The sequence below is a fragment of the Oleisolibacter albus genome, assembly GCF_003336875.1.
Lineage (GTDB): Bacteria > Pseudomonadota > Alphaproteobacteria > Azospirillales > Azospirillaceae > Niveispirillum > Niveispirillum album.
Genome location: NZ_QGNJ01000017.1, coordinates 1 through 55,372, shown reverse-complemented (window position 1 = coordinate 55,372; position 55,372 = coordinate 1). Strand labels below are relative to the sequence as shown.

Here is a 55,372-nt window from a genome sequence, read left to right as displayed (position 1 = left end):
CCCGTCTGGCCCATGGCGCCGGGCGCAAGGTGTCGCTGTCCCTGTCCGATGCCTTCTGCGTCAACCGCCACCGCGACAGCTTCCTGGATCTGGTGTCCGGCCATGTGGACGTCCTGTTCGCCAATGAGAGCGAGATCACGGCCCTGTACCAGACCGGGTTCGACCAGGCCCTGGCCGCCGTGAAGACCCATTGCGAGGTGGCGGTGCTGACCCGCGGCGAGCATGGGGCCGTGGTGCTGGCCGGTGAGCGCGTGGTCACCATCCCGGCCGAGCCGGTGGCCCAGGTGGTGGATACCACCGGCGCCGGCGACCTGTTCGCCGCCGGCTTCCTGCGTGGCTTCACCAGCGGCCGCGACCTGGCCGACTGCGCCCGCATGGGCGCCATCTGCGCCGGCGAGATCATCGGCCAGTACGGCCCGCGCTCCCAGGTCGATCTGACCGCCCTGGTGGCGGGCAAGATGGGCCGCTGACCGGTACCCCCGTACCGGAGACCTGCCCGCCATCGCCGGAAGAAGACGGCGGGCAGGACCTTCGGACGGCTTCATTTCGCAGATGCACTCGCGTAAACTGCGCCCCGCCGGACGCCGGGACCCGCGTCCCGCCAATTTGGTCCCGCCAATTTGCCAGTGAGAAGGCCGCACCATGGACATCACCAAGATCCCCGTCGGCAAGAATCCGCCGTGGGACATCAACGTCGTCATTGAAATCCCGCAGGGCGGCCAGCCCGTTAAGTACGAACTCGACAAGGAAAGCGGCGCGCTCTACGTGGACCGCTTCCTGCATACGGCGATGTTCTATCCGGCCAACTACGGCTTCATCCCGCACACCCTGGCGCTGGACGGCGACCCCATGGACTGCATGGTGGTGGGAACCACCCCGGTGGTTCCGGGCGTGGTGCTGCGCTCGCGTCCCATCGGCGTGCTGGTCATGGAAGACGATGCCGGCATGGACGAGAAGATCCTGGCCGTGCCGGTGGACAAGCTGCACCCGTTCTACAAGGACGTGACCACCTACAAGCAGCTGCCGCAGATCCTGGTCGAGCAGATCGCCCACTTCTTCGAGCACTACAAGGACCTGGAGCACGGCAAGTGGGTCCGCATCGTCAAGTGGGACGACGCGGATGTGGCGGCCCGTCTGATCCAGGAATCCATGGCCCGCGTCAGCAACCCGCCCACCACCGACTGACGGTCTCCGGACCGGCGGCAGGGCGCGGACGATCCGCGATCCAGATCAACGACGGCCGGAGCGGGGCGACCCCTCCGGCCGTTTGCTTTGCAGCGCACCCGTTGAGCCGACCCGTGCTGGAGGCGTAGCGTGGTGTGGAAATCCGCCGTGGCCCGGGTGTGCCGATGCATCGTCGCCTACCGATCCTGTTCCTGCTGGCCCTGACCGCCTGCGCCGACAATGCCCAGGAGAGCATCTGCCCCGGCCTGGAGCAGTGCCGCTTCGCCGATCCCTGTACCGACACCGGCCAGATCGCGGCACACCAGGGCAGCTTCCGCCGCGCGCCGCTGCTGGGCGCCGCCCTGCTGGAGGCCTGCCGCGGCGACAAGGCCGCCGCCCTGATCCTGGGGGAAAGCCTGGAGCGCGGGGTCGGTCTTCCCGAAGATCCCGGTCTGGCCTCGCGCTGGTACCGGCTGGCCGCCGTGGCCACGCCGGGACAAGGCTCGCCCCGGGGCGAGCTTCCGGCAAAACCGGGTTACCCCGAAGCCGCCTTCCGGCTGGGGGTGATGCATCTGGAAGGGCGGGGCGTCCCCCAGGACTTTGCCGCCGCCCGCTATTGGCTGGGCAAGGCCGCCGCGGAGGGCCACCGGCGGGCGATCCTGGCCCTGGATGCCGTTCCGCGGGGACGCTGACCCATCGCGGCCGGGCCTGACGATCCTGTATCGGATGGAGTGTTTCCCGACGGCCTTGAGTTAGGTCATTGTCGTGCAACGAAACCGGTTTACGGTGGCGGGACCGCACGGTTTTCCGACAATCCGTTTCCTACGCCTTCTCGCCCCTTCGCCCACCCTCGCGCTCATGGACGGGAGACGCACGCGATGACCATCCGCAACCTGGACCGGCTGTTGAAGCCCGCCTCCATCGCGCTGATCGGCGCCAGCCGCCGCGAACGGTCCGTCGGCCAGGTGGTGGCCCGGAACCTGTTCAATGCCGGGTTCGACGGGCCGATCATGCCGGTCAATCCGCGTGAGCGCTCGATCGAGGGCGTGCTGGCCTATCCGTCGGTCGGCGACCTGCCGGTGGTGCCGGATCTGGCCGTCATCGCCACCCCGCCGCAGACCATTCCGGCCCTGATCCAGGAACTGGGCGAGCGTGGCACCAAGGCCGCCGTGGTCATCACCGCCGGCTTCGCCGAAATGGGGGAGGAGGGGCGCAAGCTGCAGCAGGAGCTGCTGGACGCCGCCAAGCCCCACCTGCTGCGCGTCATCGGCCCCAACTGCCTGGGCGTGATGGTGCCGGGCCACGGGCTCAATGCCAGTTTCTGCCATGTGCCGCCCCTGAAGGGTGACATCGCCCTGGTGGCGCAGTCCGGCGCCGTGGTCACCAGCATCGTCGACTGGGCCACGCCGCGGGGCATCGGCTTTTCCCATCTGATCTCGCTGGGGTCCATGGCCGACGTCGATTTCGGCGATCTTCTGGACTATCTGGCCCAGGACAGCGGCGTGCGCGCCATCCTTCTGTATGTCGAGGCCATCACCCAAGCCCGCAAATTCATGTCGGCCGCCCGTGCCGCCGCCCGGTCCAAGCCGGTGGTGGTGATCAAGGCCGGCCGCAGCGAGGAGGCGGCCAAGGCCGCCAGCAGCCATACCGGCGCCCTGGCCGGGACCGACGCCGTCTATGACGCCGCCTTCCGCCGCGCCGGCATGCTGCGCGTGACCGAGCTGGACGAGCTGTTCGACGCGGTGGAGACCCTGGCCACCGGCGTGCAGATCCGCGGCGACCGGCTGGGCATCCTGACCAATGGCGGCGGCATCGGCGTGCTGGCCACCGACGCGCTGATTACCGGCGGCGGCCGGCTGGCCCAGCTGGCGCCGGAAACCATCGCCAAGCTGGACGCGGTGCTGCCGCCGACCTGGAGCAAGGGCAACCCCGTCGACATCATCGGCGACGCACCGGGCAAGCGCTATGCCGACGCGCTGCGGATCATGCTGGAGGACCGCAACCTGGACGCGGTGCTGGTGCTGAACTGCCCGGCCGCCGTGGCCGACAGCCAGGATGCCGCCCAGTCGGTGCTGGCGGAGATCCAGGCCCATCACAGCCAGCCCGGCGGCGGCCGCAAGGTGCCGGTGCTGACCAGCTGGCTGGGGGAGCATCAGGCCGCCGCCTCGCGCCGGCTGTTCGCCCAGCGCCGCATTCCCGACTATCCCACGCCCAACCAGGCCGTGCGCGCCTTCCTGCACCTGGTCCGCTACCGCAAGAACCAGGACATGCTGATGGAGACGCCGGCCAGCGTGCCGGAGCAGTTCGACGTGGACATGGCGGCGGCCCGCGCCCAGGTCGAGGCCGCGCTGGCGGAAGGCCGGCCCTGGCTGACCGAGTTCGAGGCCAAGGAGGTGCTGCGCGCCTATGGCATCCCCTGCGTGCGGACCGTGGTCGCCGCCACACCGGCCGAGGCGGAGCGGGCGGCCAAGCGGCTGGGCGGGCGCATCGCCCTGAAGATCCTGTCCCATGACATCACCCACAAGTCCGACATGGGCGGCGTCGCCCTGAACCTGCTGCCGAACCAGGTGTGGAGCGAGGCCGAGGCCATGCTGGAGCGCATCCGCACCGCCCTGCCGGATGCGCGGATCGAGGGCTTCACCGTGCAGGAGATGGCCCATCGGCCAGGGGCCCAGGAACTGATCGTCGGCATGATCGACGACGTGCTGTTCGGTCCGGTGCTGCTGTTCGGGGAGGGGGGAACCCATGTGGAGGTGGTGGCGGACAAGGCCCTGGCCCTGCCGCCCCTGAACCTCAATCTGGCGCGGGAGACCATGGCCCGCACCCGCATCTACAAGCTGCTGCAGGGCTACCGCAACCAGCCCGCCGCCGATCTGGACGCCATCGCCCTGGCCATGGTCAAGGTCAGCCAGCTGGTGACGGATTTCCCCGAGATCGCCGAACTGGACATCAACCCGCTGTTCGCCGACGAGAACGGCGTTCTGGCCCTGGACGCCCGCATCCGCGTTGTTCCGGCCGACGACCGGGCCCGCTCGCGCCTGGCCATCCGCGCCTATCCCAAGCGTCTGGAACATAAGGCCAGGCTGCGGGACGGCCGCGAGTTCCTGATCCGTCCCATCCGGCCGGAGGACGAGCCGCTGATCCACGACCAGGTGGCCCATACCAGCATCGATGATCTGCGGCTGCGCTTCTTCGCGCCGATGAAGCGCCTGTCGCACCAGATGGCGGCGCGCCTGACCCAGATCGACTATGACCGCGAGATGGCGCTGGTCGCCACCTTCAACGAAGGGCAGGAGGGACCGGACCCCATCTATGGTGTGGTCCGCATCACCGCCGATCCGGACAATGAGCGGGCGGAATATGCCGTGCTGGTGCGCAGTGACATGAAAGGCAAAGGACTTGGCCACATCCTGATGACCGAGATCCTGAAATATGCCCAGAGCCGCAGCATCAAGGAGGTGTTCGGCGAGGTGCTGCGCGAGAATACCGGCATGCTGGCGCTGTGCCGCGAACTGGGCTTCGTCCAGCACGACAATCCCGACGACCACGGCATCGTCGAGGTCTGTTACCGGTTCTGAACCAGACGCACGGGCGCCTCCTCCTGCAGGTCGGCGGCGCGGGCATCGAAGTCCAGGCGGGCCGCCCGGATGGCCGCATGATTGCGATCGGCCCAGCCGATCAGGGTGGACATGGCCTGCAACAGCCCCTGGCCCAGGGGGGTGAGGCTGTATTCCACGGCCGGCGGCACGGTGGGAAACACCTGCCGCTGGATCAACCCGTCCCGCTGCAGATCGCGCAGGGTCTGGGTCAGCATGCGCTGGGAGATATCCGGCAGGGTCCGGCGCAAGGCGCCGAAGCGCAGCGGGCCGCCGCCCAGTTCCGTCAGGATCAGCGTGCTCCATTTCCCGCCGATCTGGTCCAGCACATCGCGCACGGGGCAATCGGTCAGGGCCGGGAACTTGGCCCGCCAGCCGCGCAGGCCGTCATGCAGCGCACGGGCACTGGCCGCCGCATCCGGTCCGTCGGTCAGGGCCGCCGCACAGGCGGGGGCGGTGGTTCCTTGCATGTGCCTATCTCCCAAATAACTGCCGTCTTCCGCATATCCTGAATGTCTCTATCTTAGCCTTACTCTCGAAAAGAGACCATAGGAGGATGCGGCCCCTCGGCCGGCCTCAAACCAGGAGACAGACCATGAGCATCGGCAAGCGGACCCTTCTCGTCACCGGCGCCGCCGGGCATCTGGGCCGCCGGATCGTCGAGCTTCTGCTCGCCCAGCATGGGACTGCCGTGAGCGGAACCCGCGTCATCGCCGGGTCCCGCGACCCGGCCAAGCTGGCTGATCTGGCCGCCAAAGGTGCCGAGACCCGCCGTGTGGATTTCGACGATCCCGATCTGGCCCAGGCCTTTGCCGGGGTCGACCGGCTGCTGATCGTCTCGACCGATGCCCTTGACCGGCCGGGCCGCCGTCTGGCCCAGCACAAGGCCGCCATCGCCGCGGCCGTGAAGGCCGGCGTCCGCCATCTGGTCTACACCTCGATGCCCAATCCGGAACCGGGATCGCCGATCCCGTTCGCACCGGATCACTACGGGACGGAACAGGCCCTGGCGGCCAGCGGCCTGGGCTGGACGGTGCTGCGCAACGCCTGGTACGCCGAAAACCTGCTGGCGTCGCTGCCGCACGCTCTGGCCAGCGGACACTGGTACAGCGCCGCCGGAGACGGGCGCGTCACCCATGTCACGCGGGAGGATTGTGCCCGCGCCGCCGCCGCCGCTCTGGCCAGTCAGGACAGCGGCAACCACCGGTATGACATCACCGGCCCGGAGGCCCTGACCACGGCCGAGATCGCCGCCCTGGCCAGCTCTGTCCTCGGCCGGCCGCTGCAGGTCATCCCGGTCAGCGAGGCGCAGTTGGAGGAGGGGCTGAAGGCGGCCGGGGTGCCGGCCTTCTTCGCACCTGTCCTGGCCTCCTTCGACACCAACACCCGCGCCGGGCGCATCGACATCGTCAGCGACGCCGTGAAGACCCTGACCGGGCAGGCGCCGCAGAGCCTGCGCGATTTCTTCAGCGCCAACCGGGCCTTGTTCCTGCCGGCGTGATCCGGCGCCACCACCGGCGCCATGGGATGGCGCCATGGGGCGGCTCCAGGGCTGTGCCGGATCGGCGCAGCCCATCGCCTTGACATATCCGCCGGGGAGGCGATCTACTGAAGCATGTTGATCCCGCCGACCATGCCGCCGCCGGTCCCTGTGACCGCCCAGGCGCCCCAGCACTCGCCGCAGGCCAATGCGGCGCTGGCCTCGGCCATGGTCGCAGCACAGAAGCTGGCGAAGCCGGTGGCGACGCAGACAACCCGCGCCGCCGCGGCCACCGGCAAGGCCGAAGCCAGTCGGGAAGACCAGTCCTCCACCTTCTCCGGCTATACCGTCGACACTGAGGCGGGGGCTGTCCGGGCCCAGACACCAAGGCGCCGCGGCACCCAATTGAACCTCAACGTCTGAGCCGCGGCGGCCGGCGCGTCAGCGCGCCTCCAGCTTCCGGATCAGTTCCGGCGTGGGATAGCCGTCGGGGATCAGCCCGACCGCCTGCTGGGCCAGCCGCACCGCTTCACGCGTGCCGCGTCCGACCAGACCATCGGGCTCCAGGCTGGCGATGCCCTGGTCATGGATCAGCGTCTGCAACCGGATCACCTGGGTCCGGGTCAAGGGCGCCTCGGCCGGGCGGGGACCGGCGAAGGCGGGGGCTCCCTTCAGGCGGTCGGACAGGTGGCCGACGGCCAGGGCATAGCTGATGGCGGCGTTCCAGCCCGTGGTCGCCTTGAAATTGGCGGCATAGACCAGAAAGGCCGGGCCGGTGTGGCCCTGCGGCACGATGATGGCCGCCGGCGCCTCTCCGACGGGCAGGGGACCGCCGAGGCCCCGCACGCCCATGGCCCGCCAGTCGCGCACCGGCCGCGCATTGGCGAGATCCGTGCGGTGATAGTCGAAGCTGGCCGGCAGCACCACCTGCTGGCCCCAGGGCACGGATTTGTCCCAGCCCAAGGCCTGGAGGAAGCGGGCGGCGGAGGTCAGGGCATCGGCCACGCTGGTGCGCAGGTCGCGGCGGCCGTCGCCGTCGCCGTCGACCGCATATTTCAGATAGACCGAGGGCATGAACTGGGTGTGGCCGACGGCACCGGCCCAACTGCCGACCAGATGGTCGGGCTGCACCCAGCCCAGGTCCACCAGCCGCAGGGCCGCCATCAGTTCACCGGTGAAGAAGGGGCCGCGGCGCCCCTCATAGGCCAGGGTGGCCAGGGCCTGGAAGGTGTTGTTGCCGCCCAGGATGCTGCCGTAATTGGTCTCCATGCCCCAGAACGCCACCAGCACCTCGCGCGGGACGCCATACTGGCGTTCGATCCGGTCCAGCAGCGCGGCATGGGTGCGCAGCATCTCCTGGCCCTTGGCCACCCGGGTCGGGTTGACCGCCCGGTCGAAGTAATCGACGAAGGCCTGCACCGTCTCGGGCTGGCTGCGGTCGCGCCGCACCATGGCGTCATCAAAGCGGATGCCGGTCAGGCTGCGGTCGAGCGTGGCTTTGGAGATGCCGGCGGCCAGGGCGTCCTGCCGGAACCGGTCCAGCCAGGCCGGGAATCCCGACGCGTCGGGCAGGGGCCGCTCACCGGCCGATGGCGATGCCGCTGTCTTCGGGGCGGCGGCCGTCGCGGCCGCGGAGGCCGGGGCGACGGGGGTGACGTCGCTGGCGCACGCTGTCAATGCCAACAGCGACACGCCGGCTGCCAGAACCAAAACCGGACGCATACCAAACCAATCCTGTTGTACCGGGCGAGGTCCAGACTTTAGGGGATCGGACGCCGCCCGTGCAGCGATCTTTACGCGACCGGGAGCCAGGACCCAGGGTCAACCGGCATAGGCCTCTTCGACCGAGCCGGGCTGTTCAACCGTGATTGTGGTCGGCCGGTCAGCGCGCCCGGCCACGGCCCGGTCGACACCGGCGGCCACCTGCTGCCAGCAATGGTCGGCCAGGGCCTTGCGGCTGCTGAACTGCTCCACCGTCACCGGGGCATGGAACTCCACCGTCACCCGCAGCCGCCCGGCCCGGACCATGCGCCAGAGATGGGGCGGAAGCTCCATATCGGCGTACCAGGCATAGAGCGAGCGCCAGATATGGCCCAGCGGCAGCCCGTCCAGATGGGTGGCGGTGACCGATACCGGCTGCACCGTCACCGGCGCGCCGTCGATCCGGGTCGAGGCCACGGCGAACAGGGCGGTCTTGAAGGGCAGGGTGCGGTTGCCGTCGCTGCTGGTGCCCTCGGGAAACAGCACCAGATTGTCCCCGGACTGCAGCCGCCCGGCCATGCTGTCGCGCTGTTCCTGGGCCTTCTGCCGCTGCTCGCGCTGGATGAAGACAGTCTGCTGCAGCTTGGCCAGCAGACCGAACAGCGGCCAGCCCGCCACCTCCGCCTTGGCAACGAAGGACACCGGCAACTGCGATCCCAGCACCGGAATGTCCAGGTAGGAGGAATGGTTGGAGATGAACAGCGTCGGCTGCACCCGCGACGGCGTGCCACGCACCACCACCTCGATCCCCAGCATCCGGCAGCAGACGCCGTGGTAGAAGCGGGGGAACCGATGATCGACCGGTAACCGGCAGGCCAGGATGACCGCCTGCACCGGAATGCAGGCGGCCGTCCAGATCCCATAGATCACCAGACGGACGATGCCGCGCAGGGAGGAGCCGATATCCATTGCGTCCTTCGGCCTCCGCCGTTCCGGTGTCAGAGCAGCGCGGTGCCGCGCCGCTCATAGTGGCGCAGATATTTGTCGGTGATCAGGTCGGTCTTCACGACGATGGACACATCGGTCGTGTTGAACTGGTGGTCGACGACGGCCCCGTCGCCGACGAAACCGCCCAGGCGCAGATAGCCCTTGATCAGCGGCGGCAGCTCGTTGATGCCGCGGCGCGGATCGACCTCATGCTCGTCCAGCATCCGCATGTCGACGAAGCGGTGCGGCAGGGCCACCGGCCGCAGCGCCGGCGGCGCCAGATGATGGTAGTAGAGATAGGACAGCGGCATGGCCAGCTGGGCCGGGTCGATGCCGGGCAGACTGGCGCAGCCGAACATCAGGTGGATGTCGTAGAGCACCGCATAGGCGGCGATGCCGCGCCACAGCAGCTGCATGCTGCCACGGGTGCGGTAGGCCGGGTCGACACAGGAACGACCCAGTTCCAGCACCTCGCCGGGATATTCCTCGATCCGCGAGATGTCGTATTCGTCCGAGGAATAGAAGGTCCCGATCCGTGCGGCAGCGGCCCGGCGGATCAGCCGGTAGGTGCCGACCACGCCGGCCGCGCCTTCGCCCACATTGCGGTCGATGACCAGCAGATGGTCGCAGACGGTGTCGAAATGGTCGAAATCGCGCTTGAGGGCCGCCATGTCCGCCGTGGGGCGGGCCTGCATCTCCTCGTAGAAAACGCGATAGCGCAGCTGCTGCGCGGCCAGAATCTCGGCCGAGGTCTCGGCAAGACGGACTTCCAGGCTACCTGATCTCAGATCGCCGGATGTCAGCGCATCGATGGTGATGTCTGCCATGCTCTCGTTCACGGTCGCTGGCGTGGGCCAGTCCGGTGTGGACTTCCACGTCTCGGCCCATTGGGATACCACAAAGCGCAGGCGCACGGTCAACCGCCTGCATGGGCCTTGCCCCCCGGTTTCACGAAAGTTTCACCGGTCCAGGCTGAACGTGACCCCGGTACCACGAAAAACAAAGGGGTCGGCATGCGCAGCCGACCCCCGATCTTGCATCTTGACGCTCTGGAGCTCAGATGCTGCTGCCGCGACGGGCGCGCGTGCCGAGGCCGATCTGCTTGGCCAGGCTGGAGCGCTGCTTGGCATAATTGGGCGCAACCATCGGGTAATCAGCCGGCAGACCCCAACGATCGCGATATTCCTCGGGGGTCATGTTGTAGGCCGTCTTCAGATGCCGCTTCAGCATCTTCAGCTTTTTACCGTCTTCCAGACAGATGATATATTCCGGCGTGACCGATTTCTTGATGGCGACGGCAGGCTGCAACTTCTCAACCTGGGGCACAGGCTCCTGTCCCACATTGGACAGGCTCTTATACACCTGTTCGATCAGGGAAGGCAGGTCAGAGATGGCCACCGTATTGTTCGAAACGTGTGCGGCCACGATTTCTGTTGTGAGAGACAAAAGCTCGTTCGACGGCGAGGCAGTGGACATCTATCTTTGCTCCAGATGAGGAACTTTCCTGTCATATAAGTCTTTCCGCTGTTTCACGCAATAACGTTTTACTCCCATAGAGTAGGAAAACGCAGGTCAGGATATGGAACCGGATTATTTCCTCGACATCACATCGCTGGTCTGCCCGATGACATTCGTCCGGACCAAATTGGCCGTGGAACGCTTGTCTGCCGGCCAAGTGCTTGAAGTTCGTATGAATTCCGGTGAGCCTCTGGTCAATGTGCCTCGTACCTTGACGGAACACGGTCATGTGGTGCTGTCGCTGTCACCGGAAAATGCGGCGCGACCGGATGGCATACATCGAATGATGGTGAGAAGAAGCTGAGTTCCCGAATCAGGAGAGCGGACGGCGCAGGATCAGCGCATCCACGGCGGCGCCGTCGAGATGGTAATATCCCTTGCGCCGCCCAACGGGACCAAAGCCGCAGACGGCATAGAGCAACCGCGCGGCTGTATTGGTCTCGGCTACTTCCAGGAACAGGACACCGGCCCCGGCGGCGGCGGCATGCCGCGCAGCGGCCTCGACCAGACAGCGGCCGATGCCCAGACGCCGGGCGGCGGGCCGTGTCCCCACGGTCAGAATCTCGGCTTCATCCAGCACGGTGCGCAGCAGCAGCACCCCCTGCGGTTGCCCGTCCGTCGCTGCCACCAGCGCCACAGTTCCCGGCAGGACCAGCAGGTCGGCAAAGGCGGAGGCGCTCCAGGGGGGACCGGTGACACCCGGATCGGCGAAAGCCTCGGCATGCATCGCTGCCAGCAGCGATGCCGCCTCCGGCCCATGCACCAGGATGCTGGTCACGCTCTCTTCCCACCGGGCAGGGTCACGTCGGGTGGTCGCAGATAGAAGGGGTCCGCCGGCCGGGCGGCGATCTCCGCATCGGTCAGGGTCGCAGCCAGCCGTGCCGCAGCCAGCGCCTCGGCGGCACCGGTGGTTGTCACGACCGGGAGATCCACCGGACGGGCATCCAGGGCGGCAGCGGCCCGTTCCGCGGCATCGCCGACCAGAAGCAACGGTCCCTTCGGCAGTTGCCCGGAGACAAAGGCGGGAACATCCGTCGGCAACACATCGGCCGGCCCGGTCAGCGGTTGCAGCTCAGACGAGAAGGCCTGAAGGAACAGGTCATCGCGCCGGCTTTCGATACAGGCCAGCAGCGTTCGCCCGGCCCGCTGCGCCGGCGGCAGCCCGCGCACCGCGGCTTCGAAGCTGGTGACACCGAGCAGCGGTCGTCCGGCGGCCAGGGCCAGACCGCGCGCCGCGGCCAGACCGATGCGCAAGCCCGTGAAGGTGCCGGGTCCGACCGTCACGGCGAAACGGTCGATGGCGGCGAAATCGACGCCGGCATCCGCCAGCGTTTCCATGATCAGGGGGACCAGGCGTTCCGCCTGTCCGCGGCTCATCAGCTCGGTGCGGACGGCCAGCGCCCGCGCCTGCGCCGCGGACCAGACCGCCACGGCACAGGCGCTGGTGGCGGTGTCGATGCCCAGGGTGATCATCGTCGTACTTACGTCCTGCCTGCTGCCGGTCGGCCCCTACCAGACAGGGCCATGCGCTGTCCAAAGCGTGGGACCGCCGACGGGTGCCGTCGGGGCCGGTCGTCCGGCCTCACCAATCCCCTTGGCTATGCCATGGCCGGCAAGCGCACGGGAAGCGTCATCTGGCGGCAGCCGCCCTGCGTCCAGCGCCCACGAGCATGGCGTCGCCATCCCGGGCCAGGATTCTGCCGCGTTCGAGGGCCACCGATACTGTGAACAAAACAAGGTATTCAGTTCACAGAGCCACACACCACCCATGGTGGCGCCGGCGGTCGCCGGCTGTTCTCGACCGAAGGATCGTCAGCGCACAACCAGCGGCAGGACCGCCGCCGTGTCACCGACCGCCTCATCCCCATCCGCCGCAGCCGGCAGTTCGAGATCACGCAGCACCGCCTGATCGAAATCGGCCAGTTTGTTGCTGCGGATCAGGCGTTGCAGGGTGTGGACATAATCCGCACCGCGCTCCGAATAGCGTTCCAGCGTGGACACCAGCTGGACGCCGTCCAGGGGCTTGCCATGGGTGCGCAGCGACGCACGCAGGCGCCGGAACCCTTCATAGGCCCGGTGGGTGTTGAGATTGTGGATATAGGCCTCGACGCTGGCCTTCGGGTCATCGAAGGCGCGGTAGCGGTGGGTCTGGCCGGGCTGGCGGTTGCGCGGAGTCACGCCGGCATCCTCGGCCTTCCAGGTCAGCTGACCGAACAGCACATTGGCCTTCTGCGCGAAGCGAGAGGTTCCCCAGCCGCTCTCCTCGGCGGCCTGGGCCAGGGCCAGGGACGGCGGCACGATATCAACGCGCTTCAGCAGATCCTTGGTATCCACCTCACCTTCGACCTCGACCCCATAGCGCTCGGCCAGATCCGCCAGCCAGAGCCGGTCCTGTGGTGCCAGGGCCTGCCCGCTTTCGCGGATCTGATGCAGTTTCGACAGGCGGTCACGGTCGGCCTCGATCCGTTCATTGGCCAGCAGGATCAGCGGCAGCATGGTCTTCACGAAAACCGCCTTGCGGTCATCGCTGGATTCCAGCCGGTCGATATCGTGGGGAAGATCCGCCAGCACCAGCCGCGGCACGGCGATGCTGCCGCTGCGCACCTGGTCGATGTGGTAGTCGGCGGCGTGGAACAGATCCAGCAGCGACCGCGCGTCCAGACGCGCGGCGATCCGCTTGACCGCCTTGGCGGGCATGGCCAGCGCGACCTCGTCATCCCCGGCCTCAACGGCGGTCGACGCGGCGCGTGCGACCTCTGCCGTTGCGGCCACATCGGCGGCCGGCTCGGCTTTCCCGATGCGCCACAGGCTGCAGGGAAACACCACCGTGACCGCCAACAGGATGGCGCACAAGGTCGGCCATCGGGGGCCGCAATGGCCCTCGGTCTTGTCCGTCGGCATGTACACCTCACTCCCGTACCCGTTTCCAAGCGATACCGATCGCACGGGCGGATCACCCGTCGCGGCTATCGGTGCCGGAACTTCTCCGGTCGACCCTTGGGTCCAGGCCGTGCCGAGTGTGGCCGGTTCCGCGGGTCCATAGAGGCTCCACCGGCGTCAACGGTCCCATTCTTCGGGTTTGACCGTGATGCCGGACCGAGCCGGTCGGGGTATCGCACCCCTGGGAGATCTTTGCTCCCCGGCTCTGCCTCTGCCTGCCATTTAAGACGATTTTTAGGCAGTGAATTTGCACCTTAGCGGATTTGGCGGACTTCGACAACCTCGGGAATGTAGTGCCTCAACATGTTCTCGATACCCGCCTTCAGGGTGGCGGTGGAACTGGGGCACCCCGCACAGGCACCCTTCATCGTCAGATAGACGATGCCCTGGTCGAAACCGTGGAAGGTGATGTCGCCACCATCCTGGGCCACGGCGGGACGCACACGGGTATCCAGCAGTTCCTTGATCTGGGCCACGACCTCGTCGTCATCCTCGGCAATGGCATTGTCGTCGGTATGCTCCTCCAGCAGGACCGGGCGCCCTGCGGTGAAGTGCTCCATGATGACGCCCAGGATGCTGGGCTTCAGCAGGTACCAGTCATGGCCGCCATCCTTGGTGACGGTCACGAAATCGGACCCCAGGAACACCCGGGTCACTCCCTCCACCTCGAACAGACGCTGGGCCAGCGGAGAGCGGGCAGCCATGGCGGCCTCGGGAAAATCGGCCGTGCCACGGCCCAGCACGTCACGGCCGGGCAGGAATTTCAGGGTTGCCGGGTTCGGGGTTTCTTCGGTCTGGATGAACATGATCGGGCACCTTGGAACTGCTGCCGCCGGACGGTTGCCGTGACCGGAAACCGGTCCGCGGGCCGCCCATGCGGCCCCTACGGCTGGCGGGACAGGGCGAAAGTGGGCAGTATGCGCCGGGAGATCAAGACGTTCATCGACAAGGCGGCCCCGCGCGGGACCGCGCGTGGAACCGCATCGGCGGAGTGATGATGGGGGAAGGACGGCCGGCAGAGGCAGCTGACGGGGATTTCAGCGTTCCCGATCCCGCGGCCATGCGCGTCGTAACCTGGCTGCTGACAGTGGGTGTGCGCCACGGCGACATCCCGGCCCTGATCGAGGCCTATGCCCATCATCTGCGTGAGGCCGGCTGCCCCATCGAGCGCATGACGCTGCATGTCCGTCTGCTGCATCCGCAGATCAGAGCCGTTACCTACATCTGGCGAGTCGATCGCGACGGGATCGAGCAGATCAACCGGGAACACGGGATCGAACTGACTCCGGATTACCGGCAAAGCCCCATCTCCGCCATCATCGATGGCGGGGTCGAGGGCATCCATGTGCCGCTGGAGCGCACGGCCCCGCCTTATCCCTACCCCGTGCTGCATGATCTCTGGGACCAGGGCTTCCGCGACTACACAGCCATGGCACTGGTCGGCGCCAATGGCCGCCGCAACGCCGTGACTTTCGCCACACGCCATCCCGGCGGCTTTTCCGCCGCCGATCTCGGCATGCTCTACGGCGCCCTGCCGGCGCTGAGTGTGCTGCTGGAGGCGCGGGCGCTGCGCCTGCTGGCCACCACCCTGCTGAACACCTATGTCGGGCCGGCGGCCGGCCAGCGCATCCTGGACGGCGATATCCGCCGTGGCAGCGGCATGACCCTCTCGGCCGTGCTCTGGTACTGCGATCTGCGCGGCTTCACGCCCCTGGCCGACCGGCTGGAGATCGGGGCGCTGATCGCCCTGCTGAACGGCTATTTCGAGATCATGGGCGGCGCCGTGCAGCGCCGCGGCGGCGAAGTGCTGAAATTCGTCGGCGACGCCCTGCTGGCGATCTTCCCCATCGGCGCCGGCAACGGACCGGACGAACTGGCGCGCCAATGCGCCGAGGCGCTGGCCGCGGCGGACGAGGCCATGGCCGGCATGACCAGCCTTAATGCCCAGCGCGCGGCCTGGGGCCAGCCGCTGTTGGGTGCCGGCATCGCCCTGCATGTGGGTGACGTGCTCTACGGCAATATCGGTGCCCCCGACCGTCTCGACTTCACGGTCATCGGCCCGGCGGTCAATCTGGTGACCCGTCTGGAAGGGCTGACCCGCGCCCTGGACCGGCCGCTGCTGACATCCGCCGCCTTCGCCGCGGCCTGCCCGGAGGGCGGGCTGCGCAGCCTGGGCCTGCATGCCGTCAAAGGGCTGCAGGACCCGGTGGAGGTCTTCGGGCGGGACTGACGCCTTTGGTGGTGGCCTATCCCGCCGCCCGCAGGCCGCCCGCCGCATGCGGGCAGCCGCTGAAGCTGCTGGGGCACTGGCGGGTACCGAAGGCGTTGCAGACACTGCCGCCGCCGGCCCGCACCTGCCGCACCAGATTGGCCAGGCCCTGGATGAAGGCCGGATGGGTCATCACCGTCGGCACGGCCACGAAGTGCGGCACGCCCAGTTCCCCGGCCAGATGGCGGTATTCGTCACCGATCTCCACCAGCGTTTCCGAATGTTCGGACACGAAGGCGATGGGCACCACGACCAGCGGCACCCGGTCCTTGCCGGCGCGGTGGACCTCCTCCTCGGTGGAGGGGCCGATCCACGTCATCGGACCGACGCGGCTCTGATAGCAGCTGACCCAGTCCAGACCCGGAATGCCCAGTTCCTTGACCACCGCCTCGGCCGTGCGCTCGCACTGCCACTGATAGGGGTCGCCGTCCTTGACCACCTTTTCCGGCAGCCCATGGGCGGAGAACAGCACACGCGGTTTGCCATGGGGAGCGGCCTCCGCCAAGCCCGTGCGGATCAGGTCGGCATTGGCACGGATGAAGCCCGGCTCCGTCGGGTAGCAGCAGACCAGCCGCGTCGGCTTGTCCAGGCCGGCCTGGGCGGCCGCTTGGTTCCAGACCCGCAGGCTGGATGCCGTCGTCGTGGTGGAGAACTGGGGGTAGAGCGGCAGCAGCAGGATCTCGTCAGGGTTCCAGTCCCGCACCGCCAGCGCCACCTCCTCCGACATGGGATGCCAATAGCGCATGCAGGTGAAGCAGCGCACCTCCCCCTCATCCCACAGGGCCGTTTCCAGGGCGCGGGCCTGGGCCTCGGTGTTGGGCAGCAGCGGCGAGCCGCCGCCCATCTTGGCATAGATCTCGACCGCCACCTTGGCCCGGCGGCCGGAGATCAGCTTGGCCAGCAGGAAGCGGACCGGGTTCGGCACCCGGATGATGGCGGGGTCGTTGAACAGGTTGAACAGGAAAGGCCGCACCGCCTCCGGCCGGTCCGGCCCGCCCAGATTGAACAGGACGATGGCGATCTTGCGCCGGCCGCCGGTGGCGGGACGGGCGACGGAAACGGAATCGGTCACAATGTGTCTCACGCGGTTCGGAAAGAAACCTATCCCCTACGTAGAGCGGGCCAGGTCCGGATCAAGTCTGCCAGCTGCGCCACATGCTCAGGGGGGGTTTCCTTGATGATGCCGTGGCCCAGATTGAAAACAAAGGGCCGATCACCCAGCGTGTCCAGAACGGCGCGGGCTGCCTGCTCCAGGCTGCTGCCGCCGGTGACCAGATGCACCGGGTCCAGATTGCCCTGCACGGCCACTTTGCTCTGCAGTGTCCGGGCCGCCCACAGCAGCGGCACGCCGGGGTCCAGAGACACGGCATCGACGCCGGCCTCGTCCACATAGGTCAGCAGGTTCAGCCCGGCCTGCCGCGGAAAGCCGATGATCGGCACACCGGGGTGCCGCTGCTTCAGGGCGGCGGTGATGCGGCGCGTCGGTTGCACCACCCAGCGGCCGAACTCCGCCGACGGCAGGGCCCCGGCCCAGCTGTCGAACAGCTGCAGCACCTCGGCCCCTGCCTCGACCTGGGCCGACAGGTAATCGACGGTGCTGTCGGCCACCAGATCGATCAGCTGCTGGAAGCCGGCCGGATCGCCGAAGGCCCAGCGTTTGACATGCAGATACTCCTTCGACCCGGCCCCTTCGACCATGTAGCAGGCCACGGTCCAGGGCGAGCCGGCGAAACCGATCAGCGCCGTCTGCGGGAAATCCCTGTCCAGGGCGGCGCGGATGCGCCGCACCGCCTCATAGACCGGAGCGGCGCGCTCATGCAGGCGCCCGCGGTCCAGCTGCGCCAGCGTCTTCAGATCGCGGATGGGGGTCAGCCGTGGCCCCTCGCCTTCCGCGAAGCCGACAGTCTGCCCCAGGGCGTGCGGCAGGGTCAGGATGTCGGAAAACAGGATGGCGGCATCCATGCCGTACCGCCGCAGTGGCTGCAGTGTCACCTCACAGGCCAGCTCCGGGTTCAGGCAGAGATCGAGGAAGCCGCCGGCCTGGGACCGCACGGCCCGGTATTCCGGCAGATAGCGGCCCGCCTGCCGCATCAGCCAGAAGGGCGGGCGCGGCTGCACCTCCCCCGCCAGGGCGCGCAGCATCGGTTTGGCGGCGGGTGCCGCGGTCTTCTCGCTCATGGCTTCCGATCACGTTCGGGCGGTACCCGCCCAGTTATCCCAGGCCCCCCTTTTACCTTGACTGACTCTTTGAAAGGAATGGGGTGATGGTGGGTTGTGTGGATAACGTGAATTCTATTCTGTCCGCATTTTTGTCCACAGGACCAGAGTCATAGGGGGGCCGTTGCGCCGGGCTGTGGACAAGTCTTGGGGAGATTTTTCCCGAATCGGCGGAAACACTGGGGTTCCCACCTGTGGGGAGTCGGGGAAAAAACCTGTCCACAGGTGATTCGTCCCGGACTCTCCCGTAAGGCTGCTGCGATTTCGCACGGGTGGGATTCCACAGGGACCGATGCACCCTGTTTCCGGGATGGATGTTTCCGGTGTATGGACTCCCATCGCTTTTCCCTGGGGTGCCCCCAAGATGTCCACATCCCCGCCCGAGATGCCGAAAACCTTCCATCTCCACCTGGTGTCGGACGCCACCGGCGAGACCATCAACTCCGTGGCCCGCGCCTGCGTCAGCCAGTTCGACCGCGTGCAGCCGATCGAGCATTTCTGGAATCTTGTCCGGACCGAACGGCAGCTGGACATGGTGGTCGACGGCATCCGCGATAATCCCGGCCTGGTGATGTTCACCCTGGTCAATGACCGGCTGCGCGCCAAGCTGCAGGACAGCTGCCGTGACATGGCGGTGCCCTGCATCCCCGTGCTGGATCCGCTGATCAATGCCATGGCGGCCTATCTGGACCTGGAAAGCCAGAGCCAGCCCGGCCGGCAGCACACGCTGGACGCCGAATATTTCAGCCGCATCGACGCCATGGACTTCGCCCTCAACCATGATGACGGGCAGAGCGGCTGGAACCTGCACGATGCCGATGTGCTTCTGGTCGGCGTCAGCCGCACCTCCAAGACGCCGACCTGCATCTATCTGGCCAACCGTGGCATCAAGGCCGCCAACATCCCGTTCGTGCCCGGCGTGCCGCTGCCGGATGAGCTGTACACCCTGACCAAGCCGTTGATCGTCGGTCTGACCAAGGACCCGGAGCGGCTGGTGCAGATCCGCCGCAACCGCCTGCGCCTGCTGAACCAGGGCGAGGAGACCAGCTACACCGATCCCGAACATGTGCGGGCCGAACTGCTGGAGGCGCGGCGCCTGTTCACCCGCAATGGCTGGCCGGTGATCGACGTCACCCGCCGTTCGATCGAGGAGACGGCGGCGGAAATCATGATGATCCTGGCGCGGCGGCGGCCCAATGCGGCCTTTTCCAGCGATCTCAGCCTGCCGCTCGGCAAACCCGGCCCGTTCCGCTCCGGTGGCGGCCCGGCATGAGCATGGTCCTGTCCAGCCAGCCCGTGATCCTGGCCTCCGGCAGCGTGACCCGCCGGCATATGCTGGAGGCGGCGGGTCTTGCCGTCCGGGTCGAGACCGCCGCCGTGGACGAGGACGAGGTCAAGCATTCCTGCCGTGCCGGCGGCATGCCGCCGGAGGCGGTGGCCGAGGCCCTGGCCGAGCTGAAGGCCGCCAAGGTCGCCCGCCGGCATCCCGACGCCTATGTCATCGGCGCCGATCAGATGCTGGAGTGCGAGGGCGACTGGTTCGACAAGCCTGGTGACCGGGCGGGTGCCGCCGCGCAGTTGCGTCGGCTGTCCGGCCGCCGTCACCGGCTGATCTCGGCCGCCGTCGTCTTCCACGGGGGCGAGCGGGTCTGGCACACGGTCGATCAGGCCATCCTGACCATGCGGCCATTGAGCGACGCCTTCCTCGACCGCTATCTCGACGCGGCCGGTGACGCTGTCTGCGGCTCCGTCGGTGCCTATCATCTGGAAGGGCTGGGCGCCCAGCTGTTCAGCCAGGTGCGCGGCGACCATTTCACCATCCTGGGCCTGCCGCTGCTGCCGTTGCTTGGCTTCCTGCGCGCCCGCGGTGTGCTGCCGGACTGACCCTTGCCCCCCTGCTCCGCCGGCGCTACTGATGCGGGTGACTAGGCCGGTCGGGCCCCGGCACGGGGACCAGACAGGGGCCAGACAGGGGGAAGCACCATGATCCTCAGCGGCAAGGCCGGGGTGGCCGGGGTGATGGGCTGGCCGGTGGGCCATTCCCGCAGTCCGCGGCTGCATGGCTATTGGCTGCGGCAGTACGGCATTGACGGGGCCTATATCCCCCTGCCCGTCGCGCCCGACCGTATCGAACAGGCCATCCGCGCCCTGCCCGCCCTGGGCTTTCGCGGCTGCAACGTCACCGTTCCGCACAAGGAGGCGGCGTTCCGCTGCGTCGACAGGCTGGACGAGGCCGCCCGGCGCATGAAGGCGGTCAACACCATCATCGTGCAGCCCGACGGCACGCTGGAGGGCCGCAACACCGACGGCTTCGGCTTCATGGCGAACCTTTCGGACGGCGCACCGTCCTGGCGGGCCGATGCCGGCCCGGCGGTGGTGCTGGGGGCCGGCGGTGCCGCCCGCGCCGTGGTCCTGGGCCTGCTGGATGCCGGTGTGTCCACGGTGCGCCTCATCAACCGCACCGCGGCCAAGGCGGAGGATCTGGCCGCCGATCTGGCCACTGGTCCGGCCACTGGTCCGGGCGGTGCCATCGACGTCATTCCCTGGGACCAGCGCGGTCCGGCCCTGGCCGATGCCGCCCTGCTGGTCAATACCACCACCCTGGGCATGCAGGGCCAGCCGGCGCTGGACCTGGATCTGACCCGCCTGCCGCCACGGTCCGTGGTCACCGACATCGTCTATACCCCGCTGCTGACCCCGCTTTTGCTGGCGGCGCAGGCGCGCGGCAATCCTGTGGTCGACGGGCTGGGCATGCTGCTGCACCAGGCCCGGCCGGGCTTCGCCGCCTGGTTCGGGCAGATGCCGGCGGTGACGCCGGATCTGCGCCGTTTCGTGCTGGAGGGGCTTTGATCGTCCTCGGCCTGACCGGCTCCATCGGCATGGGCAAAAGCACGGCGGCGTCCATGCTGCGGCGCCTGGGCTGCCCGGTGCATGATGCCGATGCCGCGGTCCACCGCCTCTACGCCCGCGGCGGTGCCGCCGTTCCCCGCATCGCCGCCCTGTTCCCCGAGGCCATCCGCGACGGCGCCGTGGACCGGGCCCGTCTGTCGGCCCTGATCCTGGGCGATCCGGCGGCGCTGAAACGGCTGGAGGCGGTGGTGCATCCGCTGGTGCGCAAGGCGGCCGACGATTTCCTGCGCCGCTCCGCCCGCCGGGGCGTGGCCGTGGCCGTGCTGGACATCCCGCTGCTGTTCGAGACCGGCGGACAGGACCGGGTGGACCGGGTGGTGGTGGTCAGCGCCCCCGCCTTCGTCCAGCGCCGGCGGGTGCTGGCCCGTCCCGGTATGACGGCGGACAAGCTGGCCCTGATCCTGGCCCGGCAGATGCCCGACCGGGAAAAACGGCGCCGGGCCGATTTCGTGGTCCCCACCGGCCTTGGCCGGCGCTACAGCTTGCAGTGCCTGGCCGCCATCGTCAGACTGTTGCGGTCACAGCGTGGCCGGGTCTGGCCCCCGGTTGCCGCCCGGCCCCGGACAGCCCGCTTCCCCGCCCCCCGCCGCACGAGTTCTTCCCATGCGTGAGATCGTCCTCGACACCGAAACCACCGGCATCGACGCGCTGAACGGCGACCGTATCGTCGAAATCGGCTGTGTGGAGATGATCAATCACGTCTCCACCAGCAGCACCTTCCACGTCTACATCAACCCCGAACGCGACATGCCGCAGGAGGCCTTCGCCGTCCACGGCCTGTCGGCGGAGTTCCTGTCGGACAAGCCGGTGTTCGCCTCCGTTGTTTCGGACTTCCTGGAATTCATCGCCGACAGCCAGCTGGTCATCCACAACGCCCAGTTCGACATCGGCTTCCTCAATACCGAGCTGGCCCGTCTGGGCATGAAGCCGCTGCGCAACCCGGTGGTCGACACGGTGATGGTGGCGCGCAAGCGCTTCCCCGGCGCGGCCGCCAGCCTCGATGCCCTCTGCCGGCGCTTCGAGATCGACAATTCCAACCGCACCCTGCACGGCGCCCTGCTCGATGCCCAGCTGCTGGCCGAGGTCTATCTGGAGCTGCTGGGCGGGCGTCAGCCCGATCTGGTGCTGGGCGGGTCACAGTCCGGTGGCCCGGCCCAGGCGGTGAAGCGCGACCGGCCCTTCCGCGCGGCCCGGCCCCATGCGCCGCCGCCGGACGAGCTGGCGGCGCACGAGGCCTTCCTCAAGGGCTTCAAGAAGACGCCGCTCTGGTTCGCCGACAAGGTGGAATGACGGCGCGGAATGACGGCGCGGGAGCGGCCGCTTGCGTGAAGGTCGGTGTCGGGAGGCGCTGGCGCCCGCACCGACACCGGGACCCCTGTTCCACGTGAAACGCGGCTCAGGGCAGCAGGATGGTGGAGCCGGTGGTCCGCCGGCTTTCCAGCGCGCGGTGGGCTTCGGCCGCATCCTTCAGGGCGAAGCTCTGGTGGACATTGATCTTCACCCGGCCGTCCCGGACCACGCCGAACAGGTCGGTTGCGGTTTCCAGCAGCTCGTCGCGGCTGGCCACATAATGACCCAGCGACGGACGGGTCAGGAACAAGCCGCCCTTCTGGCCGAGCAGGGCCGGCGGCATTGGCGGCACTGGGCCGCTGGCATTGCCGAAGGTCACCATCATGCCGCGGCTGCGCAGGCAGTCCAGGCTGCCCATGAAGGTGTCCTTGCCGACACCGTCATAGACCACCTCCACCCCGCGCCCGCCGGTCAGCTCCCGTGTGCGGGCGACGAAATCCTCCTGGGTGTAGAGAATGGGGTGGTGGCAGCCATGGGCTTTGGCCAGCTCTGCCTTCTCCGGCGTGCTGACGGTGCCGATGACAGTGGCGCCCAGGGCGTTGGCCCATTGGCAGGCGATCAGCCCCACCCCGCCGGCGGCGGCATGGATCAGCACGGTGTCGCCGGCCCGCACCGGATAGGTCTTGCGCAGCAGATAGCGCGCCGTCATGCCCTGCAGCAGCATGGCGGCCGCCATGCGCTCGTCCAGCCAGTCCGGCAGCTTCACCAGCCGGTCGGCCGGGTACAGGCGCTCCTCGGCATAGGCGCCCACCGGGCCGGAGCAATAGCCGACGCGGTCGCCGGGCTTCAGTTCGGTCACGCCCTCGCCCACTGCCTCGACCACGCCGGCCGCTTCCGATCCGGGGATCATGGGCAGCGGCAGCGGGTACAGGCCCGAGCGGTGATAGGTGTCGATGAAGTTCAGGCCGATGGCGGTATGGCGCAGGCGGACCTGACCGGGGCCGGGGGCGCCGACCTCGATGCTGTCCCAGCGCAGGACTTCGGGGCCGCCCACCTGGTGGACGCGGATGGCATGGGTCATGGCAAATCGACTTTCCGTTTCCGGGCGATCGGCGCCGGCCACCGGCATGGGCTGTCCCCGGGGGGACCTCCATCCATGAGATGACGCCGGCGCCCGCCGGGTGGTTACTTCAGATGCTTGGCAAAGAAGGCATCGCTGCGGTCATTGGCCAGCTTGGCCGCCGCCGGGTCCCAATGGATGCCGTCGGTGCGGGCGAAGGCATGATCCTGCTCCGCATAGACATGGATATCCACCAGCGTGTTGCCGCCCAGCGCGGCAAGGATCTTTTCGCGCGCCTCGGGCGGCACGAACTTGTCCTTGCCGGCGATATGCATCAGCAGCGGCTGGGTGATGGCTCCCGCCTCGCCCAGGGCGCCGTCGATGCCGACGCCGTAATAGCTGACGGTGCAGTCGGCATCGGAGCGGGTGGCCATCAGGAAGGCCAACTTGCCGCCCAGGCAATAGCCGATGCTGCCGACCTTGGGGCCGACGCCGGGGACCGTGCGCAGATAGGCCAGTGTCGCCAGCAGATCCTCCACGCCCTTGGTCTCGTTGAAGCCCTGATAAAGCTGGAAGGCCTTCTGCCACTCGGCATCGGTCTTGTCGCTGATCTGCACCCCCGGCTCCTGCCGCCAGAACAGATCCGGGCACAGCGCCACATAGCCCTGGGCGGCCAGACGGTCGCACAGGCCGCGCATGACATCGTTGACCCCGAAGATTTCCTGGATCACCACGATGCCGGGTCCGCTGCCGGAGGCCGGCTTGGCCAGATAGCCGGTGAAACTGCCGCCATCGGCGGCCGTGATCGTCACGTCGGTCATGCTCTGCCCTTTGGTCTTGCTCGGTTTCTTGGGATAGGCGCCGCCGGTGGACATTGCACGCGGGCGGACGGTTTTCGCCGGAACGATAGCAAGGTGCTTGCCGGCTTGTCACCGCTCCCTGGCGGCACCCCGTCCGGCAGAAACCGTGATTCTTTCCTTACAATCTCCGGCCAATCTCCGGCCAATCCCCGGCCAGTTGCCCCGGCGATCCCTCCCTGGCGCCCCGGCCGGCTCATCCCCCCAGGAGGTGCCGCAGGGCCGCCGGCTCGGTGACCGGAAGCGAACAGCTCTGGTTCCGGCAGACATAGGCGGCGGCCCTGCCCGCGACCGGTCCCTTGCCGGCGGCGGGATGACCTGCCGGCAGGTCGCTTCCCGGCGCCAGCCGGGTCAGCACCAGATTGGGCAGCGACAGGCTCTGCACCGCCGACAGCAGCGCCGCCGTGTCCGCCGCCCCCGGCTCCCCGGCGATGACCACCTGCACCGCCGACAGCAGCAGGTCCGCCCCGTTGAGATAGCCGGCCAGAGGGAAGAAGTTGCGGCTCAACTCGCCGCTGAAGGCCGTGACCAGGGCCTCCGCCCGCTGCCGGTATGCGTCCTCCCCGGTCTGCAGCCACAGGCGGGCCAGCACCCCGACCAGGGTCCCGTTCCCCGCCGGTACGGCATTGTCATGGGCGTGCCGGGGCCGCACCATCAGATCGCCGGCATCATCGGCGGTGATGAAATAGCCGCCCTCGACCGGGTCCAGGAAATGCCGGTCGCAGACATCGACCCAGGCCCGGGCCTGCGCCAGATAGGCTGGTTGCCCCGTGGCCTCGTACAGGGCCAGGGCGGCCCGGGCCATGTTGGCATGGTCCTCCAGCGTGCCGGCGTGCTTCAGCCGGCCCTGGCGCCAGGCATGGCGCAGCCGCCCGTCCGGCTGCATGGTGGTGCGGATGAAGGCGAAGGCCCGCTCGGCCGCCGCCAGCCAGCCCGGTTCGGCGAAGGCCATGGCCGCTCGGGCCAGGGCGGCGATCATCAGCCCGTTCCAGTCGGCCAGAACCTTGTCATCCCAGCCGGGCCGCACGCGGCCGGCGCGCACCGCCAGCAGCCGTTCCCGGCCTGCAGCCAGCGTGGCTTCCGTCTGCTCATCCAGCAGCTCGGGATGGTCCAGGCGATTCAGGATGTTGGTGCCTTCCCAATTGCCCGCGGCGCTGACGCCATAGACGGCGCAGAAGCGCTCGGCCTCGGCGCCCAGCACCTGCTCCACCTCGGCCCGCGACCAGACATAGAAGCGGCCCTCATGTCCCTCGCTGTCGGCATCCAGGGTGGCGGCGAAGGCACCGCCCTCGGCCAGCATCTCGCGCAGCAGCCAGCCCACCGTCTCCCGCGCCCGCGCCGCGAACAGCGGGTCACGCGTCTCCTGCCAGACCTGGGTCAGCAGGTCCAGCAGCTGGGCATTGTCGTACAGCATCTTCTCGAAATGCGGCACCAGCCAGCGCGCATCGACGGAATAGCGGGCGAAGCCGCCGCCCAGATGGTCGTAGAGGCCGCCCTGCCCCATGCGGACCAGGCTGTGGATGACGGCGGTGGCGAAGGCCGGCCGGCCCGTGCGCTTGAAGGCCCGCCACAACAGCTCCAGGATGCCGGGCTGGGGGAATTTCGGGGCGTCGCCGATGCCGCCATTGACCGGGTCCACCTCCCGCAGCAGCCGCTCGGCCACCTGGTCGATGACCTCCAGCCCGATGGCGTCGCCGGGGCGGTTGCGGGCCAGCTGGGTCAGCGCCTCCTTCAGCGCCCCCACATTGCGCCCCACCTTGTCCGGTTCCTCGGCATAGGTCCGGGCCACGCCGCGCAGCACCTCGGCAAAACCGGGACGGCCCCAACGGCCCTCCGGCGGGAAATAGGTGCCGCCCCAGAACGGCTCGCCCTCCGGGGTCAGGAACATGGTCAGCGGCCAGCCGCCCTGCTGCCCCAGCAGCCCCAGCGCCTGCTGATAGACCTGATCGAGATCCGGCCGCTCCTCGCGGTCGACCTTGATGTTGACGAACAGGCTGTTCATCAGGGAGGCGATGTCCGGGTTCTCGAAGGATTCATGGGCCATGACATGGCACCAGTGGCAGGCGGCATAGCCGACCGACAGCAGCACCGGCCTGTTCTCGGCCCGGGCACGGGCGAAGGCCTCCGGCCCCCAGGGCAGCCAATGCACCGGGTTGTCCTTGTGTTGCAGCAGGTAGGGGCTCGTCTCCTGCCCCAGCAGGTTGGCGGCCATCGGCATGCTTCCTTCCCTCGGACGGGTTTTCTTCACTGTCTCGACCGACAACATATGGGGGCGGGAAATGCACCCGATCCCGTTCCTGTCCGGCGTCGTTCCGTCTCAGCTTAACCTTGTGTAGACTGGGACGCGCCGGAAAAATGGCCTTGATCTTATTGTGGTTTTTAACCGCTCCCCTGGGGCAGCCGCGAAAGGAGTCCCTCCGATGAAGGTCAGCATCGACATTGACTGCACCCCGGACGAGGCGCGGACCTTCCTCGGCCTTCCCGATGTCAAGCCCATGCAGGATGCGCTGATGCTGCAACTGCAGAAGCGGCTGGAGGCCAATATCCAGGCCATGGACCCCGAAACCATGCTGAAGACCTGGCTGCCGGCCAGCATCCAGGGCTTCGAGCAGTTCCAGAAGCTGATCTGGAGCCAGATGACGACCGCCATGGGCGGCAACAAGGACCCGAAGAAGTGAGCGAACCCGTCTCCCCCGATCCCCGGCCCTATTTCCGGGCCCATGTCTTCTGCTGCACCAACGAACGTCCCGACGGCCATCCCCGCGGCTGCTGCAAGGCCAGGGGAGCGGAAGCCCTGCGCGACCAGATGAAGAAGCGGGCCACGGCCCTGGGCCTGGGCAAGGCCGTGCGCATCAACACCGCCGGCTGCCTGGACCGCTGCGAGCTGGGGCCGGTCATGGTCATCTATCCCGAGGGCGTCTGGTACAGCTACCAGACGGCCGAGGATGTGGAGGAGATCCTGCAGACCCATCTGGTGGAGGGCAAGCGGGTGCAGCGCTTGCTGCTGCAGCCGGAGGACAGGCTGCCCGCCGACCGGCTGGCCCGGCTGGCGCTCCAGGACTGAGCCGCCCCTGTTCCACGTGAAACACGCGTCATGACCCCCGATACCATTTTCGCCCTGGCCTCGGCCGCCGGCCGCGCCGGCGTGCAGGTGCTGCGCCTGTCGGGTCCGTCCGCCGGCCCCGCACTGTGCCGGCTGACCCGCCGTCCCCTGCCGCCGCCGCGTCAGGCGGTGTTGGCCGCCCTGTACGCTCCCGGCCCGGATACGGGTCCGGATGCGGGCGAGCTGATCGACAAGGGCCTGTTGCTCTGGTTCCCGGCTCCGGCCAGCTTCACCGGCGAGGATGTGGCGGAACTGCATCTGCATGGCGGGCGGGCGGTGTTGCAGGCGGCGACCCGCGCCCTGGTGGCCCTGGGGCTGCGCGTGGCCGAGCCGGGCGAGTTCAGCCGCCGCGCCTTCGAGAACGGCAAGCTCGACCTGACGGAGGCGGAAGCCATCGCCGATCTGGTGGACGCGGAAACGGCGGCGCAGCGGCGCCAGGCCCTGCGCCAGATGGAGGGCGCGCTGGGCCGCCTCTATGAGGGCTGGCGCCAGCGCCTGACCCGCGCCCTGGCGCATCTGGAGGCCGAGATCGACTTCCCCGAGGAGGATCTGCCCGGCGGTCTGACCGACGCCGTGCGGCCGGTGGTGGAGACACTGGCGGCGGAGATCGCGGCACATCTGGCCGACAACAGCCGCGGCGAGCGGCTGCGGGACGGCATCGCCATCGCCATCCTCGGCGCCCCCAATGCCGGAAAATCCTCGCTGCTCAACGCCATTGCCCGGCGCGATGTCGCCATCGTCTCGGCCCAGGCCGGCACCACGCGCGACGTCATCGAGGTGCAGCTGGACCTTGGCGGCTATCCCGTCCAGCTGGCCGACACAGCCGGGTTGCGCGAGGCGGCCGAGGCCATCGAGGCCGAAGGCATCCGCCGCGCCCTGGACCGGGCCGGCCGTGCCGACCTGAAGCTGCTGGTGTTCGATGCCACCCAGCCGCCCGATGCCGCCACCCTGGCCCTGGCCGACGGCAATGCCCTGCTGGTGCTGAACAAGGCCGACCGGCCCGGTGCCGCCACCGCCCTGCCCGGCCATGGCGCGCTGACCGTTTCCGCCGCCACCGGGGCCGGTCTGGCCGGGCTGCTGGCGGCACTGGAACAGGCGGTGGCCGCCCGCTTCAATCCGGCCGGCGCGCCGGCGCTGACCCGGGCCCGGCATCGGGCGGCGCTGGAGGCGTGCCGCGACAGCCTGCTGCGCGCCCTCGGCGCCCCCTTGCCGGAACTGGCGGCGGAGGATGTGCGCCTAGCCAGCCGCGCCCTGGGCCGCATCACCGGCCGGGTCGATGTGGAGGATCTGCTGGACGTGATCTTCCGCGATTTCTGTATCGGCAAATAAGGTCCCGCATGGCCGGTGTTCCACGTGGAACACTGGACTTGCCTCCGGCTCGCCCCTACATTCCGGCCCATGCGCAGCTTTGACGTGATTGTGGTGGGCGGCGGCCATGCGGGATGCGAGGCGGCTGCCGCGGCGGCGCGTGCGGGAGCCCGCACGGCGCTGGTGACCCACAGGCTGGACACCATCGGCGAAATGTCCTGCAACCCGGCCATCGGCGGTCTGGGCAAGGGCCATCTCGTGCGCGAGATCGACGCGCTGGACGGCGTCATGGGCCGGGTCACCGACCAGGGCGGCATCCAGTTCCGCATCCTCAACCGCTCCAAGGGGCCGGCCGTGCGCGGTCCGCGCGCCCAGGCCGACCGCAAGCTCTACCGCCAGGCCATGCAGCGCGCCCTGGCGGAGCAGCCGAACCTCACCCTCGTCGCCGCGGCGGTGGAGGATCTGCTGGTGGATGCCGGCGGCCATTGCGCCGGCGTCGTCACCGCCACGGGGGAACAGATCGGCGCCGGGGCCGTGGTGCTGACCACCGGCACCTTCCTGCGCGGCCTGATCCATATCGGCGAGGAGAAGATCCCCGCCGGCCGCGTGGGCGAGGCGCCGGCCCTGGGCCTGTCCGCCACCCTGGCCCGCCATGGTTTTCCGCTGGGCCGGCTGAAGACCGGCACACCGCCGCGCCTGGACGGCAAGACCATCGACTGGGCCGGGCTGGAGGCGCAGCCCGGCGACCTGCCGCCGCCCCCCTTCTCCACCCTGACCGACCGCATCACCACCCCGCAGGTGGCGTGCGCCATCACCTACACCACGCCGGCGGTGCATGCCGTCATCCGGGCCAATCTGCACCGGGCGCCCCTGTATTCCGGCCAGATCGAAGGCACCGGACCGCGCTATTGCCCCAGCGTGGAGGACAAGATCGTCCGCTTCGCCGAGAAGGAGCGGCATCAGATCTTCCTGGAGCCGGAGGGGCTGGACGACGACACCGTCTATCCCAACGGCATCTCCACCAGCCTGCCGCGCGATGTGCAGGCGGAGATCCTGCGCCACATTCCGGGGCTGGAGCGCTGCACCATGCTGCGCCCCGGCTATGCCATCGAATATGATTATGTGGATCCGCGCGAGCTGACCAACACGCTGGAGACGCGGCGGCTGCCGCGCCTGTTCCTGGCCGGCCAGATCAACGGCACCACCGGCTATGAGGAGGCGGCGGCCCAGGGGCTGATGGCCGGCATCAATGCCGCCCTGGCCGTGTCCGGCACGGCGCCCTTCGTTCTCGACCGGGCCGACGCCTATATCGGCGTGCTGATCGACGACCTCATCACCCGCGGCACCACCGAACCCTACCGCATGTTCACCAGCCGGGCCGAGTACCGGCTGCTGCTGCGGGCCGACAATGCCGACCAGCGCCTGACCGACCGCGGGCTGGCGGTCGGGGCCGTCGGCCCCGTCCGGGCCGCCCATTGGGCGGAGAAGAAGGCGGCTTTGGAGGCTGCCCGCGAACTGGTCACCCGGCTGGCGGCTACACCGAACGAGCTGGAAAAGCACGGGCTGCAGGTAAACAAGGACGGCGTGCGCAGGACCGCGCTGGACCTGCTGCGCTATCCCGATATCGATTTCGCCCGCCTGTGCCGGGTCTGGCCGGAGCTGGCCCGCCTGTCTCCGGCCATTGCCGAGCAGGTGGAGATCGACGGTAAATATGCGGGCTATCTCGACCGGCAGGAGGCCGACATCCGCGCCTTCCGCAAGGACGAATCCCTGGCCCTGCCCGCGGATCTCGACCCGGACAGCATCGCCTCGCTGTCGGCCGAGATCCGGCAGAAGCTGCGTGCTGTGCGTCCGGCCACCCTGGGGGCCGCCGCCCGCATCCCCGGCATGACCCCGGCCGCGCTGACGGCGTTGCTGCGCCATGTCAAGCGCCGGCCCGCCGCCTGATCCCTTGCGCCCTTCCTGACCCGGAACGGAGGACGACCATGGCCTGGATTCTGCTGACCATTGCCGGACTGCTGGAGGTGGTCTGGGCCATCGGGCTGAAATACACCGAAGGCTTCACCCGGCTCTGGCCCAGCCTCATCACCGGCGGGGCCATGTTCGCCTCGGTCTGGCTGCTGGGCTTGGCGTTGAAGACCATTCCCGTGGGCACCGGCTATGCCGTCTGGGTCGGGATCGGGGCCGTGGGCACCGCCACCCTGGGCATGGTGCTGCTGGGCGAGCCGGTCAATCTGGCCCGCATCCTCTGTATCCTGCTGATCGTGGCCGGCATCGTCGGGCTGAAGCTCTTCACCCCGGCCTGAGCCCTTTTCGATGAAAAGCCCCTCCCCAGCCGGCCGCGGACGGGCTACAACGACGCCATGACCCCGACCGACTTCCAGTCCCTGTTCCGTGTTTCACGTGAAACACTGGACCGACTCGCCGCTTACGAGGCTCTGCTGCGGAAGTGGAATCCGGCCATCAATCTGGTGGCCAAATCCACGCTGGCCGACGCCTGGGAGCGGCATCTGGCCGATTCCGCCCAGCTTTTCGCCCTGCTGCCGCCGGATGTGCAGGTGCTGACCGATATCGGGTCCGGTGCCGGCTTCCCCGGCCTGGTCCTGGCCATCCTCGGCGTGCCCCAGGTGCATCTGGTCGAGTCGGACCAGCGCAAGGCCGCATTCCTGCGGGAAGTGGCGCGGGTGACCGGCGCGCCGGCCACAATCCATGCCGTTCGCATCGAGGAGGTGGCCCTGCCCCCCGCCGATGTGGTCAGTGCCCGCGCCCTGGCCGACCTGTCGCTGCTGCTGCCGATGGCCGCACGGCTGCTGAAGCCCGGCGGGGTCTGCCTCTTCCCGAAGGGCAGGTCGGCCCAGGATGAATTGACCGGGGTCCGGGATTCCTGGAATATGCGCGTCGAGGCCTTTCCCAGCCGGACGGACCCGGCCGGCAGCATTCTCCGCCTCTCCGACATCTCCGCGAGATAACCGCGCGCGAAAGGTCAGAACATCGTGCCGAGCGCTCCTCTGCCCATTCCCGCCGCCCGGGCGCGCATCATCGCGCTGGCCAATCAGAAGGGCGGCGTCGGCAAGACCACGACCACCATCAATCTCGGCACCGCGCTGGCCGCCGTCGGCAAGCGCGTGCTGATCATCGACAATGACCCCCAGGGCAACGCCTCCACCGGTCTCGGCATCGCCCAGACCGAGCGCGAGGTCGGCATCTACGACCTGCTGTTCGCCGATCTGTCGGTGGAAGAGGTGTCCACCCGTACCTCCATTCCCAACCTGGATGTGGTCACCGCCAATGTCGACCTGTCCGGCGCCGAGGTGGAGCTGGTCAATATCGACCGCCGCGAATTCCGCCTGAAGGATGCGCTGGCCCGCTCCCATGGCGGCTACGATTACATCCTCATCGACTGTCCGCCGGCCCTGGGCCTGCTGACGCTGAACGCCCTGGCCGCCGCCGATGCCGTCATGGTGCCGTTGCAGTGCGAGTTCTACGCGCTGGAGGGCCTGTCGCATCTGGTCCGCACCATCGAACGGGTGAAGCGCGCCTTCAACCCGTCGCTGGAGATCGGCGGCGTCATCCTCACCATGTTCGACCGTCGCAACAACCTGTCCGACATGGTCGCCGCCGATGTGCGCGGCTTCTTCGGCGACAAGGTGTTCGAGACGGTGATCCCCCGCAATGTGCGGGTGTCCGAGGCGCCCAGCCACGGCAAGCCGGTGCTGCTCTACGACGTGAAGTCGGCGGGCGCCCAGGCCTATATCCATCTGGCGGGCGAGGTGTTGAAGCGTGAGCGGAAGCGGCAGATTGCCTATGGATGAGACGAAGAAGCAGCCGCGGACCGGCCTTGGACGCGGCCTGTCCGCCCTGTTCGGCGAAGCCGCCGGCAGCGAGGAGGAGCAACAGGTCGACCGGGTGCGCCTGACCCGCCTGTTGCCCATCGACCAGGTCCGCCCCGGCAAGTACCAGCCCCGCCGCCACTTCAACGAAGAGGAACTGCGGGCGCTGGTGGAAAGCGTGCGCGAACGCGGGGTGCTGCAGCCGCTGCTGGTGCGCAAGGACCCGGCGGCCCAGCCGGGCCATACCCAGTACGAGATCATCGCCGGTGAACGCCGCTGGCGGGCCGCCCAGCTGGCCGGCCTGCACGAGGTGCCGGTGCTGGTCCGCACCCTGTCGGACCGGGAAGCGCTGGAAATCGCGCTGATCGAGAACATCCAGCGCCAGGACCTGACCCCGCTGGAGGAGGCCGAGGGCTTCCGCCGGCTGATGGACGAGTTCGAGCATACGCAGGAGGATCTGGCCCGCGCCGTCGGCAAGAGCCGCAGCCATGTGGCCAACATGCTGCGGCTGCTGTCCCTGCCCGATGCGGTGAAGCAGATGGTGCAGGACGGGCTGTTGAGCATGGGCCATGCCCGTGCCCTGCTGACGGCGGCCGATCCAGTGGCCCTGGCCAGGCTGGTGGTGGAAAAGGGTCTCAATGTCCGCCAGACCGAACAGCTGGTGAAGCAGGTGGCGGCCGGGGCCGAGCCGGCGGCCAAGACGCCGAAGGTCAAGGCGCCCGACACCGTGGCGCTGGAAAAGGAAGTCTCGCACGTGCTGGGGCTGAAGGTCACCGTCAGCACCAACGGACCCAAGGGCGTGCTGCAGATCCATTACAAGACGCTGGACCAGCTGGACGGGGTGCTGAACCGTATCCTGCGCCGCTGACGGCGGACGGGTTTGCAGAGGGGCGAGGAGGTCGGGAATGCCGCACTACAGCCTGACCCTGCTGCCGGACCGGCTGGCGGTCTGCCGCCTGCCGCCGAACAGTCTGGCGCCGGACAGTCTGGCGCCGGGCGGCGCGCTACCGGCCTGGATCGCCGGGGCGATGCGGGCGCCCGGCTTTCTCTCCCTCACCCGCACGGCTGATGAACTGTCTCTGATCTGTGCGGCCGAGCATGTGCCGGGGGGCGGGGCGGTCGATTTCAGGGTTGTCGCTGGCTGGCGCATCCTGCGGGTGGATGGTCCCTTTGATTTCGGCGTCACCGGCGTCATGGCCGCGCTCTCCGGCGCCTTGTCGGCCGCCGGCATCAGCCTCCTGCCCCTTGCCACCTTCGATACGGATTACCTGCTGTTACGGGAGACTGATCTCGACCGGGCCGTGACGGCACTGGTCCATGCCGGCCATGCCGTGCAGGGGCAAACCGGCCTGGCCTGACTCGTCTTGGCCGGCCGGCCCCTCTCTTCCGCATAGGCTTGCGCCGACTTTCCCTCTGACCGATAGTGGTGGGGAACGGAGGATCGGATGGCCGACGTCATATCCATTGCCATGTCGGGGGCGCAGGCCCAGGCCCGACGCCTGCTGGGGTCCGCGTCCAATGTCGCCAATGTGCGCACCACCGGCCCGCTGCCCGGCAGCGCCGGCGCCGCGGCGGCAGCCGATGCCGGCCGTCCCTACCAGCCGGTGGAAACGGTCCAGAGTGCTGTCGCCGGACCGGAGGGCCAGGGCATGGGCACGCGGGCCGTGTTCAAGCCCACGGCGCCGGGCTTCATCGCTGAATACCAGCCGGACTCGGCCGATGCCGATGCGGACGGCATGGTGGCCGCTCCGGCTGTGGATCTTGCCGGCGAGCGGGTGCAGCAGACGGTGGCCCAGCGCGCCTATGAAGCCAATCTGCTGGTGCTGAAGGCCCAGGACCGCATGCAGCGCGAGGTCGTCAACACGCTGGCCTGATCCGCCGCCGGGACTCTCCTGGACGGAACGATGAAGGACGGCGCGGGGCGGCGCCGTTTCCATGGGGACCGTTCCGGCCCGGCTGGACCGGTCAGGCCACCATTGTGCTGGCCCTTGTCCTTGGCGGCGAAGGTGCCGACAGCCGTGCCATCGACCGTGGCGTCGTTGCCGGCAACACCGGTGCGCATGATTCCCTTCAAGGGAGGCCGGTTGGCTGCACCGGAGAGCCAAGGTGTCTGCAGCAGAAAATAACGTATGAATTCAATATGTTGCCGTTACACTGATCCCGATATGCAACGGCCGGCGACGGGATGCCCACCCCTTCCAGGCTTGCACGCGGGCGGATTCGCGAATATCTATCATTTCACATTGCGTGTTCGTTCTTTATCGGGATCCGCACGGTGGCAGAGTATGAAAGTCTGCGGGGCAAACATGTCCTGCTGATCGTCTCGGGCGGGATCGCCGCTTACAAGACACCGGAGCTGGTGCGCCGCCTGCGCGAGCGGGGGGCGTCCGTGCGCTGCGTGCTGACCCGCGGCGGGTCCCAGTTCGTCACGCCCCTGGCCCTGCAGGCGGTCAGCGAGGACAAGGTCTATACCGACCTCTGGTCCCTGACCGACGAGTCCGAGATGGGCCATATCCAGCTGTCGCGGCAGGCCGATGTCCTGCTGGTGGCGCCGGCCACGGCCAACATCCTGGCCCGCATGGCCCAGGGGCTGGCGGAGGATCTGGCCAGCACGGTGCTGCTGGCCACCGACAAGCCGGTGCTGGTGGCGCCGGCCATGAATGTGCGCATGTACCAGCATCCCGCCACCCAGGCCAATCTGGCGGTCCTGCGCCAGCGCGGCGTGACCCTGGTCGGCCCCAACGAGGGGCCGATGGCCTGTGGCGAGTATGGCCCCGGCCGCATGAGCGAGCCGATGGAGCTGGTGGCGGCGCTGGCGGCCCATTTCGACGGACAGACCGCTCCGCCCCTGCCCGTGTCCGCGGCGCGTCCCCTGGCCGGCCGGCACGCGCTGGTGACCAGCGGCCCGACCCATGAACCCATCGACCCCGTGCGCTACATCGCCAACCGCTCCAGCGGCAAGCAGGGCCATGCGGTGGCGGCGGCACTGGCGGCGCTGGGCGCCCGCGTCACCCTGGTCAGCGGCCCGGTGGCCCTGCCCGACCCCGCCGGCTGCCGCGTGCTGCGGGTGGAGACGGCGCGGGAGATGCTGGCGGCCTGTACGTCCGCCCTGCCCGCCGACATCCTTGTGGCCGCCGCCGCCGTGGCCGACTGGCGCGTGGCGGTGGAAGCCGGGCACAAGCTGAAGAAGGACGGGGACCGGCCCCCGGCCCTGGCCCTGACCGAGAATCCCGACATCCTGGCCACCCTGTCCCGCCCCGGTCCGGCCCGGCCGGCGCTGGTGGTGGGGTTCGCCGCCGAAACCCGGGATGTGGTGGCCTATGCCACGGCCAAGCGCGCCCGCAAGGGCTGCGACTGGATCATCGCCAACGATGTGGCGCCGGGCAGCGGCACCTTCGGTGGCGACCACAACCATGTCCATCTCATCCGCGCCGACCGCGAGCCCGAGACCTGGCCGCGCCTGCCCAAGGCCGAGGTGGCGCAGCGTCTGGCCGCCGCCATCGCCCAGCATTTCGCAGCCCGAGAGAGCGACCGCCCATGAGCACGACCACCATCGCCGTCCGCCGCCTGCCCCATGGCGCGGACCTGCCCCTGCCCGCCTATGCCACTGCCCATTCCGCCGGCATGGACCTGCTGGCCGCCGTGGCGGAGCCGGTGACGCTGCAGCCGGGGGAGCGCCGGCTTGTTCCCACGGGTCTTGCCATCGCCCTGCCCGAGGGGTTCGAGGCCCAGGTGCGGCCCCGCTCCGGTCTGGCGCTGAAGCATGGCGTCACCCTGATGAACAGCCCCGGCACCATCGATGCCGACTATCGCGGCGAGGTCGGGGTCATCCTGGTCAATCTGGGGGCGGAGCCCTTCACGGTCGAACGCGGCATGCGCATCGCCCAGATGGTCATCGCCCGCTATGCCCGCGCCGACTGGTCGGTGGTGGACAATCTGCCGGACACCGATCGCGGCACCGGCGGCTTCGGCTCGACCGGGACCAGGGCATGAGCGGCAGGCGAGGGCGTCCGCTATGATCCGTATTTCCAAGAAGCTGATGTTCGCCATCGAGACGGTGCTGGACATCGCCTACAACGCCGGCTCGGCCCCGGTTCAGTCGGCGGAGATCACGGCGCGCCAGGGCATTCCCAAGCGCTATCTGGAACAGGTGCTGCAGGCGCTGGTGCGGGCCGGGGTGCTGTCCGGCGTGCGCGGCCCCAAGGGCGGCTACCGGCTGGCCAAGGAACGCCGCCGCATCACCGTGGGCGAGATCGTGCGTGTGGTGCGCAGCCTGGAACAGGCCACCGACCCGATCGAGGAGGAGGTCGGGGCCGATCTGGGCCGCCGGGTGGTGCGCCCGCTCTGGGCCGAACTGCAGGAGGATGTCATGGCGCGGCTGGACCGCACCAGCATCGAGGATCTGTGCGTCCGCGCCCACCAGGCCGGCATCCCCTCGGAAGCGGCCAGCAAGCTCGATTTCAGCATCTGATCGCCAAGCGGCGGAGGGAGGCCGTGCGGGCCCGGTTCGCGTGTCCGGCCGTCCGCGCGGCGTCAGCCTTCCAGCATCCGCCGCAGCAGTTCCACATCCTCGGCGAAGGCCGGGTCGCTGCCGCACAGCTCCTCCACCTTGCGCACGGCGTGCATCACGGTGGTGTGGTCGCGGTCGCCGAACTTGCGGCCGATTTCCGGCAGGGAGCGCTGGGTCAGCTGCTTGGCCAGATACATGGCCACCTGACGCGGGCGGGCGACGGCGCGGGCGCGCCGGGCGCTGCTCATGTCGGCCAGGCGGATGTTGAAATGCTCCGCCACCTTCTTCTGGATCTCTTCGATGGTGACGCGGCGGTTGCTGGCGCGCAGCAGGTCGTGCAGCACGTCCTGGGCGCTTTCCAGGGTGATGGCGCGGCCGACCAGCTCGGCATGGGCGACGATGCGGTTCAGCGCCCCTTCCAGCTCACGCACATTGCTGGTGATCTTGTGGGCCAGGAATTCCAGCACCTTGGGCGGGATCTTGGCGCCGATGCGGTCAGCCTTCTGCTGCAGGATGCCCAGGCGCAGCTCATAGGTGGTGGGGTGGATGTCGGCCACCAGACCCCAGCCCAGGCGCGACCGCAGGCGCTCCTCCATGCCCTCCAGGTCCGACGGGCTCTTGTCGGCGCTGATGATGACCTGGCGGTTCTGGTCCACCAGGGCATTGAAGGTGTGGAAGAACTCCTCCTGGGTGCTGTCCTTGCCGCTGATGAACTGCACATCGTCGATCATCAGCACGTCCACGGAGCGGAACTGCTCCTTGAACGCCATGGTGTCCTTGAAGCGCAGGGCGCGGATGAACTGGTACATGAACTTCTCGGCCGAGAGATAGATCACCCGGCGCGGCGGGTCCTTCTTGCGGATGTGCCAGGCGATGGCATGCATCAGATGGGTCTTGCCCAGGCCGACGCCGCCATAGAGGAACAGCGGGTTGAAGGTCACGGACGAGGCGTCGGCCACGCGGCGCGCGGCGGCGAAGGCCAGCTCGTTCGGCTTGCCGACGACGAAATTCTCGAAGGTGAAGCGCGGGTCAAGCGGCGCCGTCAGCTCGTCGGCCCGGTCTTCGCTGCCGCCATGGTGGGACACCGGGAGCGGCTCCGGCTCCGGCTCATGACGGGGCGGCGGGCTGTCGTTGGCGACGATGGCCGGCGCCCCCACCGGTTCGGCCACCCGGCTGGGGGCGGCCACCACGATCTCGACCGATTGGACACCGGGATTCTCGCCCGACCACAGGGCCTTGATGCGGTCGGCATAATGGGTGCGGATCCAGTCGCGCATGAAGCGCGTCGGCACGACGATACGGACCTGACCGCCCTCGAAATCGGCCACGGTCAGGGGCTTCAGCCAGCTGCGGTACGCCGTCTCGCCGACCTCGTCCTTGAGGCGGCCGCGGACACGCGCCCATTGTTGATCCAGCGAACCCTGCACCGACATCCTACCCTCTTGTTCTCTGATCATGGCCCTGGCCACGGGGCATGATCCTCAAACCAACGATCCCCTCGGACCAGGATCGCCGACCTGGTCCCGCGACACCCTCTACCGGCACACTCCTTCTGGTCGTGCAGCGGTCCGGCGCCAGGATCAGACGCGGTCCGCTCAACCATCCTCTGTGTCGCGGCGTCCTGTCTCCGGACGCTCTGTCCTTGAGGCAATTTGCCCTGGGGCATTTCACCCCTGTCCACCCGGGTTCGCATCAGCCCCCGGGGGGCATCGCGGTTCGCGGCCTTGCCCTGGGGTCTGCACAAATCCATACAAGCATAACCAGACGCTTCAAGACGCCCCGCGCGGAGCGCCCCACAGAAACCCGCCCATCAATGTTGGGAAAAACGAGCTATCCCGGAAGTATAGGTACCGGTTCGATTTGCCCCCGACATCGACACGCCGCCTTCCGGACACGGACGCCACGTCCACCGGGCACATTCGGTGGTCGACTCCGCTTTCGACTTGTAAGGTTCATCTGCGCCCAAGCGCGGACCACGATGCTAGACGGGGGCGCCGGGACTCGCAACGGGACCGAATAGGGAACGCACCAAAAAGCAAAATTCGTGCGCGTTCATCCAGACGAAAGCGGCACTACAAACGCAAATCGCTCCACGACCAGAGATCGGGAGTAAACAAAAAGCCGCGCAGGCAGAGCCTACGCGGCATTCCGTACAGGTGAAGACCTTAGGCCAGCGCCTTGATGCGGCTGGACAGGCGCGACAGCTTGCGGGAGACGGTGTTCTTGTGCAGAACGCCCTTGCCCGCGCCGCGCATCAGCTCCGGCTGGGCCTCACGGAAGGCGGTGGTGGCGGCCGTCTTGTCGCCGGAGGCGATGGCGGTCTCGACCTTCTTCAGGAAGGTGCGGATACGGCTGACGCGCGCACGATTGATCTCGGTGCGACGCTCGGTCTGACGAATGCGCTTTTCAGCGGACTTATGATTGGCCATAGGAAACCCTTACGCGGACCCAGGTGGTACCGTTGAAGCGGCGCTTATAATCCGGGCTGCCACAGCCGTCAAGGCCGCTTTGTCGGTGTCCGCATGTGCTGCGGGTGAGTCACCGTTGCATTGAAAAGCGGCTTCGATTTCGAACGGCGGAGTCTTCGCCGATTTGACGCTGAGATCGCCGAGATAATGCGCAGATCGCCATAGATATGGTGGCTGATTTATAAGAACTACGCTTGATCTGGTCTGCTGTCCGGGACAGGGGACGGGCATGCCCCGCCCCCGTCCGCAACGGATCAGCGGCCCTTGAACGAGGGCTGGCGCTTTTCGATGAAGGCGGACATGCCCTCCTTCTGGTCTTCCAGGCCGAACGCGCTGTGGAACACGCGGCGCTCGAACAGCAGACCCTCGGTCAGGCTGACCTCGAACGAACGGTTGACGCTCTCCTTGACCATCATGGTCGCCGGCAGCGACATGCTGGCGATGCGCTCGGCCAGCTTGATGGCCTCGTCCATCAGTTCGGCGGCGGGCACGACGCGGGCGACCAGGCCCGAGCGCTCGGCCTCGGCCGCGTCCATCATGCGTCCGGTCAGGCACATCTCCATGGCCTTGGCCTTGCCGATGGCGCGGGTCAGGCGCTGGGTGCCGCCGGCGCCGGGCAGGGTGCCGATGGTGATCTCGGGCTGGCCGAACTTGGCCGTATCGGCGGCGATGATGATGTCGGCCATCATGGCCAGCTCGCAGCCGCCGCCCAGGGCATAGCCGCTGACCGCGGCGATGGTCGGCTTGCGGCAGGTGGCCAGACGGCCCCACTTCTTGGTGATGAAGTCGCGGAGATAGGCGTCCATATGGCTGAAGCCGGCCATCTCCTTGATGTCGGCGCCGGCGGCGAAGGCCTTCTCCGAGCCGGTGACGATGATGACGCGGATGCTGCCGTCATCCTCAAAGACATTCAGGGCCTTCTCCATGTCCGTGACCAGACCGTCCGACAGGGCATTCAACGCCTTGGGCCGGTTCAGGCGGATGATGCCCACCGGACCGCGGGTTTCCACCAGGATGTTCTCGTAGGACATGGTTACTTTCCTCTTCGGTTCGGGGCGGCTGTCACGCGATCAGCCGCGTCGCTGCCGGTTTCGGTTCAGGGGGCAGGCTCGGGGCGGGCCAGGTTCAAGGTCCGGCCGTGCCCGGGGGTCAGGATTGCGGTGTCAGGCTGAAGCGCACCTGGATGCGCTTTCCCTGCCGTTCGATGCTGATGTCAAGCCGTTCGCTTTCCCGTGTCCACAGGCTCGGCCCGGCATTGGTCCAGCCCAGCTGCGGCAGGGTTTCGGCGTAGAAGCGCTGGATACCGGCGGCATCCACGCTGCCGCTGGCGGTGGCCTGCACGATGCGCCCCGACGGCTGGTCGAACACCACGGCCTGTTCCCCGTCGGCCGTCAGGCCGGGGGCCAGCGGCACATCCTCCGTTCCCGGAACGAAGGTGGCCGGTGCCGCTGCCGGAGAGGCGGCCCAGGCTGCGCCGCAAAATCCGGTTCCAGCCAGGCCGATCTGACCGGCCAGCGCCAGGGCGCGGACGGTGCGGCGGATGACTGACATGGTGTTGCCTCCTCTCCTACCGTTGCCGCCGGGGGCAATAGAATGTGGAACGGCCGGACTGGACAATCCGGGCGATCCCGCCGGTCTTTTCCATATCGCAGGTACAGCCGGGACAGGGTTGCCCCTCCCGCCCGTACACGGTGAAGCTGTGCTGGAAATAGCCCAGCTCGCCGTCGGACTGTACGAAATCCCGCAGCGTACTGCCACCCGCCGCGATGGCCTCGGTCAGCACCTGACGGATGACCGGCACCAGCCGTTCGGCATCGGCCCCGGCCACCGTCTGCGCCGGCCGGGTGGGGTCGATGCCGGCCCGGAACAGGGATTCGCAGACATAGATGTTGCCCAGGCCGGCCACCACGGTCTGGTCCAGCAGCGCCGCCTTGATCGGTGTGACCTTGCCGGCCAGCCTGTCCGACAGCTGCGTGGCGTTGAAGCCGTTGCCCAGCGGTTCCGGCCCCAGGGACGCCAGCAGGGGGTGGCTGTCCAGCCTGTCCTCATCGATCAGATCCATGAAGCCGAAACGGCGGACATCGTTATAGGTCACGACCCAGCCGTCATCGGTCTCGAACACCAGATGGTCGTGGGGGGCGGGAGTTCCAGCGGGTCCCGGCTTCACCACCATGCTGCCGGACATGCCGAGATGGGTCATCCACACCATGCCGTCATCCAGCCGGGCCAGGATGTACTTGGCCCGCCGATCCAGGGACAGCACGCGCCGGCCGGTCATGCGGGTGGCGAAATCGGCGGGCAGGGGGAAGCGCAGGTCCGGCCGGTATTGCCGCACCCGCTTCAGGACCCTGCCTTCCAGCTTCATGGCCAGACCACGGCGGACGGTTTCGACTTCGGGCAGTTCAGGCATGGAATCCGGTCGGGGGGTGTCACCGACCCCTAGACATACCTCCTTTCCCTCCGTCCGCCCATCCCCCCAGGCCGTGGGCGGGCGCTTTGACACGGGAACGGACCGTCTCCCCCGTCAGACGAACAGCATCTGGTGCCCCGGCGGAACGGCGCCGAACAGGGTGACGACGCCGGCGGTCTCCACCGTCAGGCCGGGGCGGATGCGGGGATCGTGGATGCCCAGAGCCCGCCAGCCCATCTCGCAGGCCATCAGGCGCACGCCCAGTTCGGGCAGCGCCTCCAGCAACTCCTCCATGGTGGCGACTCCGCGCCGGGCCAGGATGGCGTCGCGGGCTTCGGGGCTGGTGCCGTCGTCGGAGAAATCCAGCCGCAGCCAGCCCTGCCCGTCCAGCAGCACGGGCAGCGCCCGCCCGGTGACGAACAGGATCACCGGCCGGCCGGTGGCGGCGGCGCCACTGGCCAGGACAAGGGCGTAATGGACGCGGTCATAGCCGCCGGACTGGACGATGATGGCCAGACCCTGGGTGCCGTCGGGCATGGTTCCCTCACGGATGCGCGGACAGATCGCGGATGGTCGGATGGGCGCCGCAGAGCGGGCAATCCGGGTCGCGCCGCACCTTGATGCTGCGGAAGCTGGTCTCCAGCGCCGAATAGAGCAGCAGCCGGCCGGACAGGCTCTCGCCGATGCCCAGCAGCTCCTTCAGCACCTCCACGCTCTGCAGCGATCCCATGGCGCCGGCCAGGGCACCCAGGACCCCACCCTCGGAACAGCTCGGCACCGTGCCGGGCGGGGGCGGCTCGCGGAACAGGCAGCGATAGCAGGGGTGCGGCTCGCCCAGATGCGCCTTGAAGGTGGAGAGCTGCCCGTCGAAGCGCAGCATGGCGGCGCTGACCAGCGGCTTGCCGGCGAAATAACAGGCGTCGTTCAGCAGATAGCGGGTGGCGAAATTGTCGGTGCCGTCGGCCACCACGTCATAGCGGGCCAGAAGGTCCAGGGCGTTGGCCCGGGTCAGGCGCGCGGCATGGGGCTCCACCACCACATCGGGGTTGATGGCGCGGATGCGGGCGGCGGCGCTGTCCACCTTGGGCAGGCCGATGCCGGCCGTGTCGTGGATCACCTGGCGCTGCAGGTTCGACAGGTCGACATGGTCGTGATCGACGATGCCGATGCGGCCGACGCCGGCGGCGGCCAGATACAGCAGCAGCGGCGCCCCCAGCCCGCCGGCCCCCACCACCAGCACCGACCCCGACAGCAGCCGGGCCTGCCCGCTGCCGCCCACCTGCGGCAGCATGATGTGCCGGGCATAGCGTTCGATCTGGGAGTCGGTCAGGTCGATCATCACGCGGTCCTTGGCAGGGATTGGGAAACGGGCCGGGCGCTCATCCCGCGGAAAACAGCCCGCGCACCAGCGCATAGATGGGGTGGTCGGGGTTGGAGACCAGCCGCACCGTCATGCCCAGGCAGACCAGCACCAGCAGCGGGCGCACCAGCCGGGCGCCGAAGCGCAGGGCGGCGTGGCTGCCCAGATAGCCGCCGGTGACCTGACCCACGGCCATGGCCAGCCCCACGCTCCACAGCATCTCCCCGCCCAGGGCGAAGACGGCCAGACTGACGGCATTGCTGGTGAAATTCAGCAGCTTGGTGGTGGCGGTGGCCTTGCGCAGGGTCATGCCCAGCAGGGCGACGCAGCCCAGGGCGAAGAAGCTGCCGGTCCCCGGCCCGAAGAAGCCGTCATAGAAGCCGATGCCGATGCCCACGCTCAGGCCGAAGGCCCGCAGCGAGATGCGCTGCTGCGCCTCCATGTCGCCGACCCGCGGGCTCAACAGGAAATAGGTGGCGATGGCCACCAGCAGCACCGGGATCACCGCCGACAGCAGGCCCGAGCCGACGATCTGCACGGCGATGGTTCCCGCCGCCGCGCCCACCAGCACACAGGCCACCGGGAACAGCATGGACCGGATGTCGATCTGCCCGGCCCGCCAGAAGGTCAGCGTCGCCATCATGGTGCCGAAGGCGCCCTGCAGCTTGTTGGTGGCCAGGGCCTGCGACGGGGCGATGCCCGTGGACAGCAGGGCCGGAATGGTGATCAGCCCGCCCCCGCCGGCGATGGCGTCGATGAAGCCGGCGACAAAGGCCGTGGGGACGAGGAAGAGCAGCTGCGACGGATCCATGGGGCGACCATAGGGGGAAAGCCGCGTCTCCTCCCAATGCCGCCAACGGAAGGGTGGGTTGCGCCGACGCCGGACGCTGCGGTCTCTGCCGGGCTGTCTCCGCCGGGCTGTCTCTGCCGGGCTGTCTCCGCCGGTTCCCCGTCGTCGCGGCGCCGGAACCGCGATGTTCCCGCACCGGCCAGCGGCATCATGCCGGCGCAGGCGGGCAGCCGGGGGACAGGCGCCACGCCCATCATGCCCTGGACAAAAATCCTATATCATGCTCCCCTGATCGCGGCCCCCCCATCCGGGACGCCGGGATCTTGAACATGTGAAACCAGGCTTGACGCAACCAAGCTTAACGCAACAGGGCTGACAAAGGCGACCAGGGTCGAAAACCCGTCACCTTTGTCACCTTAAGGAAAATATTCCTTTAGCATCAACGCCATACCAGGCGACATCGTTTGCGGCCACTGTCACCTTAGTCGCCTTGCCGTCAGCTTAAGGTCGCCTTGGCGTCACCTTAAGCCAACGGAGGGCAACCGGAAGGGGGGACCGGTCTCAGTCCAGCCCGTCGAACAGGGCGGTGGACAGGTAGCGTTCGGCGAAGCTGGGCAGGATGACGACGATCAGCTTGCCCTTCATCTCCGGGCGGCTGCCCAGTTCGAAGGCGGCGGCCAGGGCCGCGCCGGAGCTGATGCCCACGGCCAGCCCCTCGACACGGGCGGCCTCGCGGGCCAGTTCGAAGGCGCGGACGTTGGAGATGCGCAGCACCTCGTCGATCTGGTCCTTGGCCAGGATGTCGGGCACGAAGCCGGCACCGATGCCCTGGATCTTGTGCGGGCCGGGCAGGCCGCCGGACAGGACGGGGCTGTCCTCCGGCTCCACCGCCACCACCTTGAAGTCGGGCTTGCGGGCCTTGATGACCTCGGCGATGCCGGTCAGCGTGCCGCCGGTGCCGACGCCGGACACCAGCGCATCCACCTTGCCGGCGGTGTCGCGCCAGATCTCCTCGGCCGTGGTGGCGCGGTGGATGGCGGGATTGGCCGGGTTCTTGAACTGTTGCAGCATGTAGGAGCCGGGGGTGGAGGCCACCAGCTCCTCGGCCCGGGCGATGGCACCCTTCATGCCCTGGGCCGCCGGGGTCAGCACCAGCTCGGCCCCCAGCAGCTTCAGCATCTTGCGCCGTTCCACCGACATGCTCTCCGGCATGGTCAGGATCAGCTTGTAGCCCTTGGCGGCGGCGACGAAGGCCAGGGCGATGCCGGTGTTGCCCGAGGTCGGCTCGATCAGGGTGGTGCGGTCCGGCGCGATCTTGCCCTCGGCCTCGGCGGCTTCGATCATGGCCTTGCCGATGCGGTCCTTGACGCTGGACAGCGGATTGAAGAACTCGCACTTGGCGACCACGTCGGCCACCACCCCGTGCCGGGCCGACAGGCGCGGCAGCCGCACCAGCGGCGTGGCCCCGATGGTGTCCAGGATGCTGTCATAGATGCGGCCACGGAACTCGGTCGCGGCGGCTTGGCTCTCGGATGCGGCCATAACACGTCTCCGAAGTGTGAATTGCGGTTAAATCCGTTCCTGCGCTGTATATAAGCCCCTTTGTGCCGCCGCACAAAGGGGAAGCAGAGAAAGTTCGCCGATGGGCCTATGCCCTGGACCCCTGCCCGCCCCTGCCGCTACGCTGGCGGCATGAGCGCCGTCGATCTCTTCCCCCCTGGTCCCGCCGAACCGGCCGATGCCGACCGGATCGATCCCAATGTGCTGCAACGGCGGGCGGCGGACCCCACCGCCTCGGTCTGGGTGGGGGCCTCGGCCGGGACCGGCAAGACCAAGGTGCTGACCGACCGGGTGCTGCGGCTGATGCTGGCCGGCACGGCGCCGGCCCGCATCCTCTGCCTGACCTTCACCAAGGCGGCGGCGGCGGAGATGGCGAACCGCATCGCCGCCCGCCTGTCCGGCTGGGCCGTGGCCGACGAGGCGGCACTGGAACGCCAGCTGCGCGACCTGACCGGCAGCGCCCCCACGGTGGACGAGGTCACCGCGGCCCGCCGCCTGTTCGCCCGGGTGCTGGAGGCGCCGGGCGGGATGAAGATCCAGACCATCCACGCCTTCTGCCAGTCGCTGCTGCGCCGCTTCCCGCTGGAAGCCGGCCTCGCCCCCAATTTCGAGGTCATGGACGACCGCACCGCGGCCGAGCTGCTGGCCGAGGCGGAGCAGGAGGTGCTGACGGCGGCCCGACTCGATCCGGACGGGGCGCTGGGACAGGCGGTGGCCGTGCTGGCCGCCGCGGTGTCGGAGGACGAATTCGGCCGGCTGCTGCAGGACATCACCATGGAGCGCGGCCGCATCCGCCGCATCCTGGACCGTCATGGCGGTCTGTCCGGCGCCATCGCCGCCATCGGCCGCACCCTCGATGTGCCGCCCGGCACCACCGAAGCCGACGTGGTGCGGGAAGCCTGCCGCGACGGGGCGTTCGACGACGCCGGCCTGCGCGCCGCCTGCCGGGCCCTGGCGGACAGCGGCAAGACCGACGGCGAGCGCGGCATCGGCATCCAGGCCTGGCTGGACCGGGCGGACGGCCGCATCCATGGGTTCCAGGAGTACGGGCTGCTGTTCCTGACCCGCGACGGGGACATGCGGAAAGCCCTGCTGGGCAAGAAGGCGGCGGAGAAGGATCCGGCGGCGCTGGCGGCCCTGCAGGCCGAGGCCGGGCGGCTGATGGCCGTGATGGAGCGGCTGCGCTGCGTCAGCGTGGCCCGCAGCACGGCGGCGCTGCTGACCCTGTCGGAAGCCATCCTGGCGACCTACCGCCGGCTGAAGGACGGGCGGGCGCTGCTGGATTTCGACGATCTGATCCTGACGGCCAGCCAGCTTCTGGGCGGACAGCGCGATGCCTGCGCCTGGGTGCTGTTCAAGCTCGATGGCGGCCTGGACCACATCCTGGTCGACGAGGCGCAGGACACCAACCCGGAGCAATGGGCGGTGGTCAAGGTCATCGCCGAGGAGTTCTTCGCCGGGGACGGGGCCGAGTCGCCCGCGCGAGCATCCGGCAGCCGCACCCTGTTCGTGGTGGGCGACGACAAACAGTCCATCTTCAGCTTCCAGCGCGCCGACCCGGCCGAGTTCGCGCGCATGCGCCGGCATTTCCAGACGCGCATCACCGCGGCGTCGGGCCGCTGGAGCGGCATCGACCTGCAGATCTCCTTCCGTTCGGTCCGGGCCGTTCTGGCGGCGGTGGACGCCGTGTTCCTGCGCGAAGCGGCGCGCGACGGCGTCATCGCCCCCGGCCAGGAGATCCGGCACGTCCCCTTCCGCCGCGGCATGGCCGGGACCGTGGAGGTCTGGCCCCTGGTCAGCCCGGCCGAGACGGCGGAGGCGGAACCCTGGGCCCTGCCGCTGACGCCGGAACAGGCGGCCCGGCCCATGGCGCGGCTGGCCACGCTGGTGGCCGACCAGATCCGCCATTGGCTCGACAGCGGCGAGATGCTGCCGGCCCGCGGCCGGCCGCTGCGGCCGGGCGACATCATGGTGCTGGTGCGCCGCCGCAACCAGTTCGTGCAGCAGCTGGTGCGCGACCTCAAGGATCGGGGCGTGCCGGTGGCCGGTGTCGACCGCATGGTGCTGACCGAACAGCTGGCGGTCATGGACCTGATGGCCCTGGGCCGTTTCCTGCTGCTGCCGGACGATGACCTGACCCTGGCCACGGTGCTGAAATCACCGCTGATCGGGTTCGGTGAGGAGCAGCTGTTCGCCATCGCCCATGACCGCAGCGGCCGGCTGTGGCCGGCCCTGGCCCGCAAGGCCGAGGAGGACGCCGCCTTCCGGCCGGCCCATGACTGGCTGCACGGCCTGCTGGCGGAAACCGATTTCCACGCGCCGTTCGAGCTGTTTGCCGGTCTGCTTTCCCGCCCCTGCCCGGCCGATCCCCGGCTGGAGGTGGGCGGGTCGGGCCGCCGGGCCATCCTGGCCCGGCTGGGGTCGGAGGCGGTGGACCCGCTGGACGAGTTCCTGACCGCCTGCCTGGCCTATGAGCGCGAGCATGTGCCGTCGCTGCAGGGGTTCCTGCACTGGCTGGAGGCCAGCCAGGCCGAGATCAAGCGTGAGCTGGATGCCGGCGGCGGGCCGGGCGGCGGCCGCGTCCGCATCATGACGGTGCATGGCTCCAAGGGGTTGCAGGCCCCCCTCGTCATCCTGCCCGACACCATGGGCGTGCCCGACCAGTCGCCCCGCATCCTCTGGCCCGATGGCACGGACGGGCGCGAGGTGCCCCTGTTCGCTCCCCGCCGCGCCCTGGAGGACACGGCCTGCCGCACGGCGCGGGCCGCGGCCGACCGCCGCCGCGACCAGGAATACCGGCGGCTGCTCTATGTGGCGCTGACGCGGGCCGAGGACAGGCTGGTGGTCTGCGGCTATGAGGGCAGCCGCAAGGCCCCGGACGGCGCCTGGTACGCGCTGGTGCAGGAGGCTCTGGCCGACATGGCCCAGGAGCGGGACTACGACTTCTCCCAGGTCAGCCCCGCCGGCTGGCAGGGCAAGGGCCTGCATCTGTACGACACCCAGATCGACCCGCCGCGGAGCGACGACAAGGACCGGGCCGAACCGGAGGCCAGCGTCCGGCTGCCGGACTGGGCAAGGACCCCGGCGCCGGAGGAACCGACGCCGGCCCGGCCGCTGACGCCCTCGCGCCCCGAAGGGGTGGAACCGCCGGTGCGCTCGCCGCTGGGGGCCGATGACGGCCACCGCTTCCGCCGCGGCACGCTGATCCACAAGCTGCTGCAGGTGCTGCCCGAGATCGAGCCGCACCGCCGGGACGGGGCGGCCCGCGCCTGGCTGGCCCGGCCGGCCCATGGGCTTGACCCCGCCCAACAGGCCGAGATCGCGGGCGAGGCCCTGCGTGTGCTGGAGGACCCCCGCTTCGCGCCGCTGTTCGGTCCCGGCAGCCGGGCCGAGGTGCCGATTGTCGGCGTGGTCGGGGGGCGGGTGCTGTCGGGCCAGATCGACCGGCTGTGCCTGACCGACGAGGCTGTCTGGATCGTGGATTACAAGACCAACCGTCCCCCGCCCACGCGCGAGGAGGATGTGGCCCCGCTGTATTTGGCCCAGATGGCGGCCTATCGGGCGGCGCTGCGCCGCGTCTATCCCGGCCGGACCATCCGCTGCGTGCTGCTGTGGACCGACGGTCCCTATACCATGGAGATCAGTCCCGACCGGCTGGCCCCCTATGACCCGGCCTGATGCGCCCCTCGCCGTTTCGGCCCGCCTCTGCTAGCCTCCGGCGGCGCGGGCCGGCTGCGCGGGGGAGATATGATCCAGATCCATGCCACCTGTGTCAGCCTGTCGGGGGCCGGGGTGCTGCTGCGGGGGCGCTCGGGGGCCGGCAAGTCCGACCTGGCGCTGCGCCTGATCGAGGGCGGTGCCCGGCTGGTGGCCGACGACCGGGTCGATCTGGCGCGGCAGGGCGACCGGCTGCTGGCCGCCTGTCCCGCGCCCTTGGCCGGACTGCTGGAGGTGCGGGGCCTGGGCATCCTGCCGGTTCCGGCCGATGGTCCGACGCCGGTGCTGCTGCTGGTCGATCTGGTGCCGCCCGCGGATGTGCCGCGCCTTCCGGAACCACAGGACGAGGAAATCTGCGGCGTCACCCTGCCGCGGCTGTCACTGGCCCCTTTCGAGGCCTCCGCCGCGGCGAAGCTACGGCTTGCAGCGGCGACGGCCATGGCCCAGATTTCCACTGAACCGGGGACACCGTCCCCGGCAGGATGGGCGCACGGGCGATGCAATCACAGGTGATGCCATGACGACCCTTGATCCCTCGGCCGGCCCGGCCCGGCTGCCCCTGGTGGTGGTGACCGGCCTGTCCGGCGCCGGCCTGTCGACGGCCCTGAAGTCGCTGGAGGATCTGGGCTACGAGGCGGTCGACAATCTGCGGCTGTCGCTGCTGCACGCCCTGGTCTCGCAGTTCCACGACCGGCCGCTGGTGGTCGGGATCGACAGCCGCACCCGCGATTTCGATGCCGAGGGGCTGCTGGAGGAACTGCGCCTGTTGCGGCTGCGGGACGACATGGCGGTCAAGCTGCTGTTCCTCGACGCTTCCGACGAGGTGCTGCAGCGCCGCTACACCGAAACACGGCGGCCGCATCCGCTGGCCGCCGACCGGCCGGTGCTGGACGGCATCGCCCGCGAACGCCAGCTGCTGCAGCCGCTGAAGGATACGGCCGACGAGGTGCTGGACACCTCGCAGCTATCCATCCACGACGCGCGCCGCCACCTGGGGCAGGTGTTCCGGCTGGATGCCGAGCCGCGGCTCCACATCTTCGTCACCAGCTTCTCCTACCGGCAGGGGGTCCCGCGGGAGGCCGACATCGTCTTCGACGTGCGCTTCCTCGACAATCCCCATTGGGAACCGGCCCTGCGCCCGCTCAGCGGGCTGGATGCGCCCGTCGCCGCCTATGTGGAGCGCGACCCGGACTATGCCGGCTTCTTCGCGAACCTGACCCGGCTGATCGGGCCGCTGCTGCCGCGCTATGTGCGCGAGGGCAAGCACTATCTGACCATTGCCATCGGCTGCACCGGCGGCCGCCATCGCTCTGTCCACATCACGCACAGGCTTGCCATGTGGCTGCGCGACCATGGATATAAGGTGGTGGAGGGGCACCGCGACCTCGACCGCAAGGAACCGGGGGGGCCGGTTGAGCCGCTGGACGACCGTTCGCGGCCCGGGCGGGCGGCATCGGGCGGCCGGTAACGCGGGCAGGGAGACTCAGGGAATCCAATGATCGGCTTGGTCCTTGTCACGCACGGCCGTTTGGCCGAGGAATTCATCGCCGCCCTCCAGCATGTGGTGGGGCCCACCCCGCAGGTCGGCGCCGTCTGCATCGGTCCCGACGACGACATGGAGCGCCGGCGGGAGGACATCCTGGCCCGTGTCGCCGAATGCGACAGCGGCAGCGGCGTCGTGGTCCTGACCGACATGTTCGGCGGCACCCCGTCCAATCTGGCCATCTCCATCATGGACCGGGCCAAGGTGGAGGTGATCGCCGGCGTCAACCTGCCGATGCTGATCAAGCTGGCCAGCGTCCGCAAGACCGAGGGTCTGAAGGCGTCGGTGCAGGCGGCCCAGGAGGCCGGACGCAAATACATCAATGTCGCCTCGTCGCTGCTGGCGGATGGGTGAGCCATGACGGTCCAGGACCAGGCCGAGGCCGGCGATGCCCGCACGGCCGTCGTCACCATCCGCAACCGCCGCGGGCTGCATGCCCGCGCCGCCGCCAAGTTCGTGCGACTGGTCGCCGACTATGAGGCGGAGGTCGAGGTGTTGCGCGGCGATACCTCCGTCTGCGGCGAGAGCATCATGGGACTGATGATGCTGGCCGCCGGGCCGGGGACGTCGATCACCCTGACCGCTTCCGGGCCCCAGGCGGACGATGTCCTGCGCGCCCTGACGGATCTGGTCGACCGCAAGTTCGACGAAGACTGATCCCGGAAGACCCAACCCGAAAAAGGGGGGCTCGCAGTCCCTTGTCGCCATTCCGTTCCGACCGCAACCGCGGCGATCCGTCCAGCCATGGAACCGCACAGGAACCTGCCCACGGGCAGGAGCGCATCCTGCGTGGACTCGGCGTTTCGCCCGGCATCGCCATTGGTCCCGCCCATGTGGTGGAGGCCGGCGCCGTGCAGGTGCCGGAATATGTGCTGATGCCCGATGCGGTCGAGGCGGAGGTGGAACGGTTCTCCGCCGCCACCGAGAAGGCGCGTCGCCAGTTGCGCAAGCTCCAGGGCAAGGCCTCGCTGTTGCCGGGGGCGGCGGCCGAGGATGTGGCCATCCTGCTGGAGGCGCATCTGGCCATGCTGTCCGGCTCCCGCCTGATCCGCGGTGTGGAGCGGCGCATCCGCGCCGAACGCCAGAATGCCGAAGCGGCGGTGCAGGCGGAGATCAACGCCATCGCCCAGAGCTTCGCCGGCATGGACGACGCCTATCTGTCGGCCCGCATCGCCGATGTGCGGGAGGTGGGGCGCCGGCTGGTGCGCAACCTGATGGAGTCGCCGTTCCAGGCCTTTTCCATGGTGCCGGCCGGCTCGGTGATCCTGGCGGAGGAACTGACGCCGGCCGATACGGCGCTGATGGACCCGCGGCGGATCGCCGGTTTCGCCACCCTGCTGGGCGGAGCCGAGGGACATACGGCCATCATGGCCCGCTCGCTGGGCCTGCCGGCGGTGCTGGGCGCCCCCGGTCTGCTCCAGGGCATCCAGAATGGCGACATGGTGGTGGTGGACGGCCTGTCCGGCCGGGTGCATCTCAATCCCCAGACATCGGTCCTGGACGAGTACCGCCGCCGCAGCGCCTCCTGGCGGGCCGAGCGCGAACAGCTGAAGACCCTCAGCCGGCTGCCGGCCATCACCCGTGACGGCACCGAGGTGACCCTGCACGCCAATCTGGAACTGCCGCGGGAACTGGACACCGCGCTGGAGCTGGGCGCAGCCGGGATCGGCCTGCTGCGGACCGAGTTCCAGTTCATGAACCGGGATGATTTGCCGGACGAGGACGAGCAGTACGAGACGCTGCGCGGCATCGTCGAGCGCATGGATGGCCGGCCGGTTACCGCCCGCACCCTGGATGTCGGCGGGGAGAAGCTGGCCACCGCCCTGCGCCAGCATTTTGGCGATCCGGCCAACCCGGCCCTGGGGCTGCGCGCCATCCGCCTGGGGCTGAAGGAGCCGCGCCTGCTGGAAACGCAGCTGGCCGCCATGCTGCGCGCCGCGGCCCATGGTCCCTTGCGCATCCTGGTGCCCATGGTCGTGACCATGGCCGAGATGCGGGCCGTGCGCACCATGCTGCACGCCGTGGCCCGCCGCCTGCACCGGCGCGGCGTCAAGCTGCCGCCGGTGCTGCCGCGCCTGGGCGCCATGATTGAAATCCCCGGCGCCGCCCTGTCCGCCGACAGCCTGTCGACGGTCAGCGACTTCTTCGCCATCGGCACCAACGACCTGATCCAGTACACCCTGGCCATCGACCGTGGTGACGAGCAGGTGGCCCATATGTACGACCCGCTGCACCCCGCGGTGCTGCGGCTGGTGCAGTTCACGGTGGAGGCGGCCCTGCGCAGCCGTATTCCCGTGTCCGTGTGCGGCGAGATGGCGGGCGACCCGCGCTATACGCCGCTGCTGCTGGGGCTGGGTGTGCGGGAACTGTCGATGGCACCGGCCAATCTGCCGCTGGTGAAGCGCCGGACCCGCTGCCTGGACCTGATCGAGGCCACGCGCCGCGCCGACAGCATCATGATCCAAAGCGACAGTGGCCGCATCGCCACGCTGCTGGATGATTTCAACGATGCGGCCGGCTGACCCCGGCCGTCAGCGCACCAGCACCTGTGCGGCCTCACGCGTCTTGCCCACGGCGCCGGCGACCTGACCGACGGCAGCGGAAATGCTGCCCACATTGGCGGACACCGTACTGACGGCCTGGGAGGCGTTCTGCACATTGCCCAGCATGCCGCGGGTCACGGCGCTCTGCTCCTCGACCGCGGAGGCGGTGGTGGTCACCAGTTCCTGGACCGAGGTGATGGCGGCACGGATATCGTCCAGCGCCCCGGCCACATCGGTCGAGGTGGACTGGATGCTGTCGATCTCGCCGGAGATCTGCTCCGTGGCCCGGGCGGCCTGATTGGCCAGGTTCTTCACCTCCGACGCCACGACGGCAAAGCCCTTGCCCGCGTCGCCGGCCCGCGCCGCCTCGATCGTGGCGTTCAGCGCCAGCAGGTTGATCTGTCCGGCGATGTCCTGGATCAGCGCGATGATCCCGTTCATGGCCTGCGCCGCATTGGTCAGCCGGCTGGTGCTCTGCTCCGCCACCGCCGCCCGCTGGGCCGCCGCCTCGGTCGCCGTGCGCGACTTCGTCATGCTGCGGGAAATCTCGTCGATGGACGCGGCCATTTCATCCACGCCCGCCACCACGGCCTGCACATTGCTGGCGGCCTCTCCCGCTGCCAGTGCCGCGGACCCGGCTTCGGCACTGGAGCGGTCGATGTCGCTGGAGATCTCCCCGAAGTTGCGGTCGATCAGGGATTTGAGATTGGCCAGCAACTCCACCTGGGCAGTGATGTCGGTGGCGACCTTGACCACCTTCACCACGCGGCCGGCATCGTCCAGGATCGGATTGTACGAAGCTTCGATCCAGACGACCTTGCCGTTCCTGCCGATGCGCTTGAACTGGGCGGCCTGATACTCGCCGGCGCGCAGCCGGTCCCAGAAGGCGGTGTAGTCGGGACTGGCGGCATATGCCGCCTCCACGAACATGCGGTGCTGCTTTCCCTGGATCTCGGGCATCGTGTACCCAAGGGTTTTCAGGAAATTCTCGTTGGCAGCGACGATGGTGCCGTCCGGCGTGAACTCGATCACGGCCTGGGAACGATTGATGGCATCGATCTGGGCGCTGAAATCGCGGTTCTGCAACCGGTGCCGGGCATCGGTCCATTCCACGGTGAAGCCCACGCGCTTGCCGCCCTGAATGACGGGCGAGATCCCGATATCGAAGATCCGGCGCCCGATGGTGATGGTGGCGTTGTGCGGCTTGGACAGGGCCACCAGAATATGGCGCTGCCGGTCCGGGGTCTTGTGGAAAACGTCGATCTTGCTGCCGATCAGCGTATCGACGCGGAACTGAGGCAGTTCCTTGCGCAGATCCGCTTCCGCCTCGCGCATCAAGTCCAAGGCTGCCGGGTTCATATAGACGATGGTCAGATCGGCATCGGCAACCATCACCTTGGTGCTGAGCTGATCCAGCATCCCGGTCTGGGCGAGCAGGCGGTCATTCCGGCGGAAACGGCTCAACATGACGCTTATCCATGGCAGGGCGAACGGCTCATCCAAACTGACATCCGTTCGCCCGCTCGCGTGCGCGAATTTGGATAGCCTATCCGATGGGCTATCTGGACGAAGGCCGCGGCGGTCGAAGGCGTGGCAGGGGACGGCCCCTTTCCGTCGCCGGCCAGGGCCACCACCTCAGAAGCCCTTCCGGCTTTGCCGTATTCCCAGGACCGATGTCATGCCGCCACCGCCCGACTTCTTCCGGCGTTTCCCTATGCGCCCCGTCTTCAGCGCCGACCTCGACGCGGTTCTGGCCGAACCAGAGGCGGAGGCGCTCGATATCCTGTTCCTGTGGGGCCGTGACTGCCCGAACTGCGATCTGGCCAAGCATGCCCTGCTGGCCGATCCCGCCCGCTTCTCCTGGCCGGGCGTCCGCTGGCTGCATGACAATGTCTATGATGATTTCGAGATGGCCACCCGCTTCGGCCTGCACGGGATTCCGGCCTTCTTCGTCTTCCACCGCGGCAGGCTGCGTGGCCGCATCACCAGCTGGCCCGGGGCCGAGGCCTTCTGTGCCGCCATCCAGCGTCAGCTGGCCACCTGATTTCCCGGGCCGGACCGCGCCGCCCTGACGGTGCGTTGATGAAACGATGGCACAAAGCAAGGGGAGACACTGGACTGCACCCCATCATTGAGACATGTCGCAAAAGCTACAGCATGGTTTCCGCCACCAGTGCCGCCCGGCCGGGCGGCACTGGTGGTTCGTCCTGTGCCTCGAACTCCACCGGGCTCAGGTAGTCG

Annotated in this window: 57 protein-coding genes (1 of these 57 cut by a window edge); 33 read left to right on the top strand and 24 right to left on the bottom strand. The window is 68.7% G+C overall.

The window, feature by feature from the left end; genetic code table 11:
• The 4 genes from DK368_RS18650 to DK368_RS18635 form a co-directional block, all read left to right on the top strand.
• Positions 1-470: the end of an adenosine kinase gene (locus tag DK368_RS18650; protein ID WP_420818911.1), read on the top strand. 520 nt of this gene lie to the left of the window's left edge; only the last 470 of its 990 coding nucleotides appear in the window; the start codon falls outside the window, past its left edge; its stop codon occupies positions 468-470.
• 172 nt (positions 471-642) lie between these two features.
• Positions 643-1,185, top strand: coding sequence for an inorganic diphosphatase (gene ppa, locus DK368_RS18645; protein ID WP_114395490.1), 543 nt, complete (start codon positions 643-645; stop codon positions 1,183-1,185).
• A gap of 164 nt (positions 1,186-1,349) precedes the next feature.
• Complete coding sequence (locus DK368_RS18640; protein ID WP_114395489.1) at positions 1,350-1,856, top strand: tetratricopeptide repeat protein; 507 nt, start codon at positions 1,350-1,352, stop codon at positions 1,854-1,856.
• Between the two features lie 186 nt (positions 1,857-2,042).
• Positions 2,043-4,742 carry a bifunctional acetate--CoA ligase family protein/GNAT family N-acetyltransferase gene (locus DK368_RS18635; protein ID WP_114395488.1) on the top strand — a complete coding sequence of 900 codons (2,700 nt, stop codon included), beginning with the start codon at positions 2,043-2,045 and terminating at the stop codon, positions 4,740-4,742.
• Here the strand turns inward: DK368_RS18635 and DK368_RS18630 are convergent.
• Positions 4,730-5,230, bottom strand: coding sequence for a winged helix-turn-helix transcriptional regulator (locus DK368_RS18630; RefSeq protein ID WP_114395487.1), 501 nt, complete (start codon positions 5,228-5,230; stop codon positions 4,730-4,732). The two genes, DK368_RS18635 and DK368_RS18630, sit on opposite strands and share 13 nt — an antisense overlap.
• Before the next feature lie 125 nt (positions 5,231-5,355).
• Here DK368_RS18630 and DK368_RS18625 point away from each other — a divergent pair, with 125 nt between their 5' ends.
• Positions 5,356-6,261, top strand: a complete 906-nt coding sequence (locus tag DK368_RS18625) for an SDR family oxidoreductase (protein WP_114395486.1) — start codon at positions 5,356-5,358, stop codon at positions 6,259-6,261.
• A gap of 114 nt (positions 6,262-6,375) precedes the next feature.
• Entirely contained in the window at positions 6,376-6,663 is a 288-nt protein-coding gene (locus DK368_RS18620; RefSeq protein ID WP_155524634.1) for a hypothetical protein, read from the top strand.
• A gap of 18 nt (positions 6,664-6,681) precedes the next feature.
• Here the strand turns inward: DK368_RS18620 and DK368_RS18615 are convergent, their stop codons facing one another.
• The 4 genes from DK368_RS18615 to DK368_RS18600 all read right to left on the bottom strand — a co-directional run bounded on the left by DK368_RS18615 (position 6,682) and on the right by DK368_RS18600 (position 10,404).
• Entirely contained in the window at positions 6,682-7,962 is a 1,281-nt protein-coding gene (locus DK368_RS18615; RefSeq protein ID WP_114395484.1) for a lytic murein transglycosylase, read from the bottom strand.
• Between the two features lie 99 nt (positions 7,963-8,061).
• Entirely contained in the window at positions 8,062-8,910 is an 849-nt protein-coding gene (locus DK368_RS18610; RefSeq protein WP_114395483.1) for a lysophospholipid acyltransferase family protein, read from the bottom strand.
• Positions 8,911-8,939: 29 nt separating this feature from the next.
• Positions 8,940-9,755, bottom strand: coding sequence for a GNAT family N-acetyltransferase (locus tag DK368_RS18605; RefSeq protein WP_114395482.1), 816 nt, complete (start codon positions 9,753-9,755; stop codon positions 8,940-8,942).
• 229 nt (positions 9,756-9,984) lie between these two features.
• Positions 9,985-10,404 carry a Ros/MucR family transcriptional regulator gene (locus tag DK368_RS18600; RefSeq protein WP_114395481.1) on the bottom strand — a complete coding sequence of 140 codons (420 nt, stop codon included), beginning with the start codon at positions 10,402-10,404 and terminating at the stop codon, positions 9,985-9,987.
• A 103-nt stretch (positions 10,405-10,507) separates the two neighbouring features.
• Between DK368_RS18600 and DK368_RS18595 the strand changes: the two genes are divergently transcribed.
• Positions 10,508-10,750 carry a sulfurtransferase TusA family protein gene (locus DK368_RS18595; RefSeq protein ID WP_114395480.1) on the top strand — a complete coding sequence of 81 codons (243 nt, stop codon included), beginning with the start codon at positions 10,508-10,510 and terminating at the stop codon, positions 10,748-10,750.
• Positions 10,751-10,759: 9 nt separating this feature from the next.
• Here DK368_RS18595 and DK368_RS18590 read toward each other — a convergent pair whose 3' ends face one another.
• From DK368_RS18590 to DK368_RS18575, 4 genes are all read right to left on the bottom strand, one after another.
• Complete coding sequence (locus tag DK368_RS18590; protein WP_240002570.1) at positions 10,760-11,224, bottom strand: GNAT family N-acetyltransferase; 465 nt, start codon at positions 11,222-11,224, stop codon at positions 10,760-10,762.
• Complete coding sequence (tsaB, locus tag DK368_RS18585) at positions 11,221-11,919, bottom strand: tRNA (adenosine(37)-N6)-threonylcarbamoyltransferase complex dimerization subunit type 1 TsaB (RefSeq protein WP_114395479.1); 699 nt, start codon at positions 11,917-11,919, stop codon at positions 11,221-11,223. The genes DK368_RS18590 and tsaB overlap by 4 nt, the downstream gene beginning before the upstream one ends.
• A 339-nt stretch (positions 11,920-12,258) precedes the next feature.
• Complete coding sequence (locus tag DK368_RS18580) at positions 12,259-13,347, bottom strand: glucosaminidase domain-containing protein (protein WP_114395478.1); 1,089 nt, start codon at positions 13,345-13,347, stop codon at positions 12,259-12,261.
• Positions 13,348-13,640: 293 nt separating this feature from the next.
• Complete coding sequence (locus DK368_RS18575) at positions 13,641-14,192, bottom strand: NifU family protein (protein ID WP_114395477.1); 552 nt, start codon at positions 14,190-14,192, stop codon at positions 13,641-13,643.
• A gap of 254 nt (positions 14,193-14,446) precedes the next feature.
• Between DK368_RS18575 and DK368_RS18570 the strand changes: the two genes are divergently transcribed.
• The gene (locus DK368_RS18570) at positions 14,447-15,616 is read left to right on the top strand and encodes an adenylate/guanylate cyclase domain-containing protein (RefSeq protein ID WP_240002569.1); all 1,170 of its coding nucleotides are present in this window, start codon (positions 14,447-14,449) and stop codon (positions 15,614-15,616) included.
• A 16-nt stretch (positions 15,617-15,632) separates the two neighbouring features.
• Here DK368_RS18570 and hemH read toward each other — a convergent pair whose 3' ends face one another.
• The gene (gene hemH, locus DK368_RS18565; protein WP_114395475.1) at positions 15,633-16,727 is read right to left on the bottom strand and encodes a ferrochelatase; all 1,095 of its coding nucleotides are present in this window, start codon (positions 16,725-16,727) and stop codon (positions 15,633-15,635) included.
• Between the two features lie 29 nt (positions 16,728-16,756).
• On the bottom strand, positions 16,757-17,833 hold the full coding sequence (gene hemE / locus DK368_RS18560; protein WP_205028289.1) for a uroporphyrinogen decarboxylase: 1,077 nt from the start codon (positions 17,831-17,833) through the stop codon (positions 16,757-16,759).
• Between the two features lie 403 nt (positions 17,834-18,236).
• On the opposite strand from hemE, the gene DK368_RS18555 reads away from it, so the two are divergent.
• The 5 genes from DK368_RS18555 (at position 18,237) to dnaQ (ending at position 22,072) form a co-directional block, all read left to right on the top strand.
• The gene (locus tag DK368_RS18555) at positions 18,237-19,145 is read left to right on the top strand and encodes a pyruvate, water dikinase regulatory protein (protein ID WP_240002568.1); all 909 of its coding nucleotides are present in this window, start codon (positions 18,237-18,239) and stop codon (positions 19,143-19,145) included.
• A complete protein-coding gene (locus tag DK368_RS18550; RefSeq protein WP_114395473.1) occupies positions 19,142-19,756 on the top strand; it encodes a Maf family protein in 615 nt (204 codons plus the stop codon). The genes DK368_RS18555 and DK368_RS18550 overlap by 4 nt, the downstream gene beginning before the upstream one ends.
• A 99-nt stretch (positions 19,757-19,855) precedes the next feature.
• On the top strand, positions 19,856-20,722 hold the full coding sequence (locus tag DK368_RS18545; RefSeq protein WP_114395472.1) for a shikimate dehydrogenase: 867 nt from the start codon (positions 19,856-19,858) through the stop codon (positions 20,720-20,722).
• Positions 20,719-21,393: a dephospho-CoA kinase gene (coaE, locus tag DK368_RS18540; protein WP_114395471.1), complete on the top strand. Its 675-nt coding sequence runs from the start codon at positions 20,719-20,721 to the stop codon at positions 21,391-21,393. Before DK368_RS18545 ends, coaE begins: the two co-directional genes overlap by 4 nt.
• Complete coding sequence (dnaQ, locus tag DK368_RS18535) at positions 21,386-22,072, top strand: DNA polymerase III subunit epsilon (protein WP_114395470.1); 687 nt, start codon at positions 21,386-21,388, stop codon at positions 22,070-22,072. Before coaE ends, dnaQ begins: the two co-directional genes overlap by 8 nt.
• A 106-nt stretch (positions 22,073-22,178) precedes the next feature.
• Here the strand turns inward: dnaQ and DK368_RS18530 are convergent, their stop codons facing one another.
• The 3 genes from DK368_RS18530 to DK368_RS18520 all read right to left on the bottom strand — a co-directional run bounded on the left by DK368_RS18530 (position 22,179) and on the right by DK368_RS18520 (position 26,201).
• Positions 22,179-23,153: a quinone oxidoreductase family protein gene (locus DK368_RS18530; protein ID WP_114395512.1), complete on the bottom strand. Its 975-nt coding sequence runs from the start codon at positions 23,151-23,153 to the stop codon at positions 22,179-22,181.
• A gap of 104 nt (positions 23,154-23,257) precedes the next feature.
• Positions 23,258-23,953 carry a dienelactone hydrolase family protein gene (locus DK368_RS18525; RefSeq protein WP_114395511.1) on the bottom strand — a complete coding sequence of 232 codons (696 nt, stop codon included), beginning with the start codon at positions 23,951-23,953 and terminating at the stop codon, positions 23,258-23,260.
• Between the two features lie 232 nt (positions 23,954-24,185).
• The gene (locus tag DK368_RS18520) at positions 24,186-26,201 is read right to left on the bottom strand and encodes a thioredoxin domain-containing protein (protein WP_114395469.1); all 2,016 of its coding nucleotides are present in this window, start codon (positions 26,199-26,201) and stop codon (positions 24,186-24,188) included.
• 208 nt (positions 26,202-26,409) lie between these two features.
• On the opposite strand from DK368_RS18520, the gene DK368_RS18515 reads away from it, so the two are divergent.
• The 13 genes from DK368_RS18515 (at position 26,410) to DK368_RS18455 (ending at position 36,701) form a co-directional block, all read left to right on the top strand.
• Positions 26,410-26,667 carry a DUF6489 family protein gene (locus DK368_RS18515; protein WP_114395468.1) on the top strand — a complete coding sequence of 86 codons (258 nt, stop codon included), beginning with the start codon at positions 26,410-26,412 and terminating at the stop codon, positions 26,665-26,667.
• Positions 26,664-27,053 (top strand): (2Fe-2S) ferredoxin domain-containing protein, encoded by a 390-nt coding sequence (locus DK368_RS18510; RefSeq protein WP_114395467.1) that lies wholly within the window; start codon positions 26,664-26,666, stop codon positions 27,051-27,053. Before DK368_RS18515 ends, DK368_RS18510 begins: the two co-directional genes overlap by 4 nt.
• Before the next feature lie 30 nt (positions 27,054-27,083).
• Entirely contained in the window at positions 27,084-28,421 is a 1,338-nt protein-coding gene (mnmE, locus tag DK368_RS18505; protein ID WP_114395466.1) for a tRNA uridine-5-carboxymethylaminomethyl(34) synthesis GTPase MnmE, read from the top strand.
• Between the two features lie 69 nt (positions 28,422-28,490).
• The gene (gene mnmG / locus DK368_RS18500; protein WP_114395465.1) at positions 28,491-30,347 is read left to right on the top strand and encodes a tRNA uridine-5-carboxymethylaminomethyl(34) synthesis enzyme MnmG; all 1,857 of its coding nucleotides are present in this window, start codon (positions 28,491-28,493) and stop codon (positions 30,345-30,347) included.
• 38 nt (positions 30,348-30,385) lie between these two features.
• On the top strand, positions 30,386-30,706 hold the full coding sequence (gene sugE / locus DK368_RS18495) for a quaternary ammonium compound efflux SMR transporter SugE (RefSeq protein WP_114395464.1): 321 nt from the start codon (positions 30,386-30,388) through the stop codon (positions 30,704-30,706).
• A 57-nt stretch (positions 30,707-30,763) separates the two neighbouring features.
• Positions 30,764-31,369 carry a 16S rRNA (guanine(527)-N(7))-methyltransferase RsmG gene (rsmG, locus tag DK368_RS18490; RefSeq protein ID WP_114395463.1) on the top strand — a complete coding sequence of 202 codons (606 nt, stop codon included), beginning with the start codon at positions 30,764-30,766 and terminating at the stop codon, positions 31,367-31,369.
• Positions 31,370-31,393: 24 nt separating this feature from the next.
• Positions 31,394-32,212, top strand: coding sequence for a ParA family protein (locus tag DK368_RS18485; protein WP_275668535.1), 819 nt, complete (start codon positions 31,394-31,396; stop codon positions 32,210-32,212).
• The gene (locus tag DK368_RS18480) at positions 32,205-33,098 is read left to right on the top strand and encodes a ParB/RepB/Spo0J family partition protein (protein ID WP_114395462.1); all 894 of its coding nucleotides are present in this window, start codon (positions 32,205-32,207) and stop codon (positions 33,096-33,098) included. Before DK368_RS18485 ends, DK368_RS18480 begins: the two co-directional genes overlap by 8 nt.
• 37 nt (positions 33,099-33,135) lie before the next feature.
• The gene (locus DK368_RS18475; protein WP_114395461.1) at positions 33,136-33,588 is read left to right on the top strand and encodes an ACT domain-containing protein; all 453 of its coding nucleotides are present in this window, start codon (positions 33,136-33,138) and stop codon (positions 33,586-33,588) included.
• A gap of 87 nt (positions 33,589-33,675) precedes the next feature.
• On the top strand, positions 33,676-34,104 hold the full coding sequence (locus DK368_RS18470) for a flagellar basal body rod protein FlgC (protein WP_114395460.1): 429 nt from the start codon (positions 33,676-33,678) through the stop codon (positions 34,102-34,104).
• Between the two features lie 401 nt (positions 34,105-34,505).
• Positions 34,506-35,771, top strand: a complete 1,266-nt coding sequence (coaBC, locus tag DK368_RS18465; RefSeq protein WP_114395459.1) for a bifunctional phosphopantothenoylcysteine decarboxylase/phosphopantothenate--cysteine ligase CoaBC — start codon at positions 34,506-34,508, stop codon at positions 35,769-35,771.
• On the top strand, positions 35,768-36,223 hold the full coding sequence (gene dut, locus DK368_RS18460) for a dUTP diphosphatase (protein WP_114395458.1): 456 nt from the start codon (positions 35,768-35,770) through the stop codon (positions 36,221-36,223). Before coaBC ends, dut begins: the two co-directional genes overlap by 4 nt.
• Positions 36,224-36,245: 22 nt before the next feature.
• Entirely contained in the window at positions 36,246-36,701 is a 456-nt protein-coding gene (locus tag DK368_RS18455; protein WP_114395457.1) for an RrF2 family transcriptional regulator, read from the top strand.
• Positions 36,702-36,763: 62 nt separating this feature from the next.
• On the opposite strand, the gene dnaA is transcribed toward DK368_RS18455, so the two are convergent.
• From dnaA to cysK, 9 genes are all read right to left on the bottom strand, one after another.
• Positions 36,764-38,173: a chromosomal replication initiator protein DnaA gene (gene dnaA, locus DK368_RS18450; protein WP_114395456.1), complete on the bottom strand. Its 1,410-nt coding sequence runs from the start codon at positions 38,171-38,173 to the stop codon at positions 36,764-36,766.
• Between the two features lie 732 nt (positions 38,174-38,905).
• Positions 38,906-39,169 (bottom strand): 30S ribosomal protein S20, encoded by a 264-nt coding sequence (rpsT, locus tag DK368_RS18445; protein WP_114395455.1) that lies wholly within the window; start codon positions 39,167-39,169, stop codon positions 38,906-38,908.
• A 293-nt stretch (positions 39,170-39,462) separates the two neighbouring features.
• Positions 39,463-40,239: an enoyl-CoA hydratase gene (locus DK368_RS18440; protein ID WP_114395454.1), complete on the bottom strand. Its 777-nt coding sequence runs from the start codon at positions 40,237-40,239 to the stop codon at positions 39,463-39,465.
• A 118-nt stretch (positions 40,240-40,357) separates the two neighbouring features.
• The gene (locus DK368_RS18435) at positions 40,358-40,759 is read right to left on the bottom strand and encodes a hypothetical protein (protein WP_114395453.1); all 402 of its coding nucleotides are present in this window, start codon (positions 40,757-40,759) and stop codon (positions 40,358-40,360) included.
• Positions 40,760-40,775: 16 nt separating this feature from the next.
• Entirely contained in the window at positions 40,776-41,618 is an 843-nt protein-coding gene (gene mutM, locus DK368_RS18430) for a bifunctional DNA-formamidopyrimidine glycosylase/DNA-(apurinic or apyrimidinic site) lyase (RefSeq protein ID WP_114395452.1), read from the bottom strand.
• Positions 41,619-41,732: 114 nt separating this feature from the next.
• A complete protein-coding gene (locus DK368_RS18425; RefSeq protein WP_114395451.1) occupies positions 41,733-42,155 on the bottom strand; it encodes a DsrE family protein in 423 nt (140 codons plus the stop codon).
• A 7-nt stretch (positions 42,156-42,162) separates the two neighbouring features.
• Positions 42,163-42,954: a HesA/MoeB/ThiF family protein gene (locus DK368_RS18420; RefSeq protein WP_162306099.1), complete on the bottom strand. Its 792-nt coding sequence runs from the start codon at positions 42,952-42,954 to the stop codon at positions 42,163-42,165.
• A 43-nt stretch (positions 42,955-42,997) separates the two neighbouring features.
• Positions 42,998-43,789 carry a TSUP family transporter gene (locus tag DK368_RS18415; RefSeq protein ID WP_114395449.1) on the bottom strand — a complete coding sequence of 264 codons (792 nt, stop codon included), beginning with the start codon at positions 43,787-43,789 and terminating at the stop codon, positions 42,998-43,000.
• A gap of 540 nt (positions 43,790-44,329) precedes the next feature.
• Entirely contained in the window at positions 44,330-45,310 is a 981-nt protein-coding gene (cysK, locus tag DK368_RS18410; protein ID WP_114395448.1) for a cysteine synthase A, read from the bottom strand.
• Positions 45,311-45,418: 108 nt separating this feature from the next.
• On the opposite strand from cysK, the gene addA reads away from it, so the two are divergent.
• The 6 genes from addA (at position 45,419) to ptsP (ending at position 53,110) form a co-directional block, all read left to right on the top strand.
• Positions 45,419-49,006, top strand: coding sequence for a double-strand break repair helicase AddA (addA, locus tag DK368_RS18405; protein WP_240002566.1), 3,588 nt, complete (start codon positions 45,419-45,421; stop codon positions 49,004-49,006).
• A 69-nt stretch (positions 49,007-49,075) separates the two neighbouring features.
• Positions 49,076-49,558, top strand: a complete 483-nt coding sequence (locus DK368_RS18400) for an HPr kinase/phosphorylase (protein ID WP_114395446.1) — start codon at positions 49,076-49,078, stop codon at positions 49,556-49,558.
• 4 nt (positions 49,559-49,562) lie between these two features.
• Positions 49,563-50,513 (top strand): RNase adapter RapZ, encoded by a 951-nt coding sequence (gene rapZ, locus DK368_RS18395; protein ID WP_114395445.1) that lies wholly within the window; start codon positions 49,563-49,565, stop codon positions 50,511-50,513.
• Positions 50,514-50,540: 27 nt separating this feature from the next.
• Complete coding sequence (locus DK368_RS18390) at positions 50,541-50,942, top strand: PTS sugar transporter subunit IIA (RefSeq protein WP_114395444.1); 402 nt, start codon at positions 50,541-50,543, stop codon at positions 50,940-50,942.
• Between the two features lie 3 nt (positions 50,943-50,945).
• Entirely contained in the window at positions 50,946-51,245 is a 300-nt protein-coding gene (locus DK368_RS18385; protein WP_114395443.1) for an HPr family phosphocarrier protein, read from the top strand.
• A gap of 125 nt (positions 51,246-51,370) precedes the next feature.
• Positions 51,371-53,110 (top strand): phosphoenolpyruvate--protein phosphotransferase, encoded by a 1,740-nt coding sequence (gene ptsP, locus DK368_RS18380; RefSeq protein ID WP_240002573.1) that lies wholly within the window; start codon positions 51,371-51,373, stop codon positions 53,108-53,110.
• 9 nt (positions 53,111-53,119) lie between these two features.
• Here ptsP and DK368_RS18375 read toward each other — a convergent pair whose 3' ends face one another.
• Complete coding sequence (locus DK368_RS18375) at positions 53,120-54,598, bottom strand: methyl-accepting chemotaxis protein (protein ID WP_240002565.1); 1,479 nt, start codon at positions 54,596-54,598, stop codon at positions 53,120-53,122.
• Between the two features lie 211 nt (positions 54,599-54,809).
• On the opposite strand from DK368_RS18375, the gene DK368_RS18370 reads away from it, so the two are divergent.
• Positions 54,810-55,175, top strand: a complete 366-nt coding sequence (locus DK368_RS18370) for a thioredoxin domain-containing protein (RefSeq protein WP_114395441.1) — start codon at positions 54,810-54,812, stop codon at positions 55,173-55,175.
• The last annotated feature ends 197 nt before the right edge of the window (positions 55,176-55,372 follow it).

Excerpts from the sequence above, each read along its gene's own strand:
- ppa (WP_114395490.1), top strand. The coding sequence starts at position 643 with ATGGACATCACCAAGATCCCCGTCGGCAAGAATCCGCCGTGGGACATC.
- DK368_RS18640 (WP_114395489.1), top strand. The coding sequence starts at position 1,350 with ATGCATCGTCGCCTACCGATCCTGTTCCTGCTGGCCCTGACCGCCTGC.
- DK368_RS18635 (WP_114395488.1), top strand. The coding sequence starts at position 2,043 with ATGACCATCCGCAACCTGGACCGGCTGTTGAAGCCCGCCTCCATCGCG.
- DK368_RS18630 (WP_114395487.1), bottom strand. The coding sequence starts at position 5,230 with ATGCAAGGAACCACCGCCCCCGCCTGTGCGGCGGCCCTGACCGACGGA.
- DK368_RS18625 (WP_114395486.1), top strand. The coding sequence starts at position 5,356 with ATGAGCATCGGCAAGCGGACCCTTCTCGTCACCGGCGCCGCCGGGCAT.
- DK368_RS18620 (WP_155524634.1), top strand. The coding sequence starts at position 6,376 with ATGTTGATCCCGCCGACCATGCCGCCGCCGGTCCCTGTGACCGCCCAG.
- DK368_RS18615 (WP_114395484.1), bottom strand. The coding sequence starts at position 7,962 with ATGCGTCCGGTTTTGGTTCTGGCAGCCGGCGTGTCGCTGTTGGCATTG.
- DK368_RS18610 (WP_114395483.1), bottom strand. The coding sequence starts at position 8,910 with ATGGATATCGGCTCCTCCCTGCGCGGCATCGTCCGTCTGGTGATCTAT.
- DK368_RS18605 (WP_114395482.1), bottom strand. The coding sequence starts at position 9,755 with ATGGCAGACATCACCATCGATGCGCTGACATCCGGCGATCTGAGATCA.
- DK368_RS18600 (WP_114395481.1), bottom strand. The coding sequence starts at position 10,404 with ATGTCCACTGCCTCGCCGTCGAACGAGCTTTTGTCTCTCACAACAGAA.
- DK368_RS18595 (WP_114395480.1), top strand. The coding sequence starts at position 10,508 with ATGGAACCGGATTATTTCCTCGACATCACATCGCTGGTCTGCCCGATG.
- tsaB (WP_114395479.1), bottom strand. The coding sequence starts at position 11,919 with ATGATCACCCTGGGCATCGACACCGCCACCAGCGCCTGTGCCGTGGCG.
- DK368_RS18580 (WP_114395478.1), bottom strand. The coding sequence starts at position 13,347 with ATGCCGACGGACAAGACCGAGGGCCATTGCGGCCCCCGATGGCCGACC.
- DK368_RS18575 (WP_114395477.1), bottom strand. The coding sequence starts at position 14,192 with ATGTTCATCCAGACCGAAGAAACCCCGAACCCGGCAACCCTGAAATTC.
- DK368_RS18570 (WP_240002569.1), top strand. The coding sequence starts at position 14,447 with ATGCGCGTCGTAACCTGGCTGCTGACAGTGGGTGTGCGCCACGGCGAC.
- hemE (WP_205028289.1), bottom strand. The coding sequence starts at position 17,833 with ATGAGCGAGAAGACCGCGGCACCCGCCGCCAAACCGATGCTGCGCGCC.
- DK368_RS18555 (WP_240002568.1), top strand. The coding sequence starts at position 18,237 with ATGTCCACATCCCCGCCCGAGATGCCGAAAACCTTCCATCTCCACCTG.
- DK368_RS18550 (WP_114395473.1), top strand. The coding sequence starts at position 19,142 with ATGAGCATGGTCCTGTCCAGCCAGCCCGTGATCCTGGCCTCCGGCAGC.
- DK368_RS18545 (WP_114395472.1), top strand. The coding sequence starts at position 19,856 with ATGATCCTCAGCGGCAAGGCCGGGGTGGCCGGGGTGATGGGCTGGCCG.
- dnaQ (WP_114395470.1), top strand. The coding sequence starts at position 21,386 with ATGCGTGAGATCGTCCTCGACACCGAAACCACCGGCATCGACGCGCTG.
- DK368_RS18530 (WP_114395512.1), bottom strand. The coding sequence starts at position 23,153 with ATGACCCATGCCATCCGCGTCCACCAGGTGGGCGGCCCCGAAGTCCTG.
- DK368_RS18525 (WP_114395511.1), bottom strand. The coding sequence starts at position 23,953 with ATGACCGACGTGACGATCACGGCCGCCGATGGCGGCAGTTTCACCGGC.
- DK368_RS18520 (WP_114395469.1), bottom strand. The coding sequence starts at position 26,201 with ATGGCCGCCAACCTGCTGGGGCAGGAGACGAGCCCCTACCTGCTGCAA.
- DK368_RS18515 (WP_114395468.1), top strand. The coding sequence starts at position 26,410 with ATGAAGGTCAGCATCGACATTGACTGCACCCCGGACGAGGCGCGGACC.
- mnmE (WP_114395466.1), top strand. The coding sequence starts at position 27,084 with ATGACCCCCGATACCATTTTCGCCCTGGCCTCGGCCGCCGGCCGCGCC.
- mnmG (WP_114395465.1), top strand. The coding sequence starts at position 28,491 with ATGCGCAGCTTTGACGTGATTGTGGTGGGCGGCGGCCATGCGGGATGC.
- sugE (WP_114395464.1), top strand. The coding sequence starts at position 30,386 with ATGGCCTGGATTCTGCTGACCATTGCCGGACTGCTGGAGGTGGTCTGG.
- rsmG (WP_114395463.1), top strand. The coding sequence starts at position 30,764 with ATGACCCCGACCGACTTCCAGTCCCTGTTCCGTGTTTCACGTGAAACA.
- DK368_RS18480 (WP_114395462.1), top strand. The coding sequence starts at position 32,205 with ATGGATGAGACGAAGAAGCAGCCGCGGACCGGCCTTGGACGCGGCCTG.
- DK368_RS18475 (WP_114395461.1), top strand. The coding sequence starts at position 33,136 with ATGCCGCACTACAGCCTGACCCTGCTGCCGGACCGGCTGGCGGTCTGC.
- DK368_RS18470 (WP_114395460.1), top strand. The coding sequence starts at position 33,676 with ATGGCCGACGTCATATCCATTGCCATGTCGGGGGCGCAGGCCCAGGCC.
- dut (WP_114395458.1), top strand. The coding sequence starts at position 35,768 with ATGAGCACGACCACCATCGCCGTCCGCCGCCTGCCCCATGGCGCGGAC.
- DK368_RS18455 (WP_114395457.1), top strand. The coding sequence starts at position 36,246 with ATGATCCGTATTTCCAAGAAGCTGATGTTCGCCATCGAGACGGTGCTG.
- dnaA (WP_114395456.1), bottom strand. The coding sequence starts at position 38,173 with ATGTCGGTGCAGGGTTCGCTGGATCAACAATGGGCGCGTGTCCGCGGC.
- rpsT (WP_114395455.1), bottom strand. The coding sequence starts at position 39,169 with ATGGCCAATCATAAGTCCGCTGAAAAGCGCATTCGTCAGACCGAGCGT.
- DK368_RS18440 (WP_114395454.1), bottom strand. The coding sequence starts at position 40,239 with ATGTCCTACGAGAACATCCTGGTGGAAACCCGCGGTCCGGTGGGCATC.
- DK368_RS18435 (WP_114395453.1), bottom strand. The coding sequence starts at position 40,759 with ATGTCAGTCATCCGCCGCACCGTCCGCGCCCTGGCGCTGGCCGGTCAG.
- mutM (WP_114395452.1), bottom strand. The coding sequence starts at position 41,618 with ATGCCTGAACTGCCCGAAGTCGAAACCGTCCGCCGTGGTCTGGCCATG.
- DK368_RS18425 (WP_114395451.1), bottom strand. The coding sequence starts at position 42,155 with ATGCCCGACGGCACCCAGGGTCTGGCCATCATCGTCCAGTCCGGCGGC.
- DK368_RS18415 (WP_114395449.1), bottom strand. The coding sequence starts at position 43,789 with ATGGATCCGTCGCAGCTGCTCTTCCTCGTCCCCACGGCCTTTGTCGCC.
- cysK (WP_114395448.1), bottom strand. The coding sequence starts at position 45,310 with ATGGCCGCATCCGAGAGCCAAGCCGCCGCGACCGAGTTCCGTGGCCGC.
- addA (WP_240002566.1), top strand. The coding sequence starts at position 45,419 with ATGCCCTGGACCCCTGCCCGCCCCTGCCGCTACGCTGGCGGCATGAGC.
- DK368_RS18400 (WP_114395446.1), top strand. The coding sequence starts at position 49,076 with ATGATCCAGATCCATGCCACCTGTGTCAGCCTGTCGGGGGCCGGGGTG.
- rapZ (WP_114395445.1), top strand. The coding sequence starts at position 49,563 with ATGACGACCCTTGATCCCTCGGCCGGCCCGGCCCGGCTGCCCCTGGTG.
- DK368_RS18390 (WP_114395444.1), top strand. The coding sequence starts at position 50,541 with ATGATCGGCTTGGTCCTTGTCACGCACGGCCGTTTGGCCGAGGAATTC.
- DK368_RS18385 (WP_114395443.1), top strand. The coding sequence starts at position 50,946 with ATGACGGTCCAGGACCAGGCCGAGGCCGGCGATGCCCGCACGGCCGTC.
- DK368_RS18375 (WP_240002565.1), bottom strand. The coding sequence starts at position 54,598 with ATGTTGAGCCGTTTCCGCCGGAATGACCGCCTGCTCGCCCAGACCGGG.
- DK368_RS18370 (WP_114395441.1), top strand. The coding sequence starts at position 54,810 with ATGCCGCCACCGCCCGACTTCTTCCGGCGTTTCCCTATGCGCCCCGTC.